The 56,561-nt window shown below is 69.7% G+C and carries 46 protein-coding genes, 2 tRNA genes and 1 pseudogene (1 of these 49 running past the window's edge); 23 read left to right on the top strand and 26 right to left on the bottom strand.

Going from position 1 to position 56,561, the window contains the following annotated elements; genetic code table 11:
* The 4 genes in view from nth to WB794_RS10575 are tightly spaced (at most 15 nt apart) and all read right to left on the bottom strand, a layout consistent with a single transcriptional unit that may run on beyond the window.
* On the bottom strand, nucleotides 1-459 hold the 5' portion of the coding sequence (nth, locus tag WB794_RS10590) for an endonuclease III (RefSeq protein ID WP_337335816.1). The gene continues 180 nt to the left of window position 1, outside the view; 459 of the gene's 639 nt are visible here — the first part of the coding sequence; its start codon is at nucleotides 457-459; its stop codon lies beyond the left edge, outside the window.
* Complete coding sequence (locus WB794_RS10585) at nucleotides 456-1,277, bottom strand: RnfABCDGE type electron transport complex subunit D (RefSeq protein ID WP_337335815.1); 822 nt, start codon at nucleotides 1,275-1,277, stop codon at nucleotides 456-458. The genes nth and WB794_RS10585 overlap by 4 nt, the downstream gene beginning before the upstream one ends.
* Nucleotides 1,274-1,696: a 4Fe-4S dicluster domain-containing protein gene (locus WB794_RS10580; RefSeq protein WP_337335814.1), complete on the bottom strand. Its 423-nt coding sequence runs from the start codon at nucleotides 1,694-1,696 to the stop codon at nucleotides 1,274-1,276. Before WB794_RS10580 ends, WB794_RS10585 begins: the two co-directional genes overlap by 4 nt.
* Nucleotides 1,697-1,711: 15 nt before the next feature.
* Nucleotides 1,712-2,494 (bottom strand): enoyl-CoA hydratase-related protein, encoded by a 783-nt coding sequence (locus WB794_RS10575; RefSeq protein WP_337335813.1) that lies wholly within the window; start codon nucleotides 2,492-2,494, stop codon nucleotides 1,712-1,714.
* Between the two features lie 218 nt (nucleotides 2,495-2,712).
* On the opposite strand from WB794_RS10575, the gene WB794_RS10570 reads away from it, so the two are divergent.
* The gene (locus WB794_RS10570) at nucleotides 2,713-3,390 is read left to right on the top strand and encodes an FKBP-type peptidyl-prolyl cis-trans isomerase N-terminal domain-containing protein (protein ID WP_337335812.1); all 678 of its coding nucleotides are present in this window, start codon (nucleotides 2,713-2,715) and stop codon (nucleotides 3,388-3,390) included.
* Between the two features lie 163 nt (nucleotides 3,391-3,553).
* Nucleotides 3,554-4,189, top strand: coding sequence for a CoA pyrophosphatase (locus WB794_RS10565; protein WP_337335811.1), 636 nt, complete (start codon nucleotides 3,554-3,556; stop codon nucleotides 4,187-4,189).
* Between the two features lie 18 nt (nucleotides 4,190-4,207).
* On the opposite strand, the gene WB794_RS10560 is transcribed toward WB794_RS10565, so the two are convergent.
* The 5 genes from WB794_RS10560 to WB794_RS10540 form a co-directional block, all read right to left on the bottom strand.
* Nucleotides 4,208-5,221, bottom strand: coding sequence for a restriction endonuclease (locus WB794_RS10560; RefSeq protein ID WP_337335810.1), 1,014 nt, complete (start codon nucleotides 5,219-5,221; stop codon nucleotides 4,208-4,210).
* A 133-nt stretch (nucleotides 5,222-5,354) separates the two neighbouring features.
* Nucleotides 5,355-6,059, bottom strand: coding sequence for a phasin family protein (locus WB794_RS10555; protein WP_415926680.1), 705 nt, complete (start codon nucleotides 6,057-6,059; stop codon nucleotides 5,355-5,357).
* A gap of 226 nt (nucleotides 6,060-6,285) precedes the next feature.
* On the bottom strand, nucleotides 6,286-6,711 hold the full coding sequence (locus WB794_RS10550; protein WP_337335808.1) for a hypothetical protein: 426 nt from the start codon (nucleotides 6,709-6,711) through the stop codon (nucleotides 6,286-6,288).
* Between the two features lie 175 nt (nucleotides 6,712-6,886).
* Nucleotides 6,887-9,145, bottom strand: coding sequence for a DNA topoisomerase IV subunit A (parC, locus tag WB794_RS10545; RefSeq protein ID WP_337335807.1), 2,259 nt, complete (start codon nucleotides 9,143-9,145; stop codon nucleotides 6,887-6,889).
* Nucleotides 9,146-9,267: 122 nt separating this feature from the next.
* Entirely contained in the window at nucleotides 9,268-9,798 is a 531-nt protein-coding gene (locus tag WB794_RS10540) for a GspH/FimT family pseudopilin (protein WP_337335806.1), read from the bottom strand.
* 177 nt (nucleotides 9,799-9,975) lie between these two features.
* On the opposite strand from WB794_RS10540, the gene WB794_RS10535 reads away from it, so the two are divergent.
* The 4 genes from WB794_RS10535 (at nucleotide 9,976) to WB794_RS10520 (ending at nucleotide 14,915) form a co-directional block, all read left to right on the top strand.
* The gene (locus tag WB794_RS10535) at nucleotides 9,976-11,634 is read left to right on the top strand and encodes an isovaleryl-CoA dehydrogenase (RefSeq protein WP_337335805.1); all 1,659 of its coding nucleotides are present in this window, start codon (nucleotides 9,976-9,978) and stop codon (nucleotides 11,632-11,634) included.
* 46 nt (nucleotides 11,635-11,680) lie between these two features.
* Nucleotides 11,681-13,093 (top strand): glutamate--tRNA ligase, encoded by a 1,413-nt coding sequence (gene gltX, locus WB794_RS10530; RefSeq protein WP_337335852.1) that lies wholly within the window; start codon nucleotides 11,681-11,683, stop codon nucleotides 13,091-13,093.
* 74 nt (nucleotides 13,094-13,167) lie between these two features.
* Nucleotides 13,168-13,656 (top strand): transcriptional repressor, encoded by a 489-nt coding sequence (locus WB794_RS10525; protein WP_337335804.1) that lies wholly within the window; start codon nucleotides 13,168-13,170, stop codon nucleotides 13,654-13,656.
* Between the two features lie 65 nt (nucleotides 13,657-13,721).
* Nucleotides 13,722-14,915, top strand: a complete 1,194-nt coding sequence (locus tag WB794_RS10520; RefSeq protein ID WP_337335803.1) for a succinylglutamate desuccinylase/aspartoacylase family protein — start codon at nucleotides 13,722-13,724, stop codon at nucleotides 14,913-14,915.
* Between the two features lie 41 nt (nucleotides 14,916-14,956).
* Here WB794_RS10520 and WB794_RS10515 read toward each other — a convergent pair whose 3' ends face one another.
* Nucleotides 14,957-17,143 (bottom strand): TonB-dependent receptor, encoded by a 2,187-nt coding sequence (locus tag WB794_RS10515; RefSeq protein WP_337335802.1) that lies wholly within the window; start codon nucleotides 17,141-17,143, stop codon nucleotides 14,957-14,959.
* A gap of 120 nt (nucleotides 17,144-17,263) precedes the next feature.
* Here WB794_RS10515 and WB794_RS10510 point away from each other — a divergent pair, with 120 nt between their 5' ends.
* Nucleotides 17,264-17,686: a MerC domain-containing protein gene (locus WB794_RS10510; protein WP_415926679.1), complete on the top strand. Its 423-nt coding sequence runs from the start codon at nucleotides 17,264-17,266 to the stop codon at nucleotides 17,684-17,686.
* A 118-nt stretch (nucleotides 17,687-17,804) separates the two neighbouring features.
* Entirely contained in the window at nucleotides 17,805-17,963 is a 159-nt protein-coding gene (locus WB794_RS10505; protein WP_337335801.1) for a 30S ribosomal protein THX, read from the top strand.
* A gap of 99 nt (nucleotides 17,964-18,062) precedes the next feature.
* Here the strand turns inward: WB794_RS10505 and metK are convergent, their stop codons facing one another.
* Both metK and coaE read right to left on the bottom strand, forming a co-directional pair.
* Nucleotides 18,063-19,301 carry a methionine adenosyltransferase gene (metK, locus tag WB794_RS10500; RefSeq protein ID WP_337335800.1) on the bottom strand — a complete coding sequence of 413 codons (1,239 nt, stop codon included), beginning with the start codon at nucleotides 19,299-19,301 and terminating at the stop codon, nucleotides 18,063-18,065.
* A 119-nt stretch (nucleotides 19,302-19,420) separates the two neighbouring features.
* On the bottom strand, nucleotides 19,421-20,029 hold the full coding sequence (coaE, locus tag WB794_RS10495; protein WP_337335799.1) for a dephospho-CoA kinase: 609 nt from the start codon (nucleotides 20,027-20,029) through the stop codon (nucleotides 19,421-19,423).
* 197 nt (nucleotides 20,030-20,226) lie between these two features.
* Here coaE and WB794_RS10490 point away from each other — a divergent pair, with 197 nt between their 5' ends.
* The 3 genes from WB794_RS10490 to WB794_RS10480 are packed head-to-tail and all read left to right on the top strand — an operon-like array spanning nucleotide 20,227 to nucleotide 22,928.
* Nucleotides 20,227-21,120, top strand: coding sequence for a fructose bisphosphate aldolase (locus tag WB794_RS10490; RefSeq protein ID WP_337335798.1), 894 nt, complete (start codon nucleotides 20,227-20,229; stop codon nucleotides 21,118-21,120).
* Between the two features lie 45 nt (nucleotides 21,121-21,165).
* Nucleotides 21,166-22,206 (top strand): glycosyltransferase, encoded by a 1,041-nt coding sequence (locus tag WB794_RS10485; RefSeq protein WP_337335797.1) that lies wholly within the window; start codon nucleotides 21,166-21,168, stop codon nucleotides 22,204-22,206.
* A complete protein-coding gene (locus tag WB794_RS10480) occupies nucleotides 22,203-22,928 on the top strand; it encodes a DUF2461 domain-containing protein (protein ID WP_337335796.1) in 726 nt (241 codons plus the stop codon). Before WB794_RS10485 ends, WB794_RS10480 begins: the two co-directional genes overlap by 4 nt.
* 86 nt (nucleotides 22,929-23,014) lie before the next feature.
* Here the strand turns inward: WB794_RS10480 and WB794_RS10475 are convergent, their stop codons facing one another.
* The 3 genes from WB794_RS10475 to WB794_RS10465 form a co-directional block, all read right to left on the bottom strand.
* Nucleotides 23,015-25,966 carry a S8 family serine peptidase gene (locus WB794_RS10475; RefSeq protein WP_337335795.1) on the bottom strand — a complete coding sequence of 984 codons (2,952 nt, stop codon included), beginning with the start codon at nucleotides 25,964-25,966 and terminating at the stop codon, nucleotides 23,015-23,017.
* A 132-nt stretch (nucleotides 25,967-26,098) separates the two neighbouring features.
* A complete protein-coding gene (locus WB794_RS10470; RefSeq protein WP_337335794.1) occupies nucleotides 26,099-27,241 on the bottom strand; it encodes a hypothetical protein in 1,143 nt (380 codons plus the stop codon).
* Entirely contained in the window at nucleotides 27,238-28,713 is a 1,476-nt protein-coding gene (locus WB794_RS10465; protein WP_337335793.1) for a GMC oxidoreductase, read from the bottom strand. The genes WB794_RS10470 and WB794_RS10465 overlap by 4 nt, the downstream gene beginning before the upstream one ends.
* Between WB794_RS10465 and WB794_RS10460 the strand changes: the two genes are divergently transcribed.
* Nucleotides 28,672-31,374, top strand: coding sequence for a serine/threonine-protein kinase (locus WB794_RS10460; protein ID WP_337335792.1), 2,703 nt, complete (start codon nucleotides 28,672-28,674; stop codon nucleotides 31,372-31,374). The genes WB794_RS10465 and WB794_RS10460 overlap by 42 nt on opposite strands.
* Here WB794_RS10460 and WB794_RS10455 read toward each other — a convergent pair.
* Both WB794_RS10455 and WB794_RS10450 read right to left on the bottom strand, forming a co-directional pair.
* Nucleotides 31,371-33,512 (bottom strand): glycosyltransferase, encoded by a 2,142-nt coding sequence (locus tag WB794_RS10455; protein WP_415926682.1) that lies wholly within the window; start codon nucleotides 33,510-33,512, stop codon nucleotides 31,371-31,373. The genes WB794_RS10460 and WB794_RS10455 overlap by 4 nt on opposite strands.
* A 561-nt stretch (nucleotides 33,513-34,073) precedes the next feature.
* Nucleotides 34,074-34,523 (bottom strand): annotated as a pseudogene (locus WB794_RS10450) (glycosyltransferase); the annotation flags it as partial.
* A 1,467-nt stretch (nucleotides 34,524-35,990) separates the two neighbouring features.
* Between WB794_RS10450 and mrcB the strand changes: the two are divergent.
* The 4 genes from mrcB to tsaB are packed head-to-tail and all read left to right on the top strand — an operon-like array spanning nucleotide 35,991 to nucleotide 41,500.
* A complete protein-coding gene (gene mrcB / locus WB794_RS10445; protein WP_337335791.1) occupies nucleotides 35,991-38,222 on the top strand; it encodes a penicillin-binding protein 1B in 2,232 nt (743 codons plus the stop codon).
* Complete coding sequence (locus tag WB794_RS10440) at nucleotides 38,219-38,752, top strand: tetratricopeptide repeat protein (RefSeq protein WP_337335790.1); 534 nt, start codon at nucleotides 38,219-38,221, stop codon at nucleotides 38,750-38,752. The genes mrcB and WB794_RS10440 overlap by 4 nt, the downstream gene beginning before the upstream one ends.
* A 55-nt stretch (nucleotides 38,753-38,807) precedes the next feature.
* Nucleotides 38,808-40,781, top strand: coding sequence for a DNA repair helicase YoaA (locus tag WB794_RS10435; RefSeq protein WP_337335789.1), 1,974 nt, complete (start codon nucleotides 38,808-38,810; stop codon nucleotides 40,779-40,781).
* Nucleotides 40,778-41,500, top strand: coding sequence for a tRNA (adenosine(37)-N6)-threonylcarbamoyltransferase complex dimerization subunit type 1 TsaB (gene tsaB, locus WB794_RS10430; protein ID WP_337335788.1), 723 nt, complete (start codon nucleotides 40,778-40,780; stop codon nucleotides 41,498-41,500). The genes WB794_RS10435 and tsaB overlap by 4 nt, the downstream gene beginning before the upstream one ends.
* Before the next feature lie 24 nt (nucleotides 41,501-41,524).
* Here the strand turns inward: tsaB and WB794_RS10425 are convergent, their stop codons facing one another.
* The 3 genes from WB794_RS10425 to tesB are packed head-to-tail and all read right to left on the bottom strand — an operon-like array spanning nucleotide 41,525 to nucleotide 44,136.
* A complete protein-coding gene (locus WB794_RS10425) occupies nucleotides 41,525-42,751 on the bottom strand; it encodes an RNA polymerase sigma factor (protein WP_337335787.1) in 1,227 nt (408 codons plus the stop codon).
* 28 nt (nucleotides 42,752-42,779) lie between these two features.
* Nucleotides 42,780-43,265 (bottom strand): pathogenicity-like protein, encoded by a 486-nt coding sequence (locus tag WB794_RS10420; protein ID WP_337335786.1) that lies wholly within the window; start codon nucleotides 43,263-43,265, stop codon nucleotides 42,780-42,782.
* Nucleotide 43,266: 1 nt separating this feature from the next.
* On the bottom strand, nucleotides 43,267-44,136 hold the full coding sequence (gene tesB, locus WB794_RS10415) for an acyl-CoA thioesterase II (RefSeq protein WP_337335785.1): 870 nt from the start codon (nucleotides 44,134-44,136) through the stop codon (nucleotides 43,267-43,269).
* Between the two features lie 205 nt (nucleotides 44,137-44,341).
* Between tesB and olsF the strand changes: the two genes are divergently transcribed.
* The gene (gene olsF, locus WB794_RS10410; RefSeq protein ID WP_337335784.1) at nucleotides 44,342-46,114 is read left to right on the top strand and encodes a bifunctional ornithine lipid synthase OlsF; all 1,773 of its coding nucleotides are present in this window, start codon (nucleotides 44,342-44,344) and stop codon (nucleotides 46,112-46,114) included.
* Nucleotides 46,115-46,151: 37 nt separating this feature from the next.
* Here olsF and WB794_RS10405 read toward each other — a convergent pair whose 3' ends face one another.
* A complete protein-coding gene (locus tag WB794_RS10405; protein WP_337335783.1) occupies nucleotides 46,152-46,757 on the bottom strand; it encodes an N-acetylmuramoyl-L-alanine amidase in 606 nt (201 codons plus the stop codon).
* Nucleotides 46,758-47,038: 281 nt separating this feature from the next.
* On the opposite strand from WB794_RS10405, the gene WB794_RS10400 reads away from it, so the two are divergent.
* From WB794_RS10400 to WB794_RS10390, 3 genes are all read left to right on the top strand, one after another.
* A complete protein-coding gene (locus tag WB794_RS10400) occupies nucleotides 47,039-47,554 on the top strand; it encodes an alpha/beta family hydrolase (RefSeq protein WP_337335782.1) in 516 nt (171 codons plus the stop codon).
* An 8-nt stretch (nucleotides 47,555-47,562) separates the two neighbouring features.
* Nucleotides 47,563-49,710 carry a bifunctional 23S rRNA (guanine(2069)-N(7))-methyltransferase RlmK/23S rRNA (guanine(2445)-N(2))-methyltransferase RlmL gene (gene rlmKL, locus WB794_RS10395; protein ID WP_337335849.1) on the top strand — a complete coding sequence of 716 codons (2,148 nt, stop codon included), beginning with the start codon at nucleotides 47,563-47,565 and terminating at the stop codon, nucleotides 49,708-49,710.
* 81 nt (nucleotides 49,711-49,791) lie between these two features.
* Complete coding sequence (locus tag WB794_RS10390) at nucleotides 49,792-50,430, top strand: class I SAM-dependent methyltransferase (protein WP_337335781.1); 639 nt, start codon at nucleotides 49,792-49,794, stop codon at nucleotides 50,428-50,430.
* Between the two features lie 76 nt (nucleotides 50,431-50,506).
* Here WB794_RS10390 and WB794_RS10385 read toward each other — a convergent pair whose 3' ends face one another.
* From WB794_RS10385 to WB794_RS10365, 5 genes are all read right to left on the bottom strand, one after another.
* On the bottom strand, nucleotides 50,507-50,968 hold the full coding sequence (locus tag WB794_RS10385) for a methyltransferase family protein (RefSeq protein ID WP_337335780.1): 462 nt from the start codon (nucleotides 50,966-50,968) through the stop codon (nucleotides 50,507-50,509).
* Nucleotides 50,969-50,978: 10 nt separating this feature from the next.
* The gene (locus WB794_RS10380) at nucleotides 50,979-51,788 is read right to left on the bottom strand and encodes an ABC transporter permease subunit (RefSeq protein WP_337335779.1); all 810 of its coding nucleotides are present in this window, start codon (nucleotides 51,786-51,788) and stop codon (nucleotides 50,979-50,981) included.
* A complete protein-coding gene (locus tag WB794_RS10375; protein WP_337335848.1) occupies nucleotides 51,785-52,642 on the bottom strand; it encodes an ABC transporter permease subunit in 858 nt (285 codons plus the stop codon). The genes WB794_RS10380 and WB794_RS10375 overlap by 4 nt, the downstream gene beginning before the upstream one ends.
* A 128-nt stretch (nucleotides 52,643-52,770) precedes the next feature.
* Nucleotides 52,771-53,919, bottom strand: a complete 1,149-nt coding sequence (locus WB794_RS10370; protein WP_337335778.1) for an ABC transporter ATP-binding protein — start codon at nucleotides 53,917-53,919, stop codon at nucleotides 52,771-52,773.
* A 79-nt stretch (nucleotides 53,920-53,998) separates the two neighbouring features.
* Nucleotides 53,999-55,240, bottom strand: a complete 1,242-nt coding sequence (locus WB794_RS10365) for a polyamine ABC transporter substrate-binding protein (RefSeq protein ID WP_337335777.1) — start codon at nucleotides 55,238-55,240, stop codon at nucleotides 53,999-54,001.
* Between the two features lie 108 nt (nucleotides 55,241-55,348).
* Here WB794_RS10365 and WB794_RS10360 point away from each other — a divergent pair, with 108 nt between their 5' ends.
* From WB794_RS10360 to WB794_RS10350, 3 genes are all read left to right on the top strand, one after another.
* Nucleotides 55,349-56,083, top strand: coding sequence for a TorF family putative porin (locus WB794_RS10360; RefSeq protein ID WP_337335776.1), 735 nt, complete (start codon nucleotides 55,349-55,351; stop codon nucleotides 56,081-56,083).
* A gap of 87 nt (nucleotides 56,084-56,170) precedes the next feature.
* A tRNA-Pro gene (locus tag WB794_RS10355) sits at nucleotides 56,171-56,247 on the top strand.
* 58 nt (nucleotides 56,248-56,305) lie between these two features.
* Nucleotides 56,306-56,382 (top strand) — tRNA-Arg (locus WB794_RS10350).
* The last annotated feature ends 179 nt before the right edge of the window (nucleotides 56,383-56,561 follow it).

The following is a 56,561-nucleotide window of genomic DNA, read 5'->3' as shown; positions in this document are numbered from 1 at the left end:
TCCGCGCGCCAGCCCGGTGCGGTTGGCGACGCGGAAGATGTGGGTATCGACCGCGATGGTCGGTTCGCCGAAGGCCACGTTCAGCACCACGTTGGCGGTCTTGCGCCCGACGCCGGGCAGCGCTTCGAGCGCGTCGCGGTCGGACGGCACCTCGCCGCCGTGGCGTTCGAGCAGGAGCCGGCTGGTGGCGATGATGTTCTTCGCCTTGGCATTGAACAGGCCGATGGTGGCGATGTGGCGCCGAAGCCCCTCCTCGCCCAGATCGAGCATGGCCTGGGGCGTGTTGGCGACCGGAAACAGCCGCCGGGTGGCCTTGTTGACGCCCACGTCGGTGGCCTGCGCCGACAGGATCACCGCCACCAGCAACTCGAACGGCGTGCGGTACTCCAGCTCGGTTTCGGGCCGGGGATTGAGTTCGGCCAGGCGGCGGAACAGTTCGGTGCGATCGGCGGGTTTCATGGGGTGCTTTCGATGGCGGCGCGCGGCGGCAGAGTCAGGCGTTCGATCCACGGCGTCAGCGCGCAGGCCAGCACGACCGCGGCACCCAGCGCGACCGGCGGCGCGCCCAGCAGCCAGGCCATCGCGGTGCCGGTGCCCGCCAGTGCCGCCACCGCGCGGCGTCCCTGCGCCGTGCTCGGCAGGTGGCGCGATTCGCCCAGCAGGAATCCGGCCGCGAGCGCCGCGCTGACGACGCCCGCCGCCGGCAGCGCGCCGACGGCGCAGGCGAAGGCGACGGGCAGGGCGAAGGCCAGCATGGGCGAAGCACGCAGCAGGCCGAGAGCCGCCAGAGCCAATGCGCCGCCCAGCCAGACGCCCGATACCAGCAGGGCGTCGGGCAGCAGCATGCGGTCCGGCGCGAGCGTGCCGCCGGCTGCCTGCGCCAGTGCCGTGGCGACGGCCAGCGCGAGCGCGGCGGGTGGAAACGGATTTGCCGCGACGCCGCCGAGCAGGCGCGCCGCGACCAGGCTCGCAGCGAGCGCCAGCGCGGCCATCCACGTCGGGGCCGCTGCGGGCCAGAGTGCCGCAACGAGCAGCGCCGTGGCCAGCGCGTGGATCAGGTCGACGGCCGCGCTGCTGCGGCCGGTGCTGCCATTCGGAACGCGCCGCAACGCGGTGGCGGCGGCCAACGCAACGGCGCACAGCGCGATGCAGCGCGCCGGCAGGAACGGATCGAGTCGTTCGGCCTGCAGCGCCAGTGCCGGCAGCATGGCCGCCAGCACGCAGGCGGCGCGGCGTGTGGGCGTGCCGCGCCATGCCGGCAGCGCCGAGGCGCTCATGCCCCGTCCCGGGGTGCGGGTTTGCGTCGCGCCCGGGAGCGGGCCAGCGCCGCCGCGACCGCCTGGGCCGAGGCGTTGGCGGCGCGCTGGCGTTCGCGTTCGACGGCCTGTTCCTCGCGCGCGCGCGCCAGGCGCGCCTCGCGCTGCGTGTAGCGTACGCGCGAGGCGGCGGAAAAGTCGCTGCGCTGGCGCGCGAGCCGCAGCTCGTCGCGCGCCGCGGCGAACAGCGCGGCCAGCGGAATGGCGCTCGGACAGTGCGCGTCGCAGGCAGCGCAGCCGGTGCAGTCATTCAATCCCAGCGACTGCGCTTCGTCCGGCGCCTCGCGGCGCAGCGCGGCGAGGACGCGCTGCGGGTGGACGCCGGCCGGGCAGGCCGGCGCGCACTCGCCGCAGCGGATGCAGGGCTGGGACGCGACCACGACCGGCCCGCGCGCTCAGCGCCCGGTGAAGGCGGGCTTGCGCCGCTCCAGGAAGGCGCGGGTGCCTTCGCGCATGTCCTCGGTGGAGGCCGAGGTGGCGAACGCCTGGGCTTCGTAGTCGAGCCCGGTCACCAGATCGGCCTCGCCGCCCAGGATCACCGCGTCGAGCACGCCGCGCAGGGCTTCGGGTGCGGACGCCGCCAACTGCTCGGCCAGCGCCAGAGTCTCCGATTCCAGCGCCTCGGGTGCCACCACGCGGTTGACGAGGTTGAGCTGGTAGGCACGTGCGGCGTCGATCTGGACACCGGTCAGGCACAGCTCCAGGGTCGCGCCGCGGCCGGTGACGCGCAGCAGGCGCTGGGTGCCGCCGAAGCCGGGCAGCACGCCAAGGTTGACCTCGGGCTGGCCCAGGCGCGCCTTTTCGCTGGCGATGCGCAGGTGGCAGGCCAGTGCCAGCTCCATGCCGCCGCCGAGCGCATAGCCGCTGATCTGCGCGATCACCGGTTTGCCGAGGGTTTCCACGGTGCGCATGGTGCGCTGGCCGCGCCGCGCGAAATCGCGCGCCTGCACCGGGGTGACGGTGGCCAGTTCGGAAATGTCGGCCCCGGCCACGAAGGCCTTCTCGCCCGCGCCGCGCAGGATCACCGCGCGTACCGAGCCATCGGTGCCGGCGTCCTCGAAGGCGCGGGTGAGCTCGTCGAGCGTGGCCGCGTTGAGCGCGTTGAGCTTGTCGGGGCGGTTGACGGTGATGCGGCGCACCGCGCCGAGGTTTTCGATGAGGAGGTTCACGAAGGCCACTGGGATACCCGCAAAGGTGGAATGCCGGCCGCCGATTGTAGCCGCTCAGCCTCCGCGCCGATGGCCGCGTGCACGCCGGTGAAACTTTCCGCCCGCTGTACGGTCTTTCGATCCCGTGTCGGGCGGGCAATCCGGGTACTGGCGATTCGCGGTACGCGTCGCTATCCTTGCGCGTTCTTTCTCGGCCACGGGCGTGGCCGTTCCACCAGGAGACAGGCATGAAGTTGCGCTGGACGGTCGCGCTGTTGGCGGCCACGACGATGAGCGCCGCGTTGGCGCAGGACACCACGTCCGAAAAGGGCAAGCTGAGCTACGCGGTCGGCTACCAGATCGGGCAGGACTTCACCGAGCGCAAGGTCGATGTCGACCTGTCGACCGTGATCCGTGCGATCCAGGACGGCTACGCCAAGCGCGATCCGGCGGTTCCGGCCGAGCAGATGGGCGCGGCGCTCGAGGCCATGCAGAAGAAGTTGCTGGACGAAGCCAAGGCCGAGTTCGACAAGGTCGCTGGTGAAAACAAGCGCAAGAGTGACGCCTTTCTGGCCCAGAACCGCTCCAAGACCGGCGTGCAGACCCTGTCCTCGGGCATCCAGTACCGCGTCATCGAGACCGGTACCGGTGCCAAGCCCACGGCGGCCTCGGACGTGAAGATCCACTTCCGCGGATCGCTCTCCACCGGGCAGGAGTTCGCCAGCACCTACCAGGGCAACGAGCCGGTGTCGATGCGGGTTGGCGAAGCGCCGCTGCCGGGGCTGCGCCAGGTGTTGCCGATGATGACCCAGGGATCGCGCTGGGAAGTCTTCATGCCGGCGGAGCAGGCCTACGGTGATTCGGTGCGCCCGATCGGCCCCAACCAGGCCGTCGTGTTCGACGTGAAGCTGGTCGAAGTAAAATGACCCTCGCCGCGCTTTCCCGGGTGGAATCGCCCGGAAGCGCATCGCGATTGCCTCCCACGGCCGGACGCGGATTGCGCGTTCCGGCCGTGTTTCATTTTTTCGGGGTTTTGTCCGGGTGCCGCCTCCGCGCGTTTGCCGTCCAGGCACCCCGCGCGGTGGCGTGATGCGGCCGCTGTCGCTGCCGATCAACCCGCTGACCGAACCAGAGCGCCTGCGCCAGTCGCTGCTGCCGCTGTCGGGCGAGCCGCCCGGGCCGGGCTGGAACCTCGACGAGGTTGCCGACGTCATCGATCCGCACCGTATGGTCAACGCCGCCGTGCTCGTGGGCCTGATCGCGCGCCCGACCGGGGCGCACGTGCTCCTGACCCGGCGCACCGATTCCCTCCAGCACCACGCCGGCCAGGTGAGTTTCCCGGGCGGACGGGTGGATCCGCAGGATCGCTCCGCGCTGGATGCGGCTCTGCGTGAAGCCTGGGAAGAAGTCGCCATTGCGCCGGCACAGGTCGAGCCGCTGGGCTTTCTGGACCCTTATGCGACCATCACCGGCTTCCGCGTGCTGCCGCTGGTGGCACGGCTGCCCGAAGACTACCGCGCGATCCCCAATCCCGACGAAGTCGCCGATGCCTTCGAGGTGCCGCTGGCACCGCTCCTGGCGGGAGATCGGCTGGTCACCTTGAGCGGTCCCTACCGCGGCCGTGTGCGCAGCTATTGGGAATACCAGGTGGGCCCGCACCGCATCTGGGGCGCGACCGCGGCCATGCTGGTCAACCTCGGCCGTCGCCTCGGCGCGGCGATCTGATTTCCGGATCGCGTCGGGTCAGCGGCACTGGCGCCAGCGCACCTGCATGGGCTGGTCGGCGTCGCCGCCGGGCACGTCGACCTGCAAGCGGGTGAAGCGCAGTTCCTCGTACTGCAGGAGCGAACGGCAGATATCGTCCACCAAAGTAGCCAGCTCCGCATCGGCGAGCATTTCCTGCAGGCTGATCTGAAGCGTGGAGCGGGTCTGCCAGACGGCGTTGGCCACCTGGGTCAGGTCGCGTACCTCCATGACCGCCGAAGCGCGGCGCGAGGCGAGCTGCTGGTCGGTTAGCGTGGCATCGGGCAGCGCCGGTGCGGCGGGCTGCGGCGTGGACTGTGGGGTCGGCTGCGGCGTGACCGCGGGTTCGGGGGTGACGGGTGCCGCCGCGCCGGGTTCCCGGGGCGGCGACGCGGTCGGCGCGGGAGCCGTCAGGCTGACGATGGCGAAGGCCGCGATCGCGGCCGTGAGCGCGACCAGCGTCGCGCTCAGCAGTCGCTTGCGCCTGGCGGCCAGCGCCACGCTTTCGGCGTCGACGCGCTGGTCGTGCGCCACCCAGGTCCTGACGTGGGCCCAGAGTTCGGGCCCGGCAAGGATTTCGATGCGCCGCTCTCTCGCCAGTTTCACGGCCTCCGGGTCGGCGCTGGCGCAAGACACGATGATCGCGCCATCGGCACCCTCGACCTGCGCCAGCGCGTGCAGCTGGCCCACGGCCGCCGAGGTGACGACCTGGTTCGCGCCGTTCCTGCATTGCACCAGATAGCGCGCGGTGCCGCGTGCGAACAGGAGGTCGAAACCGTCCTGGCCAGGGGCGCGATCCGTACCTGCCGGCTGCATGCCGCGATCCTTCAGGACTTCGGAAATCAGGCGGCTGAATTCGTTCCAGCGCATCGCGCACAGCAGCGCGATGCCCGCATTCGCCTCGACCCGCTCGGTGCGGAATGCACCCAGAATGCGGGCCATGAGCAGGAACACGATGACGAGCGTGGCCAGCGCAATCGGCCACGGGTGGTTGAGCAGGGAAGCAAATCCCATGGAGTATCCGCCGGCGGGAATCAGGCGCGCATCATAGCGCGGCTTCCGCGCCGACAGGCCGCCACGGCGGATCGGGGGGCTGTGGCAATTCGCGCTGCCGACCTGCAGCGTCGGCGGCGCAGGCGGGCGGTTTTCAGTCCTGGCCGGATGCGGGCGCGGATGCCGCAGGCGTCGTTGCCTTGGCTTTCTTCGCCGCCTTCTTTACCGCCGGTTTCGCTCCGGCGGGTGCCTTGGCGACGGCCTTTTTCTTCGCGGCGGCGGGCTTGGCCGCAGGCGTGGCGGTCGGTGCGGCCGGGGCGTTTTTCCCGGAACCGGGGGCGTCGGCCAGGTCGCGCAGGCGCGCATTGAGCTGGTCGACGCGCTGGATCAGGGCCTGAAGCTCGTCGCGGCCCGGTACGCCGAGGCGCACGAGGGCGCGCTGGACGCGCTCTTCGAACACCTTTTCAAGGCGATCCCAGGTGTCGGCCGCTCGATCCTTGACCTGCTCGACGCGGTTCTCGACCGAGCCGCGCACGGCGTTGACCTTGCCGCTGGCAAGCGAGCGGGTCTTCTTTTCCACGTTGGCACCTTCCTTGACCAGCGCCTCGAACAGGCGCGTGCTTTCCTGCTGCGCGCGGCCCAGCGCCTTCACGCCGGTCGACCAGATCTGCTGGGCGGAGTCCATGATTCCGTGCGCTGCCGGATTCCCGGCCCGCGGCGCAGCCGGCGGCTTGCGCGCCGATGCCGTGGTTTTCGCGGCAGGCTTTTTGGCAGTCGTCTTCGCTGCGGCGGGCTTGCGGGTCGGGGCCGGCTTGGCCGGAGCGGAGGTGCCGGGGGTGGCGGACTTGAACTTGGCCATGGGGCGTTCCGATGAGTGCGGACGGGGCGGTGCAAAACGTGATTTTAGGCCGTGTGCCTAGAATAATCACACTATGGCCGCGCCCGGCGACGCATGGGCAGGTGCCGGTATGGCGGTGCAAGTCTCCGGCGTTCGAGCGCCATGCCACGCGCGATTGGCTGGCCGCGTCAGGGGCGCGTGTCAGCGCGGGCAGCCTGCGGAATCAGGACGAGTGGGTCGACCGCATTCAGGCCGTCGCGCTGGCCGCCTCGGCGATCGGTTTGCCGTAGGTGCCCTTCAGCAGGCCCATGAGCCCTAGCGCCTCGCGATGCAGCGACTGCATGCTGGCATGGGGCGAGTCATTGGTTTCCTGATAGACGATCGCCAGCCACAGCGCCAGCCCGCGCAGCCGAAGCTGCGGAACGCGAGAGCGCGCACGGGTGAAGGCCAGGGTCGCACCGTCGCCCCAGGGCTGGTGCACGTCGGTGCTGCTGCTGCCGTACAGGTGCGGAACCGGCGTCTTGGTGGCGGCTTCGATCTCGCTCATCACCAGATTGCCGACCGCGCGCTGCGCCGTGACGGGCAGTTCAAACACGCTGCGCTTGATTTCCCGCAGCTGGCGGTTGAGCACGGTGTAGCGGCAGAACACGAGCAGGCGGGTCAGCAGTTTCACGGGCGGTCTCGCAACTTGATGTTGACAGGGGGTGTCGCAGTGCGACGTGGCGTGTCACCTTGTGACGCGAGGCTGCATCTTCGCAGAGCGCGTTCCGCTTATCCAGTCGTTTTTGCCGCTTCCCTGCGCAATTCGTGTTTCGGGTCACAAAAGCGCCGGCGCGCCCGGGCCTTCCTCACTCGCGATCCTCGCTCACGGCCCGATCCACCTTCTGGAAGCCGCGCGGCAGCAGGTGGCCGCGCTGCGCGCGCGTGCCGCCATAGGCCTGCAGGTCGCGCCAAGTGAGGACGAGCTTGCGCTGGCCGCAGTGCAGGATCAGTTCGCCACCGCTGCGCACGCAGGCCAGCACGCTCAGGGCTTCCTCCCCGGATTTGAGCCGCGCCGGCGGGATCTGGATGAGCTTGTTGCCCTTGCCCTTGTCCAGCTCCGGAAGCTCGGAGATCGGGAACACCAGGAGATGGCCCGCGCTGGTGATGGCCGCGACCAGGTCGCCGGCGGGATCGGCCACGGCGACCGGTGCGAGGAGTTCGGATCCCGCACCGGGATGGATGAGCTGTTTGCCGGCCTTTTGCCGGCCGAGGAAGTTGCCGAAGGCGGTGACGAACCCGTAGCCGTGGCTGGTGGCCAACAGGAAGCGCTGGCTGTCTTCGCCCGTGGCCAGTGCGCGGAATCCCGCACCGGCCGGAGGCGAGAAGCGTCCGGTCAGCGGTTCGCCATTGCCGCGCGCCGAGGGCAGGGTATGCGCCGGCGTGGAGTAGGCGCGACCGGTGGAATCCAGGAAGGCGACCTGCTGGTTGGAGCGGCAGCGCGCGGCGGCGAGCAGCGCATCGCCCTCGCGGTAGGCGAGCGAGGCCGGATCGATGTCGTGGCCCTTGGCGGCGCGCACCCAGCCCTTGGTGGAAAGCACGATGGTCACCGGTTCGCTGGCCACCAGTTCGGTTTCGTCCAGCGCCTGCGCGGCGGCGCGCTCGGCCAGCGGCGAGCGCCGCGCGTCGCCGAACTTCTTCGCGTCGGCCAGGAGCTCGTCCTTGACCAGCTTCTTGAGCCGGGCGGCGGAACCGAGCGTGGCGATCAGCGTTTCGCGTTCCGTTGCCAGCGCGTCCTGCTCGCCGCGGATCTTCATTTCTTCCAGCCGCGCGAGCTGCTTGAGGCGGGTTTCCAGGATGTAGTCGGCCTGGTCCCCGGACAGCGCGAAGCGGGCGATCAGCGCGGCGCGCGGGTCGTCCTCGGTGCGGACGATGTGGATCACCTCGTCCAGGTTCAGGAAGGCGATCAGCAGGCCATCGAGCAGGTGCAGGCGGCGCTCGACCTTCTCGAGACGGTGGGTGAGGCGCCTGCGCACCGTATCGGCGCGGAAACGCAGCCACTCGGACAGCATCTGCCGCAGATCCATCACCTGCGGCTTGCCGTTGAGGCCGATCACGTTGAAGTTGGCGCGGAAGCTCTTTTCCAGATCGGTGGTGGCGAACAGGTGGCCCATGAGCTGTTCGACGTCGATGCGGTTGGAGCGCGGCACCAGCACCAGGCGGATCGGGTTGGCGTGGTCGGATTCGTCGCGCAGGTCCTCCAGCCAGGGCAGCTTCTTGGCGCGCATCTGCGCCGCGATCTGCTCGAGGATCTTGCCGGGGCTGACCTGATAGGGCAGCGCGGTGATGACGATGTTGCCGTTCTCGCGCCGGTACACGGCGCGCGCGCGCACGCTGCCGCTGCCGGTCTGGTAGAGCTTCAGCAGGTCGGCGGCGGGCGTGATGATTTCCGCCTCGGTGGGGAAATCCGGACCGCGCAGGTGCTCCATGAGGTCGGCGACGGAAGCCTGCGGATCGTCGAGCAGGCGCACGCAGGCGCTGGCGACCTCGTTGAGATTGTGCGGCGGGATGTCGGTCGCCATGCCCACCGCGATGCCGGTGGTGCCGTTGAGCAGCAGGTGCGGCAGGCGCGCGGGCAGCCACGAGGGCTCTTCCAGGGTGCCGTCGAAGTTCGGGACCCAGTCGACCGTGCCCTGCTCCAGTTCGCCCAGCAGCACCTCGGCCAGCGGGCTGAGCTTGCTCTCGGTGTAGCGCATCGCGGCGAACGACTTGGGATCGTCGGCCGAGCCGAAGTTGCCCTGGCCATCGACCAGCGGATAGCGCCAGGAAAAGGGCTGGGCCATCAGCACCAGCGCCTCGTAGCAGGCCGAGTCGCCGTGCGGATGGAACTTGCCGATCACGTCACCCACGGTGCGCGCCGATTTCTTCGGCTTGGCGCTGGCCGAAAGCCCCAGCTCGCTCATCGCATACACGATGCGCCGCTGCACCGGCTTGAGGCCGTCGCCGATGAAGGGCAGGGCGCGGTCGAGCACCACGTACATGGAGTAGTCGAGATAGGCGCGCTCGGCGTACTCGTGCAGCGGGATCTGCTCGAAACCGTGGAAATCGGGGCGGAAGAGGTCGGTCATTCGGAATCGCGGGCGGGACGGATCAGCCGTGCATTGTAGGGGCTGACGCAATCCTTGAGACGCGCCCGGCGTCGGCCAGACGCACCACGGCGGGCCCATCCGAATCGGCAATCACCCGCCAATCAACTGCAGGCGCTCATCGCCGCGCGTTCGGACGCGGTGGCGGAGCGCGCGCGGCCGGCGTTGCTCAGGATCACGGCCGATTGCACCGCGCCATCGGCGCAGATCCGCAGGGTGAGGTTGGCCCCGCCGGACATCCCGTTGGGGCGGAACACGGCGCGCGGCCGGGTGCTGCCGCTCTGGATGGCCAGGCGTGGCGAAAGCGGCTGCTCGACCCGCAGCAGGGTGTCCTCCGGACCGAAGCGGTCGTCGCCGTTGCGATCCACGAACAATATCCAGCCGCCTTCCCAGCGCCCGCCGGCGCGGCAGCCGATGGCCGCGTCTCCGGGGCAGACCGTGACGGCCCGGCCCTGGCTGACGGCGTGCAGCCGCGCGGACGCGAAACCGGTCATGACCAGATTGTGTGCCGAGGAAGCGCTCGCCCGCACCAGCAGGCGGCCCATCGGAGGCGCGCCGATGCCGGCGAGCAGCGCCATGACGGCCAGCGTCATCAGCAGTTCGATCAGGGTGAAACCGGCGTGGCTGCGGATCATGGCGGGACTCCGTGAAAAGTGTGGCGTCAGTCTCGCTTTCGCCACGCGCCCGGCCCATCGGGCGCTGCCGCCCGCCGGCATAGGAAATCGGCTCATCGTGGCATCGGTGTCCGCACCACGGCTTCGCGCTAGAGTTGGGGCCACGCCGCCTGTTCCGCCCGCACGGAGAAGCCCGTCATGCCACTCGCCGACCAGTTCGTCACCCATCGCGTCGAGAACCAGGTGCCGCCGCTCGGCGACTACGATGCCTTTGCGACCGACATCGCGCTGCAGCAGGCGCTCGAGCGCGAGGGAGGCGGCTGGGCGCGCGATGCGCTGGCGGCGTTTGGCCCGGTGGCCGGTGGCGAGGCGATGCGGCTGGGCGTGCTTGCCAACCAGCATCGGCCCGCATTCCGGCCTTGTGATGCCCTGGGAAACCGCATCGACGAGGTCGAGTTCCATCCCGCCTACCACCGCCTGATGCAGCTGGGCATCGAACACGGCGTGCCGAATTTTTCCTGGTGCCACGAGGGCACGCGCGGCGCGCACGTGGCGCGTGCCGCGCTCGCCTACCTGCACATGCAGCCCGAGCAGGGCCACAACTGCCCGCTGACCATGACCCACGCCTGCGTGCCGGCGCTGCGCCAGCAGCCTTCGCTGGCGCGCGAGTGGCTGCCGCGCATCCTGGCAACGCGTTACGACGGGCGCGCGGTGCCGGCCGCGGCCAAGGCCGGCAACACCATCGGCATGGGCATGACCGAAAAGCAGGGCGGTTCGGACGTGCGCACCAACAGCACGCGCGCCACGCCGGTCGCGTCCCCGGGGCCGGGCGAAGCGTACGAGCTGGTCGGGCACAAGTTCTTCTTCTCCGCACCGATGAGCGACGCCTTCCTGGTGCTGGCGCAGGCGGCGGGCGGCCTGTCCTGCTTCCTCATGCCGCGCCTCCTGCCCGACGGCGCGCGCAACGCCATCCGCATCCAGCGCCTCAAGGACAAGCTCGGGGATTGGGCCAACGCCAGCTCCGAGGTCGAATTCACCGGCGCGGTGGCCTGGCTGGTCGGCGAGGAAGGCCGCGGCGTGGCCACCATCCTGGAAATGGTGGCGCTCACCCGCCAGGACTGCCTGATCGGCTCGGCCGGGATCATGCGCCAGGCGCTGGTGCAGGCGATCCACCATGCGCGCGGCCGGCACGCCTTCGGCCGGCGTCTGGTCGAGCAGACGCTGATGAGGAACGTGCTCGCCGATCTGGCGCTGGAATCCGAGGCTGCCATGGTGCTGGCGCTGCGCGTGGCGCGCGCGATCGACGCCGCGCCGCATGATCCGATGGAGGCGGCATTCGCCCGCGTCGCCACCGCGATCGGCAAATACCACGTCTGCAAGCGCTGCCCGCCGGTGGTGAACGAGGCGCAGGAGTGCCTCGGCGGCAATGGCTACATCGAGGATTCGATCCTGCCGCGCCTCTATCGGCAGGCGCCGGTGAACTCGATCTGGGAAGGCAGCGGCAACATCCAGTGCCTGGACGTGCTGCGCGCGCTGCGGCGCGAGCCGGCCACGCGCGAGGCGCTGATGGCCGAACTGGCCGGCGTCGCCGGGGAAAACCGCCGGCTGGACGACGAGGCCCGCTGGATCGAACGCACCCTGGATGCCACCGACACGCTCGAGGCCCGCGCGCGCCTCTTGACCGAGCGCATCGCGCTGGCGCTGGAGGCGACGCAGCTGATCCGCGCGGGGCAGGCGCAGGCGGCGGACCTTTTCATCGCCACGCGCCTGGATGGCCAGCACGGGCAGTGCTTCGGCACCCTGCCTGCGGATGCGCCGTTCGATGCGCTGATCGGACGCGCCTTTCCCGAGTCGTAGGCGGCTTGCAGGTAGAATGACCGGCTCCTTTCAACCCTGCGCCGCCATGACCTGCCGTACCCGATTCGCCCCCAGCCCCACCGGATTCCTGCACATTGGCGGCGCGCGCACCGCGCTCTACGCCTGGCTGGAAGCGCGCCGTCAGGGCGGCCGATTCATCCTGCGCATCGAGGACACCGACCGCGAGCGCTCCACCCAGGAGGCGGTGGACGCGATCCTGCAGGGGATGCAGTGGCTCGGCCTCGAGCACGACGAAGGCCCGTTTTATCAAACCCTGCGCATCGACCGTTACCGCCAGGTGGCCGAAGACCTGGTGAAGGCCGGCAAGGCCTACTACGCCTACGAGTCGCGCGAGGAGATCGAAGCCATGCGCGAGCAGGCCATGGCCGAGGGCCGCAAGCCGCGCTACAACGGCCACTATCGCGATCTGGACGAACCGCGCCGCGACGATCCCAACCGCGTCATCCGTTTCAGGAACCCGCTGGACGGCAGCGTGGTGTTCGACGACCGGGTGCGCGGACGCATCGAGATCGGCAACGAGGAGTTGGACGACCTCATCATCTGGCGCTCCGACGACCACCCCACCTACAACTTCGCGGTGGTGGTGGACGACATCGACATGGGCATCACCGAGGTGATCCGCGGCGAGGATCACATCAACAACACCCCGCGCCAGATCAACATCTACCGCGCCTTGGGCGTCACCCCGCCCAGCTTCGCGCACCTGCCGATGATCCACGGGCCGGACGGTGCCAAGCTCTCCAAGCGTCACGGCGCGGTGAGCGTGATGCAGTACCGCGACGACGGCTACCTGCCGCACGCCCTGCTCAACTACATCGCACGCCTCGGCTGGTCGCACGGCGACCAGGAAATCTTTTCGATCGCGCAGATGATCGAACTGTTCCGGGTCGAGGACGTCAACAAGGCGCCTTCGCGCTTCGACTTCGACAAGCTCGCCTGGGTCAACCAGCACTACCTCAAGAACGATGATCCGCTCGAGATCGTTCCGCACTTCATGTGGCACCTGCACAACGCCGGCATCGACGCCGAGCGCGGCCCGGATCCGGCCGACGTGGTGGTGGCCCTGCGCGAGCGGGTCAAGACGCTCAAGGAAATGGCCGAGCGTGCGCGGGTCTGGTACCTGGGCATCGAACAGTGGGACCAGGCGGCGGTGTCCAAACACCTGCTGCCGGCCGGCGCGGTGCTGGCCGACGCGCGCGCGCGCCTGGCGGCCCTGGACGAGTGGAATCCCGAAGCCATCGACGCGGCGCTGCGCGCCTGTGCCGAGGCGCAGGGCCTGGGGCTGGGAAAGGTGGCGCAGCCGCTGCGGGTGGCGATGACCGGCTCGCAGGTATCGCCCTCGATCGACTGGACGATCCACCTGTGCGGGCGCGAAGGTGCGCTGGCGCGGCTGGATCGCGCGCTCGATATCGTGGCCTCGGGAATGCTTCCGGGCTGACTGCCTGTCTCGCCGATGAGGGCGTGACCGGGTCGCGAAAGAGGCACCGGATGGCGATGCTATGATCCCGGCCGATGGCTCCGATCCCGCACCAGCGCTGCGTTCACCCCGACGATCATGTGCATGATCGGGACGCCTTCGTGCGCGAAGTCATGGACGTGTGCGACGAGCGCGGACTGCGCCTGACGCCGCTGCGCGAGCGGGTGCTGCGCCTGGTGGCGCAGGCGGAGCTGCCGGTGAAGGCCTACGACCTGATGGACCAGCTGCGCGACGATCGCGGCCCGGCGGCACCGCCCACGGTGTACCGCGTGCTCGATTTCCTGCTCGAAAACGGCTTCATCCACAAGCTGGAGTCGATCAACGCCTACGTTGGTTGCCACCAGCCGCGCCAGCGGCATTCGGTGCCATTCCTGATCTGCGAAGGCTGCGGCCGCGCGGTCGAGATGGAAGACGAGCGCGCCACCCGCCTGCTGACCGAACAGGCGTATGCGCTCGGATTCAGGCCGCTGGCGCAGACCCTGGAAGTGCACGGGCGCTGCGCGCGCTGCGCGGAGTCGGAGTGAGCATGGCGGCAGCCGGTGGCGTCCGATGGCGTGGACGTGGGTGCTTCGGGCTGGGCCTGGCCCTGATGGCCCTGGCCGCCGCGGCGCAGGCACCTCTGCCGCCGCAGGCGACGCCGGCGGATGCCTTTGTCGGGCCGCCCCCGCTGATTCCTGCGGGCGATCCGGCCTCTTCCGAATTCGTCGGCCCGGTGCTGGTGGGGCCCTTCACGATCCTCGACACCCAGGTCTTGCCGGGCAAGCGCGCGCGGCTGGAGTGGAACGCCGGAATGAGCTTCTCCGGCAGCGAGGTGATCAGCCCGGTGGTGGTGGCGCACGGCGTGCGGCCCGGGCCGGTTTTGTGCCTGACCGCCGGCATCCACGGCGACGAGCTCAACAGCGTCGAGATCGTGCGGCGCATCGTCAATGGCGTCGAGCCGGCCGATCTGGGCGGAACCCTGATCGCGGTCCCGGTGGTCAACCTGTTCGGCTTCTCGCGCAACTCGCGCTACCTGCCGGATCGGCGCGATCTCAACCGCTATTTTCCCGGAACGCGCCACGGCAGCATCGCCTCGCGCATCGCCTACAACTTCTTCATCGAGATCGTGCAGCGCTGCGACGCCCTGGTGGATCTGCACACCGGCTCGTTCGACCGGCGCAACCTGCCGCAGGTCCGCGCCGACCTGAGCCGGCCGGAAGTGCGCGAGTTCACCCGCGGCTTCGGTGCCACCACGGTGCTGCACAGCGCCGGCTCGCGCGGCATGTTGCGCAACGCCGCGATCCAGGCCGGCATCCCCGCCGTGACCTTCGAGGTCGGCGGGCCGGGCGAGCTGGAAGCCGAGGAAATCGTGCACGGCGAACAGGCGATATCGACCCTGATGCACAAGCTCGGCATGACCCGCCACCTGCCGGCCTGGGACGAGCCGCAGCCGATCTTCTACGACTCCTCCTGGGTGCGATCGGATGCCGGTGGCCTGCTGCTGGGGCGCGTGCGCCTGGGCGAAAGCGTGGAGCCGGGCCAGGTGCTGGGGATCGTGATCGACCCGATCAACAACATCGAGCGCGATCTGGTGTCCCCGGTGCGCGGTCGGGTGATCGGCATGGCGCGCAACCAGGTCGTGCTGCCGGGATTCGCGGTGTTTCATCTGGGCGAGGAAACCAGCGAGCAGCAGGTCGTCAGCGATGCGCAGCGCGGCAGCCGCGGCGTGACCGACGAAGACGGCGGGCGCGATCCAGCGGATCCGGAGTCCCTGCCGCTGGATGACGAGCTGGATCAGGACTAGATGCCCGCAGCCGTGCCGCGGGCATCCACGCATTCCGCCTCTCAGAAGTACATGCGCATCCCGAACGCCACGGCGCGGCCGGGCAGCGGCGCGTAGTCGCGCAGCAGCGAAGTGTGCGGGCGGGCTTCCTGATTGCCCAGGTTGGTGCCGTCGAGGAACACCTCCCAGCTTGCCGCGGGCCTGTCCCAGCGGTAGGCCAGATGCGCGTCAACCAGCGTGTAGCCCGGGCTGGGGGCCTCGCTGTCGGCCACGCGGTTCTGGGCCTGGTGGCGCACGGCACCGGCCGAGACGCTCAGGCCGCCGGACGCCCATGCCAGGCTGGCACCAAAGCGCGCGGGTGCCAAGCGCGGAATGTTGCCCTCGTTGGACAGTTCCACGGTGTGGTGGTGGGCATGGTCACCGTGCGGCACGGCGAGCGCGACGCTGCGGCTGCCGCTTCCGTCGAGCCGGGCGCGCACGGTGTCGCCGAAGACGCGCAGGTCGAGCCGGCCGGCGGCGGCATCGAGCAGGTGAAACACCGCCTCCGCTTCGGCTCCGTTGAACAGGGCGTCCTGCTGTGCCCACAGCCGGACCGGCACCCCGTCCGCCTCGATCCCGGTGTCGGCCAGATAGATGAAGTCGGTGAAGCGGGTCTGGTAGATCGCCGCCTTGAAGGTCATCCGCGCGGTGTGCGCGTGCAGGCCGAATTCGGCGCGGTTGGCGCGCTCGGTGTCGAGGCCGGCGTCGCCGATTTCGAGCGAGCGCGTGGCCACGTGCAGGCCGGCGGCGTACAGCTCCTCGTTGATCGGCGCGCGCTCCGAGCGGTCCAGGCCCAGGCGCAGGTCGATGGCGTCGCTGACCTGCCAGATGGCGTCCGCCGACAGGTTGACCAGACCGAAGCTGTGCGCGCTCTCCAGGTCCGGGTCGAGCTTCACCCGATCATGGCGGGCGCCCAGCTCCACCTTGACCGGGGCAAAGGTCTTTTCCTGCAGCACGAAGGCCCCGAGCGTTCGGGTTCGGGTGGCGGGGACGAAGGCTTCCGCGCCCACGGCATCGAAGCGGGACTGGCCGAACTGCAGGCCGAACGCGCCGCGCCAGCCGGCGATGTCCTTCTGCACCGCCTCGATGCGCCCTTCGATGCCGCGGTTGTCGAACACGGTGCCCCGGTCCGCACCCTCGAACTCGGTATGCGTGTAGTCGGTGTAGGCCAGGCGCAGGTCCACGCGCTGCAGGAAGGCGAGCGGGTCGTAGATGCCGCCGCGCAGGTCCCAGCGGTTCTGCACCAGGTCGATGCGCACGCGGCTCTCATCCTGCCCGTGTTCATCGTCGTCATGGTCGTCATCGCCCTGGTCGTGGCCATGATCGTCCTCGTCACCGTGCGCGTGGGTCCCGTCGGGGATGCCGTAATTGCTGCGGTAGCTGGAGCCTGCCAGGCCGAAGTAGCCGCGTTCGCCAAACCGGGTCGCGCCGATGCCGGCGGCGCGGGTGCGAAGCGAGCTGTTTGGCAGCAGGCCGGGGACCTGCGGCTCGTCCTCGTCGTGATCGTGGCCATCCTCGTCGTGGTCTTCCAACCGCGCCACGCCGGGGATATCGACATCGCCGGCATTGCGCACCAGGCCGTCGACATGCAGCACCCAGTCGCCGCTCATCCCGTCGAGCCGGAACATGCCGGTGCGTTCGTCGCTGACGCTGTTGCCGCGCACCTCGGCGCGACCGGAAAGCGGTGCGTCAGGCAGTTCCGTGGCGATGCGGCCGTCGACCACGTTGATCGCGCCGCCGATCGCGCCGCTGCCGAACAGCAGGGTCGCCGGACCCTTCAGCACCTCGATCTGGTCGGCCAGAAACGGCTCGACGCTGACCGCGTGATCGGCGCTGACGGTGGATACGTCCATCGTCGCCAGTCCGCTGGAAAGGATCTGCACGCGCGGGCCTTCCTGGCCGCGGATGATCGGACGGCTCACGCCCGCGCCGAAGTCGCCGCCCTGGACGCCGGGCAATCCGGACAGCGTTTGCCCGAGCGTGGCCGCCTTGCTGCGCTCCAGCGCCTCGCCCGCGAGCACGTCGACCGGCGCGGCAATGTCCTCGGCCGAGGTGCGCATCGGCGTTGCGGTGACGGTGATTTCGTCGAGCGTTTGCGCCGTTCGCGCGGTGCCGTCTGTGGCATCGGCGGCGGCGAGGCGCGGGGAGGCGGCAATGGCCAGTGCAATGGTGCAGGCGAGCGGAGCGTGGCAAATCGTCTTGGGGAACATGGGCGTCCAGGGCTGTGGCACGTGTCCCGGAAGTGGGACCTTTCGGCTGGAATGTTATCAAGTAACATTTTGCAGGTCATGTTATAGTGTTTCGCAAAGACGACACGTGTTCCGGAAGTCATGGAAGTATCCCGCTCCAGCTGCCAAGTCGATCGATTCCAGCGCACCGGCGACCGCGTCGGCATGTGGACATCGTTTTTATGTGCGGTGCACTGCGCGCTGCTGCCGCTGGCGCTGGCGGTGCTGCCCACGCTTGGGCTGAGCGTGGTGGGGCGAGTGGACATCGATCAGGCGTTCGTGGTGTTCGCCACGGTGCTGGCCATCGCCTCGCTCGCCGTGGGCTACCGCCGCCATCGTGCCTTCCTTGCGTGGCTGCTGCTGGCACCGGGCCTGCTGCTGGTCTGGGCCAACGCCTTCTCCCCGCTGCACGACCATTCGCTCTGGCACGCGGTGATGATGGCGGCCGGAGGGCTGCTGATCGCGGTCGCGCACCTGGTCAATTACCGCCTGTCCCACCTCACCGCGCCTGACCGGACGGCGTGAGTTTCGCGCGCCGGTGATTCCGCCTGCGGGGCGAGCTTGCGCGGTGGCGAAGCGATGGTAGGCTAATCGGCCGCGCGCTGCGCGAGACATCCGATTCCGCGAAAAAGGAGCAATACCGATGGGCAAGGGCGATCGCAAGACGGCCAAGGGCAAGCGCTATTCCAGCAGTTACGGCAACACCCGCCCGCACCGCGCGGCCAGCGCCGAGGCGGTGCCGGTCGCCGTCGTGGCCAAGGCTCCGGCGGCACGCAAGACGGCGGCAAAGAAAAAGGCCTGAGTCCGCAGCCGGCTGACATGAGAAAGGGGGAGCGGCATGCCGCTCCCCCTTTTCGTTTCCACCGGCGACGGCACGCGCCCGACGGGCGCGGTCGATCGCTTACTTCTTCCTGAGACCGGCGGCCTCGCGCAGGGCCTGGGCGCGATCCGTGCGCTCCCAGGAGAAGGACGTCGCCGTCCTGGTCTTTTCCGCGCCGTCCGTGTAGCTGATTTCCTTCGGCTTGCGGCCGAAGTGGCCATAGGCCGCCGTGGGCTGGTAGATCGGATGGATCAGGTCGAGCATCTTGATGATGCCCCACGGGCGCAGATCGAAGTGGGCGCGGATCAGCTTCTCGATCTTCGCATCCTCGATCTTGCCGGTGCCGAAGGTGGTCACCGAGATCGAGGTCGGCTCGGCCACGCCGATGGCGTAGCTGAGCTGGATTTCGCAGCGGTCGGCCAGACCGGCATCCACGATGTTCTTGGCGACGTAGCGCGCGGCATAGGCGGCCGAACGATCAACCTTGGACGGATCCTTGCCGGAGAACGCGCCGCCGCCGTGACGGGCCATGCCGCCGTAGGTGTCGACGATGATCTTGCGCCCGGTCAGGCCGCAGTCGCCCATCGGCCCGCCGATGGCGAAGATACCGGTGGGATTGATGTGGACCTTGCTCTTGGGCAGCTTTTCCAGCCACTCCTTGGGCAGCACCGGCTTGAGGATGTGCTCGTACACGCCCTCGATGATCTCCTTGTGCTTGATCGCCGGATCGTGCTGGGTGGAAAGCACGACCGCGTCCAGACCGACGATGCGGTCGCCGTCATAGCGCAGCGTGACCTGGCTCTTGGCGTCCGGGCGCAGCCAGGGCAGGGGCGAGTTCTTCTTCTTGCGAACCTTGGATTGTTGCTCCACCAGCCGGTGGCTGTAGTAGATCGGCGCCGGCATGTGCTCGGGCGCTTCGCGGCAGGCGTAGCCGAACATCAGGCCCTGATCGCCGGCACCCTGTTCTTCGGGCTTCTTCTTGTTCTTGCCCGCGCCGTCGACGCCGGCGGCGATGTGGGTCGACTGCTTGCCGATCAGGTTCATCACCGCACAGGTGTGCCCATCGAAACCCACTTCCGAGCTGGTGTAGCCGATGTCGGAAATCACCTTGCGCGCGATCTCCTCGATGTCGACCCAGGCCGAGGTGGTAATTTCGCCAGCCACGATGGCCACGCCGGTCTTCACCAGCGTCTCGCAGGCCACGCGCGCCGCAGGATCCCTGGCGATGATGGCGTCGAGCACGGCGTCGGAAATCTGGTCGGCGATCTTGTCCGGATGGCCTTCAGACACCGATTCGGAGGTGAAGAGATGGGTGCTCATTGTTTCTGTTTATCCCTTGATGCGGATGGAAGGATCAAAAGTGGGGGCGCATGATACCCCTTCGTTCCCGGCGCTGCATCAATGCCCGTTGAACGAAGGCGGGCACGGCGCGTGCTGGATCAGCGCCCGGCCAGCGCGGCGTAGCGCGCGTGGAGGCGTACCACGATGGCATCCAGGGCGTCGATGGGGCCGTCGTTGGTGATCACGTCGTCCGCGATCGCAAGCCGCGCGGCGCGGTCGGCCTGCGCCGCCAGCATGCGTTCGGCGGCGCCGCGATCCATGCCGTCGCGCGCCATGGCGCGCGCGATCTGGATCTCGCGCGGCACGTCGACGACCAGGATGCGGTCGAGCCAGCCGTAACGGTCGATGCCTTCGGCCAGGAGGGGAACCGCGACGAGGGCGCAGGCCGGTCCGGGCGCGTGCGCCAGGGCCTTGAGCCGGGCGTGCACGCGCGGGTGCAGGATCGCGTTCAGGCGCTCGCGCGCCGCCGCGTCGCCGAAGACCGCGGTACGCAGCGCCGCGCGGTCGAGGCGGCCGTCCGCGGCGAGCAGGTGCGTTCCGAACGCGCCGGCGATCTCGCCCAGCGCGGGCTGGCCGGGTTCGACCAGCTCGCGGGCGACGAGATCGGCGTCGAACACCGGGACGCCGCGTGCGGCGAATTTTCCGGTCACGGCCGACTTTCCCGAGCCGATGCCGCCGGTGATGCCGATGACGAAGGGAGGGTGCACGCGGATTCCTCGGGCGGAGCAGGCCACAGCGTACCCGCTGCGCCCCGGCGGCGCGTCGATCCCGGCCGCAGTTGGGGCGCGGGCCGCGCGTTCCAGCGGGGCACCGGCCGCGCCGGGCCGGACTGCGGATTTCACCGCGAGCCGGTAACATTGCCAGTTCACTTCGCGCCTCAACCCACCCGCAGGAGACACGGATCGTGGCCATCAACCAGCAGCAGCGTGACAAGATCGCATCCGGCCAGGGCTTCATCGCCGCGCTCGACCAGAGCGGCGGCAGCACGCCCAAGGCGCTTCGCCTCTACGGCATCGAGGAATCCGCCTACAGCGGCGAAGCCGAGATGTTCGCGCTGGTGCATCGGATGCGCGAGCGCATCGTCACCAGTCCCGCGTTCAATGGCGAGCGCATCGTCGGTGCGATCCTGTTCGAGCGCACCATGGACGACGACTTCGGCGGCAAGAGCGCGGTTGAGTTCCTGTGGAAAGACAAGGGCGTGGTGCCTTTCCTCAAGATCGACAAGGGCCTGATGGACGAGGCCGATGGCGTGCAGCTGATGAAGCCCAATCCCGGTCTGGACGCGCTGCTGGCGCGCGCCAAGGCCAAGGGCGTGTTCGGCACCAAGGAGCGCTCGGTCATCAAGGCCAACAACCCGTCTGGAATCGCTGCCGTGCTCGACCAGCAGTTCGAGGTGGCGCGCCAGGTGCTGGCCGCGGAACTGGTGCCGATCATCGAGCCGGAGGTCGACATCAAGGCCGCCGACAAGGCCGCCATCGAGGTCGAGATGAAGAAGGGCCTGCTGGCGCGCCTGGACACCATCGATCCGGCGACGCCGGTGATGCTCAAGCTCACCCTGCCCAGCGTGGACGGGTTCTTCAAGGAGCTGGTCGAACACCCGAGCGTGCTCAAGGTCGTTGCGCTGTCGGGCGGCTATTCGCGCGAGAAGTCCAACGAACTGCTGGCGAAAAACCCCGGCGTCATCGCCAGCTTCAGCCGCGCGCTGACCGAGGGGCTGAGTGCGCAGCAGGACGAGGCCGCGTTCAATCAGGCGCTGGACGCGGCGATCGAATCGATCTACCGCGCGTCGATCGCCTGACCGGGCAGCGCCCGCGCGCAGATGCGACGGGCAACTGAAGCGGCCATGCGTATCGTCCATCTGATCCTCACCCGCCGCTTCGCCGGAAGCGAGCGCTATGCCGTGGAACTGGCCAATGCGCAGGCGCAGGCCGGTCACGATGTGACCATGGTGCTGCGCCGGGTGGCCACGGAAGACCGGCCCGATGCGATCGCGCATCGCCTCGATCCTGCGGTGCGCGTGGAGGCCGTGGGCCTGCTTTCGCCGGTCTGGCAGGCGCGGCGGATCGTGCGGCGCCTGCGTCCTGACGTAGCGCACGCACACCTGAGTGGTGCCTGCCGAGCGCTGCACGGGCTGCGCGGCGAATGCCTGCGCGTGGCCAGCTTGCATGTGGCCTACAAGTCGCGCCAGCACGCGGATCTGGATGCACTCATCGCCATCGCGCCCTGGCAGCTTCCCGCCATCCCGCCGGCGCTGCGCCCGCACAGCGTCCAGATCGACAACTGGACGCGCGCGCAGCCCGCCGCGCCCGACGCGCGCGCGCGCATACGAGCCGGCGCGCGCATTGCACCCGATGCCTTCGTGTTCGGTGCGCTTGGACGGGTGGAGCGCAGCAAGGGGCTCGACGTGCTGGTGGAAGCCTGGAAGCGCGCCGACCTGCCGATCGAGGCGCGCCTGGTGATTGTCGGGCAGGGCGAGGCTTTCGATGCGTTGCGCAAAATCGCGCCGCGCGAGGTGGTGATGCCCGGCTTCGTCAGCGATCCGCAGGACTGGATGGCCGCGTTCGACGTGTTCGTGAGCGCGGCGCGGCGCGAACCCTTCGGTCTGGTATTGCTGGAGGCCATGGGTGCCGGGCTGCCGATCCTGGCCAGCGCCAGCGAAGGCGCGCGGCACCTGGCCGAGGTGATCGGCACGCCGCTGCTGCCGATCGATGATCCGGAGGCGCTGGCAGAGGCCTTGCGCGAGACGTTTTCGCAGCGCCCGGCGCGACGCGCGTATCCGATGGAGCGCTTCGACCTCGCCGCGCGCGTGGCCGACATCGAGGCCTTCTACCGGCGGGAGCTGGCCGCCCTCGGCAGGGACCGAGTTGGCCCGGAGCCGGCATGAGCCCCCGCACCGACACCTCTGGCGTGCACGCCGCGGCGGATGACTACTTCAGCAACCGCAGCCTGCGGTTCCTGCACCGGCTCGCCGCCAACAACACCAAGCCCTGGTTCCAGGCGCACCGCGCCGACTACGAAGCCCACGTGCGCGAGCCGTTTCTGCGGCTGGTCGGCGATCTGCAGCCGGCGCTGGCCGCGATCAGCCCGCACTATCGCGCCGATCCGCGCAAGCAGGGCGGTTCGCTGTTCCGCATCCATCGCGACGCGCGCTACAGCCGCGACAAGTCGCCCTACAAGACCTGGCAGGGCGCGCGCTTTTTTCACGAGCGGCGGCGCGAGGTGGCTTCGCCGTCCTTCTACGTCCAGCTCCAGCCGGGCGGGAGCTTCGTCGGTGCCGGGATCTGGCAGCCTGAGCCCGAGGTGCAGCGGCGCATCCGCCAGTTCATCTTCGACAACCCGGCAGGCTGGCAGACGGCCATCGGCGCGCCGCGCGTTCGCGCAAGCTTCGTGCTGGAGCGCGAAGGATCCATGGTGCGCGCGCCGCGCGGCTATCCGGCCGACTCGCCTCTGATCGAGGATCTCAAGCTGCGCAGCTGGACGCTCTGGCGTCCGCTCGACGATGCCACCGTGGTCGGCCCGGGCCTGCGCGCCGCGCTGGAGGCGGATTTCGCCACGCTCGCGCCCTTGGTCGATTACCTTTGCGCGGCGCTCGACCTGGACTTTTGAGCGGCGGTCCGCAGCGCGCGGACGTGCCGTAAGCGGAATCCGCCGCGGTGGCCCCGCCGCAGGAGCGGGGCCACCGCGCGAGCCGGCTACTTGACGAAGTTCGCCGTGACCGAGGTTGCGGCGGTCGGCTGCAGGCGGCAATAGCCTTCCGCCGTGATCGAGGCGCAGGCCGGCGTTCCCATGGTCGGGGAAATCCAGCGCGTGAAGGCCGAATCCGGGGCCGCGATCGGAACCAGTTCGTAGGTCGTCGCGGTGGGCGCGATGCGGCAGGGGAAGGCCGTGCACACCGCCAGCGGCGCATCGCCACCGGCGGCTCGCACCAGGACCACGCCGCTGCCTTCGCCGACGGTGTTCAGGGTGACCACCGGCTTGGACGGCGCGCCGCTGAAGCCGACGGACACCGGGCGCTCGCTCGAAACCCGCATGCGGCAGTCGCCCTGCGGGGTGATCGAATCGCACTGGCTGGCGATCCAGCCGCTGAAAGCCGAGCCGGTCGAGGGCGAGGCGATCAGGTCGAAGGTCGCATCGGGCAGCCCGACGGTGCAGGGGAAACCCGCGCAGGTGGCGGCGGTCGCGCCGGTCGCCACGCGCCGCATTGCCACCGTGCCGGCCCCCAGGCCCGAATGCGTCATGACGATGCGCTTGCCGGCGACCGTGTAGCCGGCCCGCAGCGAGGCACCGCTGAAGCTTTCGTAGGCATGCAGCAGGATGTAGTGCATTCCGCGCTGCGGGTTGGGGATATAGATTTCCTCGTTGCCGGCGGGGTTGCCGGAAACGAACTGCTCGTTCCAGTCCGGCGTCGGCACGCCGCCGCGGCGCACGAACAGGTCCAGGTCCCGGCTGGCGCGCGTGGTGATCCACAGGTCGGTGGCACCCTGCGGCACGTCCACCTTGAAGTAGCGTCCGCCGCCCTGCGGTGCCGAGATGCCGGTCATGGGCACATCGGCGCTGACGGTGCGGCCGCCCTGCGGGCCGAGCGCGTAGTGGGCGAACAGGCGTGCGCCCGAATAGTCCGGCGCGCCCTTGATCATGATGTAGTAGATCCCCGCCAGCGGTGCCGGGAATTCGCACAGTTCGTTGTTGCCGTGGAGGTAGGGACGGCAGTCGTACTGGCTCTCGTTCGGTTCGGTGCCGTGGCGCACGTAGAGGTCGGCATCGCCGCTGCCGCCGCTGAGCCGGATCCTGAGCGACTCCGAGCCGGAAGGCACGTGCAGCGAGTACATGCGCGCCAGACCGCCCTGCGCGGACAGATCGGCGATCGCCTGGCCGCGGCTCAGGCCGGTGACCGGCACCTTGAAGTGGGCCAGCGCGGCGTGCGCCTGGTTCGCCGCCAGGGTGCAGGTGCTCCCGCTGCCGGAGCAGGCGCCCGACCAGCCGGTGAAGGTCGATCCGGTGGCGGCGGCCGCGGTCAAGGTGACGCTGGTGCCCTTGCTGAAGGTGTTGGAGCAGCGCGCGCCGCAGTCGATGCCGCTGGGCGAGCTGGTGATCCGGCCCGAGCCGATGCCGGCGCGGGTCACGGAGATCGGCAGTCGGGTGATCGCCTGATTGCCGGCGGCGCGTACCGCGGCTTCCGCGTTGACCAGTCCGACGCCGCAGCCGCCGGTGCAGTGGCCAGGGAACGGTTTGGCGGTGTCGCGCAGCAGGGTGCGGACTTCGGCGGGCGAGAGCGAGCCCTTGCGCGCCAGGACCAGTGCGGCAACGCCGGAAACGTGCGGCGTGGCCATCGAGGTACCGGCCATGTAGTAGTAGCCCGCTTCATTCTGTCCCTGCTCGCCGCTGTTGAGCGTGGAGAGGATGAGGTCCGGGTAGTCGTTCTCGCAGTCCCTGCAGTCCCCGCCGGGTGCCGCGAGGTCCACCAGCTCGCCGTAGTTGGAGTACGACGCGCGGATGCCGGCGCGGTTGCTGGCACCCACGACGAGCACGCCGCTGCAGTTGGCCGGGCGCTGGGTGGCCGCATGTGCGTCATCGTTGCCGGCGGCCGCGATCACCACGGCCTTGCGCGCGTTCGCGGCATCGACCGCGTTCTGGTAGGTCGGGCCGCACATGCCCTCGCCACCGAGGCTGAGGTTGATGATGCGCGCAGGCGTCGCGTTCGCCGGGACGCCGGGCACGGTGCCGCCAGCCGCCCAGATGATCGAGTCGGCAATGTCGGCCACGGTGCCGCCGCAGCGGCCCAGGGCGCGCACGTGCTGCACCCTGGCACCGAACGCGACGCCGGCCACGCCGATGCCATTGTTCGCCTGGGCGGCGGCGATGCCGGCAACGTGGGTGCCGTGCCAGGAGGACTTCTTCGACGGCTCGACTCCCGGACCGCAGTCGCCCGGTTCGTGCCAGTCGCCCTCGTCGTTGGGGTTGGCGTCGCGACCGTCGCCGTCGCGCGCGGTTTCCTCACTGGAGATGAAGTCGTAGCCCGCGACGGTCTGTGCGTCGAGGTCCGGGTGCGGGGTGCCGCCGGTATCCACGACTGCGATGACGATGCCAGAGCCGGTGGACATGTCCCACGCGGCCGGGGCGCTGATGCCGCCGACCGGATCGCTCAGGCCCCACTGCAGGGCGTAGTGCCGGTCGTTCGGGACCAGTGCCGGGTAGGCGCGGGCGTTCGGTTCGACCGCCACGATGTCCGGATTGGCCGCCAGCGTCGCCATCCAGGCATTCGCGTCTTCACCGGCAAGGCGGGTTCCGTTCAGGCGAACGAGGTGGCCACCCGTGGCGAGCTGGCGCTCGTGGCGCGCCGCGAAGCCGAACGCCTTCCCCATGCGTGCGAGGTCCGCATCGATCGCCTTGCGGGTGCGGCTGGCCGCTGCGGATTTTTCTTCCCCGGCGGGCGCATCGTCGCGGTAGTAGACGATGAAGCCGTCGAAGGATTCGCCCGGCTGGCCGGCATCGAACAGGACGCGTTCGGCCAACGCCGAGCGGGTGTCGATCCGGCCCGGATCGGCAGCCAGCGCGCTGCCGGCGACGGCGGCGCAGGTGGTTGCCACGGCCAGCGTCAACAGGGGCCGGCGCACGATCTGGTACAGGGAGGTGATGGGGGACACGTGGGATTCTCCTGAGGTGCCGGCGCTCCGCACGACGCGCGGTGGGAGTGATGATTTTGCCAGAATTGTGAGCAGGATCGCGTCCTGGTGCCGGACCAGAGGCTGGGCCGGCATGAAATGTGACGTTCTGCCTCAGGGGCGGATTTCGAACAGGCCGACCGTCAGTTCTTCACCGGAGTGGATGTGACGAAGACGGATGCTGACCGTGCCGGGGGATTCCAGCAGCGCCAGCGGCACCCGTGAGGTGATGCCGCGATCGGTGCGGGTGGCGGGGAGGCGGTCGTCGCCAAACACCAGCTGCACGTTGTTGGGCGCGCACGGTAGAAGGAACCACATGCCCTGCGAGCCGTCGGGCTGCGCATTCTCCGCCACGCCGACCGTCGTTTCCGTCGGACCCCATCCGGTGACGGGGCAGAAAATGGAGGAGCGCGTTCCGTCCTCCCTGACCGCGCGCTCGGCCATTGGCCGCACCACCAGTTCGCCGATCGGCTGCACAGTGTCGTTCACCGGGTCGTAAAGCTCGACCCGATAGCTGCCCGGCGTGGCGAGGATCCGTTCCTGCAGGCTGCCGAAGATCCCCGAGGTGAAGCCGGCTTCGGACACGGTGGTGGGGCTTTCCTGGCCATCGATGCGGACCTTGACCCAGTCGGGCGCGCCTGGCGCGACGAACCAAAGCCCGCTGTGGCCATCGGGCTGCACGTTGAACTTCGATCCCTGCTCGGTGGTGCGTGGCCCCCAGTTGGTGATTTCGACGATGGCCGCAGGCGGTTGCCCGGGCGCTTTCGCGGCATCGGAAGCAGCCGCGCCTGTCGCAGCGCCCGCCGCCGGGAGCGGCGTGGCCGTGTTTGACGCCCGGGACGGCGCCGGCGCATCGTGCATGAGGTGCCAGCGCAGGCCGGCCAGGTCGCACTCGGTCTGGCTCAGCGTCCAGCCGTCCACCCGGCAAGTGCGCGCTGCGGCAAAGTCGGCGCGCACCCGTTCGCCCAGGCGCGCCTCGATTGAGGCGCGATCACTCAAGGCACCCTCTAGATGACTGCCCAGGCGCTCGATGAGCGCGTCGGCGGAGGTTCCGGGCGCACTGCCCTCCGCCACGATGCGGCCGACGCCCTGAGTGCCGTCGAGGCCGGCGAGCAGGGTGTCGAACGCACGTCCCAGGCCGGTGTTGTTGGCCGGCGGCGCGAAGGCGTCGCGGATCGTGCCCCAGGGCGTCACGAAGCCGGTCGCGGTGGCACCCGCCGCGATGACCGCCACGCACAGGTCGCGTCGGGTGATCATGTCCCTGCCTCCGCCGATTCGCCCGCCCAGCGGCTGGCAAGCCGGATCGCCAGCGCCACGATGGTCAGGGTCGGATTGGAATAGCCGTAACGGGGAAACAGCGCAGAGCTCGCCACGTAGAGGTTCTCCATGTCATGGATGCGCCCGTCCGCATCGGCGACGCCGTCCTTGGGATCATGCGCGAAGCGGACGGTGCCCAGGTGGTGGTTGGCACCGTTGACCGAGGCCAGGCGCGCGGGGGTGGCTTCATACGTCAGGCGCGTGCGGCCCTGTCCGCTTTGCGCCAGCACGGTACCGAGGTCGTCGAAGAAGGCGAGGGCCGACGCGGTGTCCTGCGGGTGGAGGCGCCAATCCAGGTGCGCCCGGCGCAGGCCCAGTTCGCAGCGGGTGTCGGTCAGGGTGATGCGGCTTTCCGGATGCGGGCGCGGTTCCACGATCATCTGCGCGCGGTAGCTCCAGAACGCACGGGTGGAAAAGCCCAGCGCCGCGTGCGTTGCGTAGCTTGCAGGCAGCGAATCGTCGGCCGGATCGTGGGCGAGCATCAGGCACACGTTCTGACGCCCGGCCTGGCGAAGTGCGCCCGGCGAGGGTGCCAGCACCGGCATCACCGCCGTGTCCTGATCGGCCATGCGCCGGTAGCCGAGCTCCGCCGGTGCCAGCACGGTACCGGGGCTCACGCCGTAGTGGTCGGCAAAATACCGTCCCAGGTGCGGTGAACGCAGGCCCTCGCCGTCATCGGAGGCATCGCCGCGCAGGTTCAACAGGGTGCGGGTGGTTTCCAGTCCGCCCTGTGCCAGGACGAAGCGGCGGGCGGAAATCCGGACCGGCTTTCCGTCAAGCGCCCGGGCCGAGGCCGAAACGATGCGATCCCCGCGCCGCTCCAGAGCAAACAGGTTGGCATGCAGCAGGCCGTCGAGGTTGGACTGGCCGGCCAGCTCGTCCGCGTAGCGCGCGCCGAAGCGGGTCGGGGGACTGAAGCGGAACAGGTGTTCGGCCACCGGGCTGCCGGCCGGCAGGTCGAGGAACCGCTGCGGCTGGCGGGCGCGAACTTCATCCGGGTCATAGCGATTGCTCGGGATCTCGCACCAGACGTGGGCCGACGCAAGATAGGGCTGCAGATCATCCAGCGTGACCGGCCAGTCCGGCACAGACCAGGCCGCCGGCGCGGTGAAATCCGCCGGATCAAGCGGTTTGCACCAGCCGCCCCAGTGACCGGAGGTGCCGCCCAGCATCCGGCGGCGCGAGGCCGCGACTGCATAGGATTTGGCAGCCAGCCCGACGTCGTAGAGGATGCGTTCGCGCTCGCTGGCCAGGCTGCGCCCGCCGCCTTCGAGCAGGACGATGCGCCAGTCGGGACGGCGTCGCGCCAGTTCCAGCGCCAGCACGATGCCGGCCGGCCCGGCACCGCAGATGCAGACATCGGCGTCGAGGTGGCGGGGAGGCTGCGGCGTCAGGTTGAGATCGGTCAGCAAGAAAGACGTTCCGGAGGGAGCGAAGAGTCGGCGCTCCCGAGCGAAGATGAAAAAAATGTTACAGGCCGCACTCCGCAAAAGGCAAAGCGCGCCGCCGGCCCGGGGCACGCGCCGCGGCGACCCCCCCCCATCTTGCTATGCTTGCGCGACGGGTGCCTGCCCTTTCCATCGCCTGCCCGCCGGGTGGTGGATGCACGACCCTCAGGCGCGGACACACCACCACAACCCCAGGGGGCAGGCTTGGACATTGCCGGATACCGGATCGTGCGGACGCTCGGACGCGGGGGCATGGCGACCGTGTATCTGGCGCTGCAGGAATCGGTGCAGCGCGAAGTCGCGCTCAAGGTGATGTCGAAGGCGCTGCTGGGGGACGAGCAGTTCGGCGAGCGTTTCCTGCGCGAGGCGCGCATCGCCGCCAGGCTCCGGCATCCCAACGTGGTGCAGGTGCACGACGTGGGGGTGAGCGGCGAGCACCACTACATTGCCATGGAATACTTGCCCGGCGGTCCGGTGATGGGGCGGATCGGCGAGCCGCGGCCCGTGGCCTTCGCGCTCAGGGTCGTGCGCCAGATCGCCGGCGCGCTCGATTACGCCGGTGCGCACGGCATCGTGCATCGGGACATCAAGCCCGACAACATCCTGCTGCGCGAGGACGGCAGCGCGGTGCTGACCGACTTCGGCATCGCCCACGCCAGCGACGCCAGCCGCATGACGCGCACCGGCGCGATCATCGGCACCCCGCACTACATGAGCCCGGAGCAGGCGCGCGGGCTGCCGCTGGACGGGCGCGCCGACCTCTACAGCCTGGGCATCCTGCTGTACGAGATGCTGGTGGGCAAGGTGCCCTACCAGGCCGAGGACTCGCTCGCGGTGGGCATCATGCACATCACCGCGCCCATGCCGCGGCTGCCGGAAGATCTGGCCTGGCTGCAGCCGGTGCTCGACGGCCTTCTGGCCAAGGATCCGGACGGGCGCTACCAGAGCGGTGCGCAGGTGGTGGCGGCGATTCGCGGCATCGAGCAGGCGTCCAGTGAGCTGCGCGAGACGCGCGTGACGCCGCCTGCCGACGCGGCGCAGTTGCCGCCGCAGCGGTACGACGAGCCTCGCCTCGGGCGCATCGACGAAGTCCTGCGGACCCCGGCGCGATCGCGCGGCGCGCCAGCCAGCCAGTCCGGGCGCGGCCTGCGCTGGCTCTTGGCCGGCCTGCTGGTCGCCGTGCTCGCCGGAGGCGCGCTGTACCTGTTCCAGGACCAGATCCGCGCCGGCCTGCCGGTGACCCGCATGAACAGCCTGCTGCTGGCTGCGGATGAGGCGCTCGATCAGGGCAACCTGTCGGGCAGCGACACCAGCGCCCGCGAGCTGTACCTGGCCGCGCTGGCGCTGGATCCGGACAGCCTCGCCGCGCGCCGCGGCGTGCGTGAGGTCGGGCAGCGGCTCGTTGCCGCGGCTCGGGCCGCCCTCCAGAACGGTGATTCGGCGCCGGCGCGTGAACTCGTCGCGCAGGCGGCCGTGCTGGGCTTGTCCGCGACCGATGTGGCCGAGCTTTCGCGCAGCCTCCAGGTCGTGGACGCGCGTGAAGTCGCGATGGTCGATCTGCTCGACGCGGCGCGCAGCGCGCTGGACGCCGGGCGGCTGGACGAAGGCGAGGACGGCGCGGTCGCCCTGTACCGGCGCATCCTGGCATCGGATCCGGGCAATGCGGTGGCGCTTGCGGGCCTGCGCGACGTGCTCGACCAGCTGCTCGCGCAGGCCGCTGAGCGTATTGCCGCCGGCGAGCCCGACGCCGGTTCGTCCCTGATCGAGCGCGTTGCCGCGCTGGATCCGTCCCACCTCGGTCTGCCGGAGGCCCGGGCGCGCCTGGCCGCGGCGCGGCAGGCGCGTGCGGACGATCTCGCTGCGCGCGTGGACGCCGCCGATGCGCTGCTGGCGCGCGGACACCTCGTGCCCCCGCGCCAGCCCAATGCGCAGGAGGCCTATCAGGCGGTGCTGGCCGATGATCCGGCGCAGGCGCGCGCGCGCGCGGGCCTGCGCAAAGTGGCGACGGCGCTGCTCGGTCAGGCCACGCATCGCATCGACGACTACCGCTTCGACGAGGCCCGGAACCTGATCGACCGGGCCGAGACGCTGGCCCCGGACCTGACCGCAGTCGCCACGACGCGCCGGCACCTCGAAGACGTGCGTACGCGGCGGCAGCGGGCGCAGCAGGGCGATTCAGCCGATGCCGCGGACCTGCCGGACCTGCTTGCGCGCGCGCGCGCCGCAGCCGACGCCGGGCAGTTCCTCGCGCCGCCCGGCGACAGCGCCTACGACCTCTATCGCGCGGCGCTCTCCAGGGCGCCGGGCAACGCCGAGGCGCGCGCCGGGCTCGCCGGCCTGCCGGATCGGGCGATGCGGCGCTTCGAGGAAGCCATGGTGGCCAATCGACTCAGCGCCGCACGCAGGGCGCTCGACGCCGTCGCGGCGATTTCCGCCGGCGATGCGCGACTGCCCGGTGCGCGCCAGCGCCTGGCGCGCAGCTACATGGCCTATGCCAGCGAACGCCTCGGTGCCGGCGAGATCGACCTTGCGGCACGCGCCTTCGATCAGGCGCGCGAGCTGGATCCGGGCAACACCGACCTGCCCGCCCTGCAGGCGCGGCTGGAGCAGGCGCGCGGCGGTTAGCCCAGCAGACGGCGCAGCGCGTCGCGCGCCGAATCGAAGGAGAAGTGGCGCGCCACGTTGGCGAGGCCGCCGTCGGAAAGTCGCGTCCACAGCTCCGGATCGCGGTAGGCGCGGATCACCTGGGCGGCGAACGCTTCCGGCGTCTCGGCCACCAGTACCTCGCGGCCCGGCTCGGCGTACATGCCTTCCACCGCGACGGGCGTGGCCACCACCGGCTGGCCGTAGCTCATGCTCATGTTGACCTTGCCCTTGACCCCGGCACCGTAGCGCAGCGGCGCGACCGCCAGGCGGCAGCCGTCGAGGAAGGGCTCGATGTCCTCCACGAACCCGTGGAAAACGACGCCGGGCAGCTCGCCCAGCGCCCTGACTTCGGCCGGTGCCTTGCTGCCGATCAGATGGAAGACCAGCTCCGGGATCTCGGCGTGCACGCGCGGCAGGATCTGCGTGGCGAACCAGACGGCGGCATCCACGTTGGGCGGATGCTGGTAGCCGCCGATGAACATGATGTCGGCGCGTTCGGAGAAATCCCGGCGACGCCCGAAGATCTCGTGCACGTTGGAAAGCACCTCCACCCGTGCGCCCGGCGCATCCTTCGCCAGCAGCTCTTTCTCCACCGGGCTCACGACCAGCGTCACGTCGCATTCCCGGATCAGGCGCAGCTCCTGCTCGCGGGTCTTTTCCGCGGTGCGCGCCATCTCGCTGCTGCCGGCCAGCTCGGCCGCACGCTGTTCGCGCAGGTAGTGGAGATCCACGGTGTCGAAGGCCAGCGTCGCGCGCGGCGCGTGACGGCGCACCAGGTCGACGTAGTTGGAGGCGATGTAGTGGCGCGAGACGAATACCAGGTCCAGGCGTGCGCCGTTGTGCTCGAACCAGCTCACCGGATCGCACAGGTGCGGGTGCCAGAGCACCTCCACGCCCATCTGCTGCAGCGCCGGCGTGTAGCGTTCCACCCAGGCGCGGTTGTCGGCGAAGAAGGTGACCGCATGCCCGTCCTCGCGCAGCAGGCGCAGGATGTTGCACAGGCGCACCGAGCCCGAGTCGTGGTCGGGCTGGGGCGTGGTGGCGTCGATCACCAGCACCTGCCTGCGGGCGCGGTGCTGGCGCGCCTTCACGATGTCCTGCGGCGCGGTGCGGGCCGGATCGGGGTGGCTGGCGAGGGCGTCCTTCCAGCGCGCGAAGAACTTTTCCTTGTTCACCACCTGATAGCGCTTGGTGCCGCTGGAGGTGTCGGTGCCCGAGCTGATGCCTTCGAAGTGCACCACCACCGAGGCCGGCTGGTAGAGCACGCGCAGCCCGGCCTGGCGCACCTTCATCGCCAGATCCGTGTCCTCGTAGTAAGCCGGCGCGTAGTGCGCATCGAAGCCGCCGAAGCGGCGGAACAGCGCCGTCGGCAGCGCGATCGCCGCGCCCGAGCAGTAGTCCACCTCGCGCACGAAGTTGTATTCGGGTTTGGCCGGATCGTCGAAGCGCCCGTAGTTCCAGCCCGAGCCGTCGGAGAACACGATGCCGCCGGCCTCCTGCAGCCGCCCGTCGGGGTAGACCAGCTTGGCACCGACCAGGCCGACATCCCGGTGTTCGTCGAAGGTGTCGATCAGGGCATCGAGCCAGCCGTCCTGCACCGCGGTGTCGTTGTTGAGGAACACCACGTAGTCGCCGCGCGCGTTCGCCGCGGCGGCGTTGCAGGCACCGATGAAGCCCAGGTTCCGGGCGTTGCGCTGGTAGCGCAGGCCGGCGATCACGGGCAGCACCGCGGCGGTTTCGTCGCTGGAGCAGTCGTCCACCACGATGATCTCGTGTGCGGTGGCGTTCGTCGTCTGCGCCAGCGAGCGCAGGCAGACCAGGGTAGCATCGAGGTGGTTGTAGACCGGGATCACGATGCTGACCGTGGGTGTGTCACTCACCGGCAGCGCGATGTCGCCCGCGTCGATGCCACCGCCGGCGTCCGGCAGCACCATGGGCGCAACCTGCGGCACCGGGCGCAGCTCCTGGCGAAGACGGTGCCAGGTGCCGCGCAGGCCGCGGCTGCGCAGGCTGATGAGGGCGCGGCACCAGGCGTTGACGAGGCGCTGGGCGCGAAACCGGATGCGTGAGACGAACTTCCCGGCCAGCCGGCTGGCGTAGCGCAGCGGACGGGTCATGCGCCAGGAGCGGCTGGCGAGGATGCGGTCGCGCTCGCGCTGCACCTCGTCGCGTTCGCGCACCGTCGCATCGCGCTCGTGGATCAGGGTCTGGACGTGTGCAGCGGCCGATTCCAGGGCGAGCGCGCGGTTGGCCAGTTCGGCCTCGCTTTCCTCCAGCTCCGCGCGCAGCGTCATGGCCCAGCGCGTGCGCTCGTCGAACTCGGCCTGCAGTTCGCCCAGGTCATCGTGCGCCTTGTCCAGGTCGCCGGCCAGGGATTTGGCCCATGCGGTGCGCTCGTCGAGCTGCTCCTGCAGCCGGTCGGCCCAGAGCGTGCGCTGCTCGACCTCGCGCTGGCGCGCGGCCAGCTCCTTGTGCGCGATCTCCAGGGCGATGACTGCGCGCGCGTGGTCGCGCTGCAGAACGCTGCGCCGCGCGGATTCGACCGGACCGGCGGGTGCCGGAGTGCCGCGCTCCGGGGCCGCAGCTGCCGGCAGCGCGGCCTCGTAGGCATCGGCCATGTCGGCCAGGGTGGGCAGGGTGCGCACCACGCGCAGCGGCGCGAGCGTGCTGCGGTCTTCGCGTAGCGCCGCCAGCGCCTGCGCGACCGCTTCGGGGGTGGCATCGACCAGGAGACCCGTCACGCCTTCTTCGATGCGCTCCACCAGCGCGCCCATGCGAGTGGCCAGCACCGGCACGCCCAGGCTCCACAGCTCGGAGAGCGTATAGCTGAAGGTTTCGGCCACCGTCACCGGGATCAGGGCCAGATCGGGGGCGAAGCGGCGCACCAGGTCGGGCAGTTCCTCGTGCCGGTAATCCATGCGCAGGTGGACGCCGGACTGGCCGAAGAAGCGCATCCCGGCGCGGCCGGTGCCGAGAAGCAGGAACTCGATGCGCGGATCACGCCGCGGCAGCAATCCAGCCAGCAGATCCTCGCCCTTGCCGCCGTTGATGCGGCCGAGCACCAGCACGCGCAGCCCGTCGCGAGGCGGCGGCTGAACGGCCTCGACCGGCACCGGCCAGGGTGCCATCCCATGCGGGACCAGGTGCCAGGGCAGGTTCGCCAGGCGCGGCTCGATGCGGGTGAGGTTGGCGTGGACGCTGCGACTGGGGCAGAACAGCGGGGTGCGCGCGGACAGCAGCGCGGCGACGTGGTCTTCGCGCAGCCGACGCCAGGCCGACGGGCGGGTTTCCGCGAACTGGAAGCGATCGTCGGTGTCGTCCAGCGCCGCGTCCAGCGCGCCGGGTGAGAAGTCCGCGCGCGCGTCGCCGAAGTCGGCGTGCAGAATCGGCCACAGCGGGTAGTAGTCGTGGCAGACCAAGGCGGTGGGCAGGCCGGTGCGCAGGGCGTCCAAGCCGTGGCCGATCAGCGAGGAAACGAGCACCTGACCCACGCCGTAGCGCCGCAGGACCCGATCCAGTACGGCACGGTATTCGCACGAAGCCAGCGCCGTGGCCTCGATGCCCAGCGCCAGCGGCCACGCGGCCAGCGGCGGGGCGTCGAGATCGTCATGCAGAGCCAGCCCCTCGCCCGGCGTGCGCCGCGCGCTGCTGCCGCGCGCGACCAGGGCGAGGTGGCGATAGCCGCGGCTGGCGCGCATCAGATCCGCGACGAAGCGCTGTACCCCGCCGCCCCAGCCGTGCAGGACGTGCAGCAGCACCGGGCGCGCGTCGCGTCCGACCGCGACGGGAATGCGCCCCTCCAGCGCCACGATGCGGTCGCGCAGCACGGTGATCGCGGCCGGGATGGCGGGCAGGTCGATGCCCGCGCCGGCGCAATCGACGTAAATGCTGTCGAGCAGGGCGGCCTGCAGGCCCGGCGGCAGCTCGCCCTCGGCTCCGGCCAGCGCGTCGAGGTCGGCCAGCGCCGACGCCCTCCACAAGGCGCAGGCCGGCAGCCACGCCGCGCACGGGATCGGCTCGCGTTCGGAAAGCATCCAGACGCAGGCATCGGCGTCATCGGTGGAGGCGGGGCGGGCCGCTTCCGCGAACGGATCGAAGGCCGCGATGCCCGGCGACAGCGGCGAGATGACGTCGAAACCCGGTTCCTGTGCCGCGCATAACCGGTGCCATGCGCCTTCGGGCAGGCGCGTGCCGCGCTCCAGCAGCAGGATGTCGCGGCCGGGGTGGGCGGTGGCGCAGGCGCGCAGCGCCGCCCAGGCAGGGCTGGCCTGCCCGTCGTGCGCGAACTGGAAGACCGCGACGTCCGCCGGAAGGCCGTCGGGCACGCCCGCTTCCGCATCCGTGCGCGAGGTTGCGGCGTAAAGGCAAAGGGTCGGTGGTGTGCTGGCGACCTGGGTCAACGAAATGCCGAGCGGGCTCGGTCCGGGACAAAAGATCGCCAATTATCCTCGCAATCGCCTCCGTGCTGCCAGCACGCAACCGCTACACTGTCGCCTGTCGTCTTTTCCCACGCCTGATCCTTGGCCGCACTCCCCACAAAGAACCGCACTGTCCGGTCGCAAAACCGGGGCTGGATCCGCCGTCTGCTGCCGCTGGTGCTGCTGGGTCTTGGGCTCGGGATCGGCTTTCTCGGCCCCTATGTCTGGATCGCGGACCGGCAGGTGCGCGCGGCTTTCGGTCGCCTGACCTGGCAGGTGCCCACGCGCGTGCTGGCGCAACCGCTGGAGCTGCTGCCCGAGGGCGCGATGACGCCCGAGACGCTGGAAGCCGAACTGGCCGCGTCCCGCTACATGAAGGTGGATGCGCCGCGCCGGCCGGGCAGCTACGCGCGCCAGGGCGGAAAGTTCACCATCGCCACCCGCGGCTTCAGCGACCTGGACGGAGCCTGGCCGGCACAGCAGGTTGCCGTGACGCTGGGCGGCGGCCGGGTGCGTTCGATCCGCAGCGGCGATCGCGCGCTGGCGCGGGTGCGGCTGGATCCTGCGCGTATCGCCACCCTCTACGGCGAAACCCAGGAAGAGCGCCGGCTGGTGCGGCTGGAGGACGTGCCGCCGCTTCTGGTCACTACCCTGCAGGCAGTCGAGGATCGCGGCTTCAAGCACCACCGCGGGATCGACTGGCGCGGCATCCTGCGCGCGGCCTGGGTCAACCTGCGCCACGGCGAGCTGCGCCAGGGTGCCAGCACGCTGACCCAGCAGCTGGTGCGGAACCTCTACCTCACCCGCGAACAGCGTCTCGGGCGCAAGCTGCGGGAAATGCTCTACGCCGTCATCATCGAGGCGCGCTTCGACAAGCGCACGATCCTCGAGGCCTATCTCAACGAGGTCTACCTCGGGCAGCAGGGCAGCCAGGCCGTGCACGGGGTCGCCGCGGGTGCCGATTTCTGGTTCGGGCGCGAGCTCGACCAGCTGTCGGAATCCGACATCGCGCTTCTGGTCGGGATGATCCAGGGACCTTCGCTGCACGACCCGCGCCGCAAGCCGGAAAGCGCGCTCAAGCGCCGCAACGTGGTGCTCGGGCAGATGCTCGAAACCGGGCTCATCACCCAGGCCGTACACGATGCCGCGCGCTCGCGCCCGCTGGCTGTCACGCCGGCCGGCAGCCTGTCGCGCAACCGCTATCCGGCCTTCATGGCGCTGGTGCGCGACCAGTTGCAGCGCGACTATGCGCCCGATGCGCTGCGCGGTGCAGGTCTGACCGTGCTGACCACGCTCTCGCCCTCGGCCCAGAACGCCGCCGAACGCGTCGTGGCCGGCCAGCTCGCCGCGCTGGAACAGAAGGGGCGGCCGGCGCTGCAGGCCGCGCTGGTGCTGACCGATACGCGGCAGGGCGAAATCCTGGCCGTGGTCGGCGCGCGTGACCGCAACGACCACGGCTTCAACCGCGCGCTCGACGCGCGCCGCCCGGTCGGCTCCCTGCTCAAGCCCTTCGTATACCTGCTGGCGCTCGCGCAGCCGGGTCGCTATGCCCTGGCCACGCGCGTTGACGATGCGCCCCTCACCCTGCGCCTGCCCGGCAACCGCAGCTGGAGTCCGGAGAATGTCGATGGACGCAGCCACGGCCGCGTGACCCTGCGCGATGCGCTGGTGCGCTCCTACAACCAGGCCACGGTGCGCATCGGCATGGAGGTCGGGGTCGAGCGATTGGCGCGGCTGCTGGGCGTGCTGGCCGCCATCGATGCGACGCCCAATCCGTCGCTCCTGCTCGGCGCGGTGGATCTCTCGCCGCTGCAGGTGACCCAGGCCTACCAGTTCCTCGCCTCCAGCGGCCAGATCCAGCCGCTGCGCGCGGTGCGCGGCGTGCTCGATCCCGACGGCGCGCCGCTGCAGCGCTACGACGCGGCACCCGCGCCGCCGCAGCGCGGCGACACCATCGCCGCGCGCCTGGTATCCCTCGCGCTGCAGGATGCGGTGCGTGAAGGCACCGCGCGCGCGTTGGGCACATCGGGCCTGGCCTGGCTCGACGCCGCCGGCAAGACCGGCACCAGCAACGACAGCCGCGACAGCTGGTTTGCCGGCTACACCGACGCGCACCTGGCCGTGGTCTGGGTCGGCAACGACGCCAACCAGCCCACGGGTTTGTTCGGTTCGACCGGCGCGATGAAGATCTGGGGCGAGCTGTTCGCACACGTGCCCACGCTGCCGCTGGCGGTCGACGAGGACGGCCTGGAATGGGCCTATGTGGACGCGGAAGAGTTTGCGTTGACCGATCCCGAGTGCCCCGGCGCACAGCGGTTCGTGTTCGTGGCCGGCGCTCTGCCCGTGGAAACCCGGCACTGCCGCCTGGCACAGTTGCGGCAATGGTTTGGCGCAGGAGAGGAACGATGAAGGCGAGGGCGCGAATCGGCAGGTTGGCTGCGTTCGTGATTGCAGCGCTGCTGGCGGGCGGGTGCGCCGCACCGCAGCTTCGGCCGGAGCCGGCACCGGTGCCCGAGCCGACGCGCGACGTGCTGGCCGAAGTGCGTGCGGCAGGCGTTGAAACCGACGCCGACGGCATTGACGTGACGCCGCTGCGCGAGGCCGTCGTGGATGACCTGCGCGAGCGCGCCGCCCGGCTTGAGGCCGAGCGCGATTACGCCGCCGCCGATGCCGCGCTGGAGGACGCCCTGCGCCTGGTCCCGGACAACCCCGAGCTGCTCCAGTGGCGCGCCGAGCTGGCGCTGGCGCGCGGTGCCTGGGATGACGCGGTGCGCCTGGCGAGCGAGTCCTGGGAGCGCGGCCCGCGCCTGGGCGGGCTGTGCCGCCGCAGCTGGACGGTGATCCGCCTGGCGCGCGAGCTCACCGGCTATCCGGACGCCGCCACCGCCGCGCAGAGCCAGATGACGCGCTGTACGGTCGAGCCGCCGGTGCGGATGTGAGCCGGTCGCAGGAGTACCTGAAGCCAGGTCGCGGGCGGAATCCGGATCGCATGCGATGTCCCTGATCGACGACACCCGCGCGGCCCTGGGCGACGGCGGCGCGCTGGCGACAGCGATCGAGGGCTTCGTGCCGCGCCCGGCGCAGCAGCGCCTGGCCGAGGCCATCGCCGAAGTGATCGATGCGCGCGGCGAACTGATCGCCGAGGCTGGCACCGGCACCGGCAAGACTTACGCCTACCTTGTTCCGGCGCTGCTCTCGGGCAAGCGCACCATCATTTCCACCGGCACCAAGGCGCTGCAGGACCAGCTCTACCACCGCGACCTGCCGCGGGTGCGGCAGGCACTGGGCGCACGGCTCAAGACCGCCCTGCTCAAGGGCCGCGCCAACTATCTGTGCTGGTATCGGCTCGAACGCGCGCGCAGCGACGGCCTGTTCACCTCGCGCGAGGAGGCCAGCCGGCTCGCTGCAATCCATGCCTGGGCCGGCGGCAGCGAGGATGGCGATCTGGCCGGTGCCGATTTCCTCGCCGACGATTCGCCGCTGCGCCCGCAGGTCACCTCCACCGCCGACAACTGCCTGGGCACCGACTGCCCGTTCCACACCGAATGCTTCGTGGTGCGCGCGCGGCAGAAGGCGCAGGAGGCGGACCTGGTCGTGGTCAACCACCACCTGCTGTTCGCCGATCAGGCGCTCAAGCGCGAGGGCTTCGGCGAAATCCTGCCCGGCGCGCAAACCTTCGTGCTGGACGAGGCCCACCAGCTGCCCGAACTGGCCGCGCAGTTCTTCGGCGCGATGGTGTCCTCGCGCCAGCTCGTGGATCTGGCGCGCGATGCGCTGTCCGAGTGCGAGGGCGTGAGCGGCGCGCGTGCCGAGGTGCAGGAGCCTGCGCAGGCGCTGGAACTGGCGGTGAAGGCGGTGCGCGCCGCGCTCGAGCCGCTGCCGGCGCGCGCATCGCTCGCGGTGTTCGAATCCCATCCCGCCGTGGCCGAGGCGCTGGACGCGCTGCGCGCCGCGCTGGCCACCGTGGCCGCGCTGCTGGAGCCGCTGGCCGAGCGCAGCGTCGGTTTCAAGAGCTGCCGCGATCGCGCCGAGGAACTGGTCGAGGGCTGCGAGCGCATCCTGGATGCGAAGGGCGGCGGCGAGGTGCGCTGGTACGAAATCACCGCGCGCGGCTTCCAGCTCCACCAGACCCCGCTCGATGTCTCCGGCGCGCTGCGCGAGTTCCGCGCCGCCTCGCAGGCCGCCTGGATCCACACCTCGGCTACCCTGGCAGTGGACGGCGGCTTCGCGCACCTGTCCGAACAGCTCGGCATGGAGTCGCCGCGCACCCTGCTGGAGCCCTCGCCCTTCGATTTCCACAACCAGGCCCTGGTGTACGTGCCGCACGGGCTGCCCGAGCCCAACACGCCGGCGCATGTCGAAGCGGTGGTCGAGGCCGCGTTGCCCCTGCTGGACGCCTCCGACGGGCGCGCCTTCCTGCTTTTCACTTCGCACCGCGCGCTGCGCCAGGCCGCCGAGCTGCTCGCGGCGCGGCGCGAGTTTCCGCTGTTCGTGCAGGGCGAGGCACCGCGCCACCTGCTGCTGGAGCGCTTCCGCGAATCGGGCAACGGCGTGCTGCTGGGGGCCGCCAGCTTCTGGGAGGGCGTGGACGTGGCCGGCGATGCGCTGCAGTTGGTGGTGATCGACAAGTTGCCGTTTGCCGCTCCCGATGATCCGGTGCTGGAGGCGCGCCTGGAGGCGATCCGCCGGCGCGGCGGCAACCCCTTTCGCGACTGGCAGCTTCCCGGCGCGGTGATCGCGCTCAAACAGGGTGCCGGCCGCCTGATCCGCACCCACGCCGATCAGGGCGTGGTGATGCTGTGCGACCCGCGTCTGGTGGGGAAATCCTACGGCCGCATCTTTCTCGACAGCCTGCCGCCCTTCGCGCGCACCCGCGATGCGGAGCGCGTGCTGCGCTTCCTGCGCGAGGCGCGACAGGGGCGCGCACTACCATGGTCGGGCAATCCCGAGGATACCGATTCACGATGAAACTCCTGGCTCTGGAAACCGCGACCGAAGCCTGTTCGGTGGCGCTGTGGAACGATGGTGAGGTGCTGGAGCGCTTCGAGATCGCGCCGCGCCGTCATGCCGAGCTGACCCTGCCATGGATCGAGGAACTCCTCGCGCAGGCGGGCATGGTGCGCGCCCAGCTCGACGCGGTGGCCTGCGGCCGCGGCCCGGGTGCGTTTACCGGGGTGCGGCTGGCGGTGGCGATCACCCAGGGGTTGGCGCTGGCGCTGGATCGTCCGGCCGTTGGCGTATCCACGCTCGACGCCTTGGCGCTGCCGGCGATGCGCGCGCTGGAACGCGCCGGCGATTCGGCCACCGGCGTGCTCGCCGCGATCGACGCACGCATGGGCGAGGTGTACCTGGCGGATTATGCGCGCGATGCCGGCGGCATCTGGATTCGGCGCGGCGAAGAGCAAGTGATCGCCCCGGCGGACGCAGCGCTGGAGCCGCACGCCGTGCGCGTGGGCGTGGGGAGCGGATTTGCCGCGCAGGATGCGGCACTTGTGGCGCGCCTTGGCGAATGGCTTGCGCGCGTGGATGAAAACGCCCTGCCGCGCGCCGGTGACGTCGCCCACCTGGCTGCTGCCGCTCTGGCCCGCGGCGAGGGCATCGCGCCCGAAGAGCTCCAGCCCGCCTATCTGCGCAACAAGGTGGCGCTCACCTTGGCCGAACAGGGCAAGCCGCTGCCCGCGGGCTGAGGCTGCGGCCCGGCAGCCTTCGTGTTACATCGGCGGATTGCTCGACCAGCCGAACAGGAGGCCGCTGGCACCGGCCAGCACGCCGATGAAAAGCCCGGCCCAGGCCATGCGGCGCTCGGCGCGGCGGTTGAAGGAGGCGGTGACCGGATCGCGTGCCGCCTCGCGCTGGTGCCGCCGGTGCAGGATGCGTGGCAGCCACGCCAGGTTCATCCCGCCCAGGAGCCCCATCATGCCCACCAGGCTCAGGCTCGGCAGCAGGTTCGAGCCGCTGAGCACGGCCGCGCCCATCAGCGAGGTGAAGACCAGCACGACCAGGAGGCCGGTGGCCCCGAACCAGGCCAGTTCGCGCCGCTCCTGGTCGTCGGTGGAGGTGACCCAGTGGCGGCGCACGCCGAAGAAGACCGTGGCCACGCCCAGGATCAGCGCGAACACCATGCCGCCGATGGCACCGATCATCAGGCGGCTGGCACCGCCGCGCGCCAGCACCGGGGCGAGCGCGGTGCGCCCGAACAGCTTGCCCGCAAGGCCGGTGATCTGGCCGGATTTTGCCGCCGCCAGCTTGCCCGCGAGCGATGCGCCGGCGGCACCGACGCCGGCGGCGGTCGCCGTCTGCGTCGCGCTTAGCCCGGCGACGATCAGCGCAGTGAAGGCGATCGTGGGCGCGGTGGCGCGGGCGAATTCGCCCAGACGCTTGAGCATGTCCTCGCGCAGGCTGGCGCGCGCCCGCGACAGGCGTTTGCGCACCGCCGCGTCCTGCATCCCGAGCAGTTCCGCCACCTGCCGCGACGACTGTCCCTCGCGGTAGTAGATCAGGAGGATTTCGCGGGTCTCCTCGGGCAGTTCGTCGATCAGGTCGGCCGCGATGGCCTCTTCCTGCTGGCGCGCGAGGCTGTCGGGCACGTCGGGCGCGGGGTCGGCCACCACCGCAAGGATGTCGTCGAGGTCGCCGTCGATGCGGCGCTCGTTGCGCCGCCGGCGCAGGTGGTCGTGCGAGAGGTTGCGGGTGATCTGGCGCAGCCACGGCAGGAAGCTGGATCGGTTGCGCAGGCGCGGCAGATGCGTCCAGGCGCTGAGAAAGGCTTCCTGCGCGATGTCCTCGCTCGCCGGCACGTCGCGGGTGATGGCCAGCGCGATGGCGGTGATGCCGTTCTGGCAGCCGGTGACGATCCGCCCGTAGGCGCGGGAGTCGCCCGCCTGGACGGCCGGCAGGTGTTCGTCGATCAGGAGGCTCAGGGCTTCGGCGCGGTTCATGGGCGGCACGCGGGCAGGGTGAAGGTCGCTACAGTGACAATTCGACGGGGACGATGTGACGTTCGTCGTCCGGCTCTGCCGCGGGAGCGGGAGCAGGTGCCGGTTCCGGCACCGGCGGAGCCACGCGCTGCTGGCAGCTGCGCGACAGGCTGAGCATCATCAGGATCACGACGGCCGCCAGCAGGATGACGCGCACCCGCGCCATCTTCTGCGCGGCGCTGCGGAGCCGCGCAGGGGGAATGGGCGATTCGGGCAGGAAGCTGTCGCGGGTGGAATCCATCAGCCCGGCCGCGCGCAGCAGCGCCCGCGCCCGCGGCTGGTCGTCGGGGAGGACGACCCAGACCGACGCCTCCGGAACCTCGAGCAGGGCGCTTTCCCGGTAGGAAAACCCGCGCCGCCGGCTGCCCTTGTACGAGCGTCCGTTGGTGATGCGCGTCTGGATGCCGTGCTCGTTCAGCAGCGTCGCCACGCCTTCCGCGTTTTCCAGCCGGATCGAGCTGAACACCTTGCGCACGTCAGCGTTCGTCCGGGCTCACGCGCACCATCCCTTCCTGCGCGCTGGAGGCCACCAGCACGCCGTCGCGGGTGTAGATGCTGCCGCGCGCCAGCCCGCGGCTGTCGTGCATCGAGGGGCTGTCGCAGGAATACAGCAGCCACTCGTCCACCCGCAGCGGGCGGTGGAACCACAGCGCGTGGTCGAGGCTGGCCATGCGCACGTTGGGCTGCAGGTAGGAGATGGCGTGCGGCAGGGTGCTGGTGCCGATCAGGTGGAAATCCGAGGCGTAGGCGAGCAGGGCGTGGTGCAGGGCCGGATCGTCGTCGATGCGGTCTGCCAGGCGGAACCAGATCTGCTGGTAGGGCGGCTGCTTGGTCGGGTAGAGCTCGTTGCGCGGGTAGACGTGGCGGAACTCGAAGGCGTCGCGCTTGCTCAGCCAGCGCTGCACCTTGGCCGGCAGTCTGGCCAGCTCTTCGGTCGAAAGATTGGTGCCTTCGGGAAGATCCTCGGGCATCGGCACCTGGGGTGGCGAAAGCTGATGCGTGGGGCCGGATTCGGGCAGGTGGAAGCTGGCCGAGGCCACGAAGATCGGCTGGCCGTGCTGCATCGCGGTGACGCGCCGCGCCGAAAAGCTGCCGCCGTCGCGGGTCTGGTCGACCAGATAGACGATCGGGTGCTCGATGTCGCCGGCGCGCAGGAAGTAGGCGTGCATCGAGTGCACGATCCGCGCCCGGTCCACGGTGCGCTGCGCCGCGCTCAGCGCCTGCCCCAGCACCTGCCCGCCGAACACGAACTTCGTGCCGATGTCGCGGCTCTGGCCGCGGAAGATCGTGTCCTCGATGCGCTCCAGGCGCACCAGATCGAGCAGTTCGGCGACTTTTTCGTGCAAGGCGGCGGGTTCCGTAGGCGCAAGACCGGGAATTATACGAAATGCACCTGAAGCGGCGCGCTTGCCGGCCACGCGCGCGCAGGCAAGGTGTTCCGCGCCGCGGGTGACGCCGTTCGCGTTTGTCATCGCGCTGACGTGTTTCGGACACGGGCCTGTCGCATCCGCTCGCCATGCTGTGCCGAGCGCTCTGGTGGAAAACGCCGTCATGCAGACGATCACTCCCACGTTGGCTTCGCGTTACCCGCGGCTGTTCCGCGCCGCAAAACGGCCCTTCCTGCACGGATTGCTGCGCGGCTTCGGGCGCTGGTCGGGGTTGGAAGCGATCCGCTCCTTTCTGGCCGAACACGGCCACCTGCGGGGGCTGCCGTTCGTCGAGGCGGCGCTGCGCTTCCTTGATTTGCGCTACACCGTGGATCAGGTCGAATGCAGCCGCGTGCCGGAAACCGGGCGGCTGCTGATCGTGGCCAATCACCCCTGCGGCGCGCTGGATGCGCTCGCGCTGCTGGATTTCGTGGGGCGGATCCGCAGCGACGTGCGGATCGTGGCGAACGATCTTCTGGCCGGCATCGAGGGCCTGGCACCGCTGATCCTGCCGGTCCGCATCCTCGGCGGGCAGCCGCAGGTGTCGAACCTGCGCGGGATCGAGGCCGCGCTCGCGCAGGGCCAGTGCGTGATCATCTTTCCCGCCGGCGAAGTGTCCCGTCTGGGGCTGCGCGGCATTGCCGATCGCCCGTGGCGGCGCGGCCTGATGCGTTTTGCGCTGGCGACCGGCGCGCCGGTGCTGCCGGTGCGGATCGAGGCGCGAAATTCCAGGCTGTTCTACGGCGCATCCGCCCTGTTCCGCCCTGCCGGCACCGCGCTCCTGCCGCGCGAGATCCTGCGCCAGCGCAATCAGCGCATCGGCCTGCGCATCGGTCAGGCGCAACGCCTGGAGCCGGGTGCCGATCCGGCCGCCACGCTGCGGGACCTGCGCCAGGCGATCGATTGCATTGGAACCCGGCTCGACCCGGTGCCCAGGGCCGGCGAGGAGGAGCCGCTGGCCGATGCGATCGATCCGGCGCTGCTTGCGATCGAAATCGCCACGCTCGAACGCCTCGGCGACACCGCCGACGGCAAGCAGATCCGCGCCGGCAGCCTGCCGCCGAACTCGCCGCTGCTGCACGAGATCGGCCGGCTGCGCGAGCTGACCTTCCGCGGCATCGGTGAAGGCACGGGCAAGCGGCTCGACCTCGACCGTTACGACGCCTGGTACGAACAGATCGTGCTGTGGGACGCCTCGTCGCAGCGCGTTGCCGGTGCCTACCGCGTCGCCAACAGCGGCCGCCTCCTGGCCGAACGCGGCATCGACGGCCTCTACACCAGCACGCTGTTCGAGTATGCCGACGCCATGCTGCCGCGCATGGCGGCCGGGCTGGAGCTGGGCCGCAGCTTTGTCGCCCCCGACTATCAGGGCAGCCGCAGCATCGACCTGCTTTGGCAGGGCATTGGCGCCTACCTGCGCCGCCATGCCGATATCCGCTACCTGTTCGGGGCCGTTTCGATCAGCGCGGCGCTTCCGCTGCCGGCCCGCGAAAGAATCGTGGCCCATTACCGCCACTACTACGGCGCGCGCCAGCAGCACGCCCGCGCCCGCCAACCCTTCACGCCGATCACTCCGGCACCGCACCCGGAGCTGCCCGCCGTCGATGCTTTTCGCGCGCTGAAAACCGAGCTGGATGCGCTTGGAGCCAGTGTGCCGATGCTCTACAAGCAGTACGTGGACCTGTGCGAGCCCGACGGCGTGCGCTTCCTGGCGTTCGGCGTGGACCCGGAGTTTTCCGACGCGGTGGACGGCCTGATCGAGCTGGACCTGGCCCACCTGCGGCCGAAAAAGCGGATGCGCTATCTGGGTGAAGCGGCCGAAGCCGCGAGGGAAACCCCGGAACACGCCCGCGACCCGCGCGCGGCGGTGCCTGGCTTCAGCCTGGAGGTTTCCTGAGGCGGCGAGCCTTCGCCCTGCCGTCGGCGGCTGACGATCACGCGGAGGAATGCGTCGCGGCAGCGGATGCGAGCCGGTTGATCGGTATTTTCGACAGCAGGCGCACCCAGGGAAACATCGGCCCCGGATCGCGCTTGCGCGCCACCTGCACCGAAGCGTCGTCGCTGGCGGGCACCCGTTCGGTATCCAGGTCCTCGTGCCCGGCGATATGGCGCAGGCCGGGAAGCTCGGCGGCGAGCCGCGCGATCAGGCCGATCAGGGCATCGATCTGCGCCTCGGGGTAGGGTTCGTCCATGGCCTGGTGGCGTGAATCCAGCCAGTGCGGGTAGCGTCCCGTATTGACCAGCTCGATGCCGATTGAGCGCGCGTTGTGGCCGCGCACATGGTGGGCGATGCGCTCGATCGGGACGAAGCGGTACACGCTGCCATCGCGGTCGATGTAGAAGTGCCCGCTGTTGCCGCTGCCCGAGTCGTACAGCACGCGCTCGCCGTAGTTGCGCGCCATCGCCAGGTCGGGCAGTTCGGTGCAGTGGATCACGATCAGGTCGACCGCAGCGAGCGGGCGCGTCGCGAGCTTTTCGACATAGGGCAGGGGCCAGTCGCGGATGGCGCTGGCGATGGGCGACGTGGAATCGGAGCGCATGGGCCGCATGCTAACATTCACGCGCTTTTGCGCCGTGTCGCCGGGCTTCGCGCAGCGCTCTGGCCGGTAAAGCTTTCCATCCGGAATCAACGGTGCAGCTTGCGATGGCGGGTGCCCGAAGAGCCTGCCCCGGACGTGATCCGGGGGCGGATGAGGGGCGAGCGAAGCGCGGCAATCGGACCTTGCGGCGAGGTCTCGCCACGCGCTCTGCCCGAACCTTCACCCCAACCCTTCTCCCGGCAGGAGAGGGGCTTTGTTCAGCCTTTTCGCGGAGTCACGCCATGGCCGGCCACTGCATCCTTTCCCACGGACTCCACAGCAGTCCGAACGCCAGCAAGGTGTCGGCGCTGGCGCGGGTGGCCCAGGCGCTGGGCTGGAGCCACGAGCGGCCGGACTATTCGCAGATCGACGCGGCCTCCGACGTGCGCGACATCCCGCGGCGGCTGGAAAAGCTGCTGCAAAGCGCGCGCCGTGTGTCCGGGCCGCTGGTGCTGGCCGGCTCCAGCATGGGGGCGTATATCTCGGCGCTGGCGTCGCTCCAGGTGCGGCCGGCGGGGCTGTTCCTGATGGCGCCGCCCGTCGCGCTGCCGGGCTATCCGCAGCGGCTGGATGCCGCGCGCGTGCCGACGCGGGTGATCCATGGCTGGCACGACGAGCTGATCGCGGCGCAGGACGTGGTGGACTGGTGCGCCGAGCGCTCGGTGCCGCTGCTGCTGCTCGATGACAACCACCGGCTCGAAGGCCACGTGGACGCCATCGCGGACGAGTTCGGGCGTTTTCTGGGGGCGCTGGCATGAGTACGGCGCTGACCTTCTTCGCGCCCTGCGCCAAGGGACTGGAATACCTGCTGGTGGAGGAACTGCAGGCGCTGGGCGCGCAGGACGTGCGCGAGGCGCTGGCCGGCGTGCATTTTTCCGGTGCTCTGGAAGCCGGCTACCGCGCCTGCCTGTGGTCGCGCCTGGCCAGCCGCGTGCTCCTGCGCGTGGCGCACTTCGAGGCACTCACCGAAGAGGCGCTGTATCTCGGCGTGCAGGCCGTGGACTGGTCCGCGCACCTTGCCGAACACGGCACCCTGGCGGTGGATGCGAACCTGCACGCTTCGCACCTGACCCACGCGCGCTACGCCGCGCAGAAGGTGAAGGACGCCGTCGTCGACCAGTTCCGCGAACGCTTCGGCGTGCGCCCCTCCGTGGATGTGGATCGGCCGGATGTCGCGATCAGCCTGAGCCTGCGGCGCAACATCGCCGATGTGTTCATCGATCTTGCCGGCGAGTCGCTGCACCGGCGCGGCTGGCGCGGTCCGCAGGTGGAGGCGCCGCTCAAGGAAACCCTCGCCTGCGCGGTGCTGCTGCGCGGCGGCTGGCGCGAGATCGATGCCAGGGGCGGCGCGCTGGTCGATCCGATGTGCGGCTCGGGCACGCTCCTGATCGAGGCGGCGCGGATGAGTGCGGACGTCGCGCCGGGCCTGGGGCGACCGCATTTCGGTTTCCTGCGCTGGCGCGGGCACGACGAGGCGCTGTGGAACGCCCTGGTGGCCGAGGCGCAGGCGCGCTCGCGCGCCGGTCGCGCCGCGCTGACGCCGCGGTTTTTTGGCTACGACATCGATCCGGCAGCCGTGGCCGCGAGCCGCGAGAACATCGCGCGCGCCGGCCTGGCCGGGGTGATTTCGGTGGAGCAGGGCGATGTGGCCGATCTTTCCGCACCGCAGGACGTGACGCCCGGGCTGGTGGCCTGCAATCCGCCCTATGACGAGCGACTGGCCGCCGATCCGGCGCTGTACCGCGCGCTGGGGGCCGCGCTCAAGCGCGGTTTCGTCGGCTGGCAGGCGGCGATCCTGAGCGGTGACGCGGAACTTTCCCGCGCGCTCGGGCTGCGCCCCGAAAAACGCTACGCGCTCTACAACGGTGCGCTGGCCTGCGAGCTGCTGCGGATCGACCGGATCGAGCCGGCGCGCGCGCGCGCCTTCGAGCCGCGTCCCTTGTCCGATGGCGCGCAGATGGTCGCCAATCGCCTGCGCAAGAACCTGCGGACCCTGAAGAAGTGGCGCGAGCGCGGGGGCGTGGCCTGCTTTCGCGCCTACGATGCCGACATCCCCGAATACGCCGCCGCGATCGACGTGTACACGGGCGTGCCGGAGGAAACGCCGGACGCGCCCGAGGACGTCTGGCTGCACGTGCAGGAATACCAGGCACCGGCGGAGATTCCCGAAGAAACCACGCGCCAGCGCCTGACCGATCTGGTGCACGCGGCGATGGACGTGTTCGAGCTGCCGCGCGCGCGCGCGGCGGTGAAGACGCGCCAGCGCGGCAAGGGCGGCAGCAAATACGGTCGCTTCGATGCGCGCGGACAGTTCCTGCTGGTGCGCGAGGGAACCGCGCGGCTGCGCGTCAACCTGTTCGACTACCTCGATACCGGACTCTTTCTCGACCACCGCCCCCTGCGCCTGCGCCTGGCGCGCGAGGCGCGCGGACTGCGCGTTCTCAACCTGTTCTGCTACACCGGCGCGGCCAGCGTGCAGGCGGGCCTGGGTGGTGCGGCGAGCACGACGAGTGTCGACCTCTCGCCCACCTATCTCGACTGGGCCGCGAAGAACCTGGCGCTCAACGGCCTGGCCGGGCAGTCGCACCGGCTGGTGCAGGCTGACGCCATGGCCTGGCTCGACGCCGAACGCGGGCAGTACGACCTCATCTTCTGCGACCCGCCGACCTTCTCCAACTCGGCGCGCGCCGACGACTTCGACCTGCAGCGCGAGCATCCGCGCCTGATCGACGCCTGCATGGCGCGTCTGGCACCGGGTGGCCTGCTGCTGTTCTCCAACAACTACCGGCGCTTCCGGCTGGATCCCGCGCTGGAGGCGACCTACGGCGCGCGCGACATACGTGCCGCCACGCTCGATCCGGATTTTTCCCGCAGCCCGCGCATCCACGCGGCGTGGGAGTTCGTTCACGCCTGACGCCGATCGCGGACGCGGCCCTTGTGGAACCGCTGCAATGCCCCGATGCTTGCGCGCCACCGACTTTTTCCGACCCTGCCGATGCCGCTACCCCTCAAGCGCCTGTGGTACGAACGTGCCGATCACTGGCGATTTTTCCGCCAGTGGCTGCGCCATCCGCTGACTACGGCGGCCATCACCCCCTCGGGTCCGCAGCTGGTGCGCTCGATGATGGCGGAACTGCCGGTCGGTGCGCGACGGGTCATCGAACTGGGTGCGGGCACCGGGGTCATGACCCGGGCCCTGGTCGCGCGCGGGATTGCGCCGGAAGATCTCCTGGTGCTGGAACTCAATCCGCAGCTTGCCTCCCATCTGGGGCGCATGTTTCCACGGGCACACGTGGTCTGCGCCGATGCGCGCAACCTGCCGGCGGAGGCCAGGCGCAGGAGCGACTGGGGCGACGAAATGGCTGATGCGGTGGTGTCGAGCCTGGGGCTGCTGTCGATGCCCGCGACGCTGCAGCGGGAGATCGTCATGGCGGCGTTCGAGTGCCTGCGGCCCGATGGCCGCTTCATCCAGTTCACCTATGGCCCGCGCCCGCCGCTGCGTGCCGAGGTCGCGAATGCGCTGGGCCTGCACGTCACGCGCGGGTCCATGGTGGTGCGCAACATTCCGCCCGCCACGGTGTTCGTTTACACCCGCACCCGCTCGCAGGTGATCGTGCCGCGCCCGGTGCGCTGAGGTCGCAGGCGGCTGAATCGAGTGTTCCGCGCCGGACGGCTCGCCGCGCCTCGGCGGCAGCGCGAGGCCGGAGACGCTACAGCCAGCGTCGTACCTGACTGCGGTAGCGGGCGTAGGATTCGCCGAACTTCGCCGCGATGGCGCGTTCCTCCGGCTGGATCTGGAAGCGGGTGATGCAGGCGACGAAAACCGCCACCGCGATCAGTGCGAGCGGGTTGGCCAGCCACAGGCAGAACGCGACGAGCTGGATCGCCATGCCCAGGTACATGGGATTGCGCGTGAAGCGATAGGGGCCGGCGCGAACGATGGCGCTGGCTTTGTGCGGTGACAGCGGGCTGATCGTGGTGCGCGCGCGGCGGAAGTGCAGCAGCGCCCAGATTTCCAGCGCCAGCCCGGCACCGGCAACGCCCAGCGCGATGCCGAGGCGATGCGGCAGATGCAGCGCAAGCGCGGGTGCCAGCCGCGTCAATCCCCAGGCAAGCGCGGCGCAGGCGAGCGCGACGACGGGCGGCGGGATGCGATGGTCGAGCTTGGACATGGACGTGGCCTCAGGCGCGCTTGCGCTGTTTCTGCTGGCGATGCAGGAGGATGCCGGCGATGCTCACCAGCACCATCACCAGCAGCACCACCAGCGTCGCCAGCGCGTTGATCTCCGGCGTTACGCCGAGCTTCACCTTGGAATAGATCAGCATCGGCAGGGTGCTGGCACCGGGGCCGGAGGTGAAGCTGGCGACCACGAGATCGTCCAGGGAAAGGGTGAAGGCCAGCAGCCAGCCGGCCAGAAGCGCCGGGGCGATCAGCGGCAGGGTAATGAGGAAAAACACCTTCCAGGGACGCGCGCCCAGATCCATCGCGGCTTCTTCCAGGCTGTCGTCCATCATCGTCAGGCGCGAGCGCACCACCACGGTGACGTAGCAGGCGGTGAAGGTGACGTGCGCCATGGTGATGGTGCTCATGCCGCGCGTCGGCCAGCCGATCAGCTGCTGCATGCTCACGAACAGGAGCAGAGCCGAGAGGCCCAGCATCACCTCGGGCATCACCAGCGGGGCCGAGCTCATCAGCGACAGCAAGCCGCGTCCGGGGAAGCGGCCGAAGCGAGCCAGCGCCAAGCCCGCCGCCGTGCCTATGACCACGGCCAGGGTGGCGCTGCCGGAGGCGATCAGGAAGCTGCGCCAGGCGGCCGAGAGGATCTGCTCGTTGTTGAACAGGCGCGCGTACCACTCGGTGGAAAAACCGCCCCAGACCGTCACCAGGCGCGATTTGTTGAAGGAATAGACGATCAGCGAAACGATCGGGACGTAGAGGAAGGCATAGCCGAACGCCATCGCGGTGTAGAGCGCCCAGGGGCTGCGGTTCATGCGTCCTTCCCCTTGCCCTGGCTGCGGTTTTCCACGTATTCGAAGATCAGCGTGGGGATCACGATCAGCAGCAGCATCGCCACCGCCACGCCCGAGGCCAGCGGCCAGTCGCGGTTGGTGAAAAATTCGGTCCACAGCACCCGCCCGATGGTGATGGCGTCGGGGCCGCCGAGGATGTCGGGAATGACGAACTCGCCCACTGCGGGGATGAACACCAGCATCGCGCCGGCGATGATGCCCGGCATCGACAGCGGCAGGGTGATCTGCAGGAACGAGCGCCACGGCGGTGCGCCGAGGTCTTCGGCCGCTTCCAGCAGGGTGAAGTCCATCCGCATCAGGTTGGCGGTGAGCGGCAGGATCATGAAGGGCAGATAGTTGTAGACGATGCCGATGTAGACGGCGAGGTTGGTGTAGAGCAGCTCCAGCGGCGCGTCGATCAGGCCGATGCCCATCAGCATCTGGTTGATCAGGCCGTTGGTCTTGAGGATGCCGATCATGGCGTAGGTACGCAGCAGCGAACTGGTCCAGAAGGGCAGGATCACGCCCACCAGCAGCGCCATGCGCCACAGCGGCGTGGCGCGCGCAATGCCGTAGGCGATGGGATATCCGATCAGCAGGGTGAGCGTGGTGGAGACGCCCGCGAACAGCAGCGAGTTGAGGTAGGCCTTCAGATAGAGGCTGTCCTTGAGCAGCGCCGCATAGTTGGCCCAGGTGATGCGCAGGGTGAGGGCACCGTCCTCGGCGTGGTCGAACAGGGCCGAGTAGGGCGGGGTCTGGCCGAAGAGCGGTGTCGCCAGGCTGATCTTCATCACGATGACGAAGGGCACCAGGAAGAACAGCCCGAGCCAGAACATCGGGATCGCGATGACGAAGAGACGTCCGCGATGGGTGCGGAACTCCTGTCCGATGGCACCGAACCAGCGGAAGAAGTTGCGCACCACCTGGTCCCAGAACCCGCCGATGCCGACCGCGTGTCGCGTGCTCATGTCGGCAGCACCACCGCCGATCCGGCCTCCCAGGACAGGTACAGGGTGTCGTCCCAGTCGTAGTGCGGCTCGGAGCTGCGCACGATATGGGTTTCCTGCACCCGGATCACGGCACCGGCCGGCGTCTTGACCTGATAGATCGAGACATCGCCCAGATAGGCGATTTCGGCCACCCGGCCCATCGCCACGTTGTCGGCTTCGGGGCGGGTTTCGTGCACGTCGATCTTTTCCGGCCGCACCGATACCGCCACCGGCGTGCCGACCGGAATCGGGTCGGCATGGCGCGCCAGGATCTCGCTCCCGAGCGCGTCGCAGTAGACTCGCACCGTGCCTTCGCCCTCGTCCTGCGAGGCGATGCGGCCCTCGAAGATGTTGGTGGCACCGATGAATTCGGCCACGAAGCGCGAGGCCGGGTATTCGTACATGCCGGCCGGCGTGGACACCTGCTCGATGCGCCCGAAGTTCATCACTGCCAGGCGCGAGGCCATGGTCATCGCCTCTTCCTGGTCGTGGGTGACCATGACGAAGGTGGTGCCGACGCGCTCCTGGATATTCACCAGTTCGAACTGGGTGTGCTCGCGCAGCTTGCGGTCGAGCGCGCCCAACGGCTCGTCGAGCAGCAGCAGCTTGGGCTGCTTGGCGAGCGCGCGGGCGAGCGCGACGCGCTGGCGCTGGCCGCCGGAAAGCTGGTCGGGCTTGCGCTTGCCGAGGTCGGGCATGCGCACCAGTTCGAGCATCTGCGCCACGCGGTCGCGGACCTCGGCGGCGGAGAGCCTGTCCTGCTTGAGGCCGAAGGCGATGTTCTGCTCCACCGTCATGTGCGGGAACAGCGCGTAGCTCTGGAACATCATGTTGACCGGCCGCTCGTAGGGTGGCAGGTTCGAAATGTCGACACCGTCGATCATCACCGTGCCCCGGTCGGGCTTCACCAGGCCCGCCAGGATGCGCAGCAGGGTGCTCTTGCCCGAACCCGAGCCGCCCAGCAGCGCGAACAGTTCGCCCTGGTAGATGTCGAGCGAGACATCGTCGCAGGCGTACACCTTGCCGTAGGTCTTGGTGACGTTCTGGATGCGCAGAAATGGCTGCGCGGCGGGGTCTTGCCAGGGGGCGACCGGCGCGGGGCGCCGGATCGAGGGCTGGGCCATCAGGCGGCCTCCGGAAAAGGCGACCGCCGGCGTGCGGATGCCGACGGCCGCGGGCAGGTGATCGGTGGTGGCAAGCGGCTTATTGGCCGCTCTTGATCGATGTCCAGGCGCGCACGCGCTCGCGCTGCAGGGTTTCGGGGAGGGAAACCGGGTCGACCAGCTTGGCAAGGGTTTCCTGCGGCGGATAGACGCCCGGGTTCTGCGCGATGTCGGGATCCATCAGGGCGGTGGCGGCGGTATTGGGGTTGGCGTAGCCGACGTAGTCGCTGATGTCGGCGATGACCTCCGGCTGCAGCAGGAAGTCGATGAAGGCGTGCGCGTTCTTCGGGTGCGGTGCATCCTTCGGGATGGCCATCAGGTCGAACCAGCGTACCGCGCCTTCCTCGGGAATGATGTAGTCGATCTCCACGCCGTTGCCCGCCTCCTCGGCGCGGTCGCGGGCCTGGAACACGTCGCCGGAGTAGCCCATCGCCAGGCACAGGTCGCCGTTGGCGAGGTCGTCGATGTACTTGGACGAGTTGAAGTAGCGGATGTGCGGCCGGATCGCGGCATAGGCCTGCTTGACCGCCTCGATCTGCGCCGGATCCTGCGAGTTCGGATCCTGCCGCAGCCAGATCAGCGCGGCCGAGAAGGTCTCCTGGTCGTCGTCGAGCACGCTGACGCCGCATTTGGCGAGTTTGGCCGCATTGGCAGGATCGAACAGAAGGCTCCAGGAATCGAGCGTCGCATCCTCGCCCAGCGCTTCCCTGACCTTGCCCACATTGATGCCGAGGCCGGTGGTGCCCCACATGTAGGGCGCGGCGTGGGCGTTGCCCGGATCGACGTCGGCCAGCGCCGCCTGCAGCGTCGGATCGATGTTGGACAGGTTGGGCAGCAGGGTCTTGTCGAGCGGCGCGTAGATGCCCGAGGCGATCTGGCGCTGCGCGAACGGACGCGCCGAAGGGAACACCACGTCGTAACCCGAGCCGCCGGTGACCAGCTTGGCTTCGAGCATCTCGTTGGAGTCGTACACGTCATACACGACCTTGATGCCGGTGGCCTGCTGGAAGCGGGCAATGGTGTCCTCGGCCACGTAGTCGGACCAGTTGTAGACGTGCAGCACCCGGGCCTCTGCACTCGGCGTGGCGGGAGCCGTCGCATCCTGCGCCTTGTCGCCACAGGACGTGAGCATCAGCGCAGCGGCCGCCAGCGGCGCGACCTTGACGAGGTTGAGCTTCATCTTCTGGAATCCCGAACGGCGCGGCCCGATGCCGCTGCGCCGCATGTTCGGCACGCCGGTCCGCGCTGTCAACGGATCGGGCGGGTTCCTGGTCACATCCATGCCGCCGGTGCCGTCAATCCGCGCGCCACTGGAGCGGCACCGCGCCCTTGGGTAATGTACGCCGTCGTTTCGCCCGCCCCGTCCCTTCCACCTCTGGAGATTCCGATGATGAACCTGTCCCGCATTGCCGCGGCACTTGCACTGACGGCGTTCGCCCTGCCCGCCGCTGCCCAGGAAGGATCCGCCTGGTCGATCAACGGAATCATCGGGGTGGCCAGCGACTACACCTGGCACGGTGTCTCCCAGACCCAGGAAGATCCCACCTGGCAGCTGGAGGTCAACCTCGAACACGAGGCGGGGTTCTATGTGGGCGGCCAGTTCTGGGGCGTGGACTTCGTGCCCCCGGGTGAAGACTGGGATGACGGCATCAGCTATGAAGCCAACCTCTACCTGGGCTGGAGCCGCGAGCTCAGCGAGTTCCTGACGCTGACGCTGGACTACACCCGCACCTTCTATCCTGGATCCAAGCCGGATTTCGACCAGGATTTCAACGAGTTCAGCGTGGAGCTGGGACTGGGCGAGAACGTTACCGCGCTTGTGACCTGGTCCGACGATGCGGTGAACCTCGGGCACGAGGGTCTGTACCTGGGCCTGTCGGGCAGTTGGGAGCTGGGCGAGTCGGGCTTCCAGCTCGGTGCCGCGGCCGGCCGTTACGACCTCGGGAGCGAGCTTGGCGGTGCCTACAACGACTACGAAGTCTCGCTCTCGCGCAGCTTCGGGTCGATCGCGACCAAGCTGGCGTATGTCACTACCTCGGGCTACAACGACACCCTGGCCGAGTCTCTGGGCGAGCGGCACCTGGCCGACGGGCGCGCAATCCTGTCCGTGGGCTACGAGTTCTGAGGCCGCCGTGCGTTGACGCCAAGGGCCGCGCTGCGTAAGATGCGCGGCCCTTCAGGGTGTTTTTTCACGTCGTGTCCGCGACGCCGCCGGGGTATAGCTCAGCCTGGTAGAGCGCCAGCTTTGGGAGCTGGATGTCGAGAGTTCGAATCCCTCTGCCCCGACCACGGACCCCGCGAACCCAAACCCGATCCGGCAGCGACCGGTGCGCTATCATTTCCCGATGCGCCCGTAGCTCAACCGGATAGAGCACCGGCCTTCTAAGCCGGGGGTTACAGGTTCGATTCCTGTCGGGCGCGCCACGGTGCGGAGCAGCCGCCTTTCTCGGGGCAAGTCCGGATCGGTGCCTATGTTGAAAAGTCCGCGCATGGATGCGCGGGCTGTTGCGGAAGGATCCGCATGCTGTGGTGGATGTAGCTCAGTTGGTGGCGACGTCCGCGGCTTTCGATCTGCCGGTGGCAGATCGAGCGGATGGCGCCGG

The sequence above is a fragment of the Denitratimonas tolerans genome, assembly GCF_037203605.1.
Lineage (GTDB): Bacteria > Pseudomonadota > Gammaproteobacteria > Xanthomonadales > Xanthomonadaceae > Denitratimonas > Denitratimonas tolerans.
This window is presented reverse-complemented; position numbering and strand designations above follow the sequence as displayed.

Excerpts from the sequence above, each read along its gene's own strand:
- WB794_RS10585 (WP_337335815.1), bottom strand. The coding sequence starts at position 1,277 with ATGAGCGCCTCGGCGCTGCCGGCATGGCGCGGCACGCCCACACGCCGC.
- WB794_RS10570 (WP_337335812.1), top strand. The coding sequence starts at position 2,713 with ATGAAGTTGCGCTGGACGGTCGCGCTGTTGGCGGCCACGACGATGAGC.
- WB794_RS10565 (WP_337335811.1), top strand. The coding sequence starts at position 3,554 with ATGCGGCCGCTGTCGCTGCCGATCAACCCGCTGACCGAACCAGAGCGC.
- WB794_RS10560 (WP_337335810.1), bottom strand. The coding sequence starts at position 5,221 with ATGGGATTTGCTTCCCTGCTCAACCACCCGTGGCCGATTGCGCTGGCC.
- WB794_RS10555 (WP_415926680.1), bottom strand. The coding sequence starts at position 6,059 with ATGGCCAAGTTCAAGTCCGCCACCCCCGGCACCTCCGCTCCGGCCAAG.
- parC (WP_337335807.1), bottom strand. The coding sequence starts at position 9,145 with ATGACCGACCTCTTCCGCCCCGATTTCCACGGTTTCGAGCAGATCCCG.
- WB794_RS10540 (WP_337335806.1), bottom strand. The coding sequence starts at position 9,798 with ATGATCCGCAGCCACGCCGGTTTCACCCTGATCGAACTGCTGATGACG.
- WB794_RS10535 (WP_337335805.1), top strand. The coding sequence starts at position 9,976 with ATGCCACTCGCCGACCAGTTCGTCACCCATCGCGTCGAGAACCAGGTG.
- gltX (WP_337335852.1), top strand. The coding sequence starts at position 11,681 with ATGACCTGCCGTACCCGATTCGCCCCCAGCCCCACCGGATTCCTGCAC.
- WB794_RS10525 (WP_337335804.1), top strand. The coding sequence starts at position 13,168 with ATGGCTCCGATCCCGCACCAGCGCTGCGTTCACCCCGACGATCATGTG.
- WB794_RS10520 (WP_337335803.1), top strand. The coding sequence starts at position 13,722 with ATGGCCCTGGCCGCCGCGGCGCAGGCACCTCTGCCGCCGCAGGCGACG.
- WB794_RS10515 (WP_337335802.1), bottom strand. The coding sequence starts at position 17,143 with ATGTTCCCCAAGACGATTTGCCACGCTCCGCTCGCCTGCACCATTGCA.
- WB794_RS10510 (WP_415926679.1), top strand. The coding sequence starts at position 17,264 with ATGGAAGTATCCCGCTCCAGCTGCCAAGTCGATCGATTCCAGCGCACC.
- WB794_RS10505 (WP_337335801.1), top strand. The coding sequence starts at position 17,805 with ATGGGCAAGGGCGATCGCAAGACGGCCAAGGGCAAGCGCTATTCCAGC.
- metK (WP_337335800.1), bottom strand. The coding sequence starts at position 19,301 with ATGAGCACCCATCTCTTCACCTCCGAATCGGTGTCTGAAGGCCATCCG.
- WB794_RS10485 (WP_337335797.1), top strand. The coding sequence starts at position 21,166 with ATGCGTATCGTCCATCTGATCCTCACCCGCCGCTTCGCCGGAAGCGAG.
- WB794_RS10480 (WP_337335796.1), top strand. The coding sequence starts at position 22,203 with ATGAGCCCCCGCACCGACACCTCTGGCGTGCACGCCGCGGCGGATGAC.
- WB794_RS10470 (WP_337335794.1), bottom strand. The coding sequence starts at position 27,241 with ATGATCACCCGACGCGACCTGTGCGTGGCGGTCATCGCGGCGGGTGCC.
- WB794_RS10455 (WP_415926682.1), bottom strand. The coding sequence starts at position 33,512 with ATGACCCGTCCGCTGCGCTACGCCAGCCGGCTGGCCGGGAAGTTCGTC.
- WB794_RS10440 (WP_337335790.1), top strand. The coding sequence starts at position 38,219 with ATGAAGGCGAGGGCGCGAATCGGCAGGTTGGCTGCGTTCGTGATTGCA.
- WB794_RS10435 (WP_337335789.1), top strand. The coding sequence starts at position 38,808 with ATGTCCCTGATCGACGACACCCGCGCGGCCCTGGGCGACGGCGGCGCG.
- tsaB (WP_337335788.1), top strand. The coding sequence starts at position 40,778 with ATGAAACTCCTGGCTCTGGAAACCGCGACCGAAGCCTGTTCGGTGGCG.
- WB794_RS10425 (WP_337335787.1), bottom strand. The coding sequence starts at position 42,751 with ATGAACCGCGCCGAAGCCCTGAGCCTCCTGATCGACGAACACCTGCCG.
- olsF (WP_337335784.1), top strand. The coding sequence starts at position 44,342 with ATGCAGACGATCACTCCCACGTTGGCTTCGCGTTACCCGCGGCTGTTC.
- WB794_RS10405 (WP_337335783.1), bottom strand. The coding sequence starts at position 46,757 with ATGCGCTCCGATTCCACGTCGCCCATCGCCAGCGCCATCCGCGACTGG.
- WB794_RS10400 (WP_337335782.1), top strand. The coding sequence starts at position 47,039 with ATGGCCGGCCACTGCATCCTTTCCCACGGACTCCACAGCAGTCCGAAC.
- WB794_RS10390 (WP_337335781.1), top strand. The coding sequence starts at position 49,792 with ATGCCGCTACCCCTCAAGCGCCTGTGGTACGAACGTGCCGATCACTGG.
- WB794_RS10385 (WP_337335780.1), bottom strand. The coding sequence starts at position 50,968 with ATGTCCAAGCTCGACCATCGCATCCCGCCGCCCGTCGTCGCGCTCGCC.
- WB794_RS10380 (WP_337335779.1), bottom strand. The coding sequence starts at position 51,788 with ATGAACCGCAGCCCCTGGGCGCTCTACACCGCGATGGCGTTCGGCTAT.
- WB794_RS10375 (WP_337335848.1), bottom strand. The coding sequence starts at position 52,642 with ATGTTCTGGCTCGGGCTGTTCTTCCTGGTGCCCTTCGTCATCGTGATG.
- WB794_RS10370 (WP_337335778.1), bottom strand. The coding sequence starts at position 53,919 with ATGGCCCAGCCCTCGATCCGGCGCCCCGCGCCGGTCGCCCCCTGGCAA.
- WB794_RS10365 (WP_337335777.1), bottom strand. The coding sequence starts at position 55,240 with ATGGATGTGACCAGGAACCCGCCCGATCCGTTGACAGCGCGGACCGGC.
- WB794_RS10360 (WP_337335776.1), top strand. The coding sequence starts at position 55,349 with ATGAACCTGTCCCGCATTGCCGCGGCACTTGCACTGACGGCGTTCGCC.